Genomic DNA, 57671 nt, shown 5'->3' on the forward strand with positions numbered 1-57671 from the left:
GAAACGCACATGCGCCGATGGTAGTGTGGCTTAAGCCATGCAAGAGTAGGTCATCGCCAGGGGCTTTACCCCAGAAGGCCGGTCCAACAGGACCGGCCTTCTTCTTTTTGCGCGGGCGAAAATCCGAGCGGCGCCTGCCGAGCACCTTGCGCGGTGACCGCAATCACGTCGCACTCGCTGCGAGTAGCGGTGACCTGCGTACGGAACTTGTAGCCAATCAGCCAGTGAGTCCGGTGGGAATGGTATCGGTCTGGAGCCACGCCCGTCGAATGGTGGCCGGGGCCTTGTAGCCATGCGCGCTGTGGGGCCGCTGCTCGTTGTAGAACTGCCGCCAGCGTTCGATCAGCACCTTCGCTTCGGCACGGCTGCGGAACCATTCGCGGTTGAGCAACTCGTCGCGCAACTTGCCGTTGAAGCTTTCGACGAAGCCGTTCTGCCACGGGCTGCCAGGCGCAATGAATGCCGGACCGATCGCCATGTCGCGCAGCCAACGCATCACCTTGGCTGCGGTGAACTCGGCGCCATTGTCCGAGCGTACGTAGGCGGGCTTGCCGTACACAGTCGCATCAACCGCGACAGGGTCAGGATCACGTCCTGTGAGCGCAGGCTGGCGCCGACCTCGATCGCCAGGCATTCGCGGGTGTACTCGTCGATCACGCACAACAACTTCAGGCTTCGACCATCGACCATCTGGTCGTGCACGAAGTCGTAGCTCCAGACCGCGTTGGGCCGCACCGCGCCGGGCAAGCGGATGTCGCTGCCTGAGCGCCGACGTCGCGGACGGCGACGCGGGATGTTCAAACCCAGCGCACGCCATTGCCGGCGCACACGGCCCTCGCCCAGATCCAGCCACGCCGCCATCCGCCGGTACCCGAACCGCGGCACCTGCGGCGAGGCGGCCAGCAATTTCTCGGCCACGCTCCGATCCTTGACCGCCTGCCGTGGCACGTAGCTGGTGATGCGGCGGCTCACCCCGAGATAGCCGCAGGCCTTGCGTTGCGAGATTCCCCGACGGACCAGAACCTGGACCGTGTCGCGCCGTGCCGACGGGGTCATCATTTTTTTCGGACGATCTCCTTCATCCCGTCGATCACCAGCATCTGCTCGGCCACCAACCGCTTGAGCCGGGCGTTCTCGGATTCCAGATCCTTCAGCCGGCGCGCATCCGGCACGTCCATGCCACCGAACTTGTTGCGCCAGCGGAAAAACGTCTGCTCGGTGATGTTGTGCTTCTTGCACAGCGCCTTGATCGACATCACGCCGGCTTCGGCTTCGCGCAGGATCGCGATGATCTGCTCGTCGGTGAAACGCTTCTTCATGAGTTCTCCTTGCCTTGAGGGTAGAGAACTCACCATCCAATTGGCTACACGGTTCGTCTCAGGTCAGCGGTCCGAATCCCGGACGACACGCGGGCACCCTGCCGTTAACACTCATTCGCCTAGGTGCCAGCCCCGATCGGGAGAGACGGATGACGGCGTTACTCGAGTAGCCCGCAACCGCAGTGGGCGCGTAGTAACCGCTGGTCGAAATCCGTGCGAACGCTGGAGGACGCCCTCCATCGCAATGAAGATAGAGCAGTTCGCGAGGACGAGACTCGCGCACGTCCTGGACTCATATCCTAGCTATCGCCCAGCGCGAGACAGTACCTGTCAGCGCAGCTCCAGATTCCAGGCGGGCGCTCCATCAACCGTTCGGTGGCAACGACGCTTCGCACCACCACGTCCCGCCAACACCAGCCGACCGCTAAGCCTTCCGCCGCAGCGTCACCACCAACACATCACGATGTGACGCACCCGTCGGGTCCTCCGGCTCGACCGCCGTGACGCCATGGAACACGCGCGCATCGTCAACCAGGGCCGCATCGAGCGGCCGAGCCAGCGTGAAGCTGCCCAGCAGCGTGCCGTCTGCGGTGTGGATGGTCGTCGTTCCGCTGGCGATGTTTTGGCGATCGACCAGCAGCACCAGCACGAAGTCGACGCCATCGCGATGCACGCCTTCCGGTGTCGGCTGGCCGGGTTCTCCGGCACGCGCCTCGATGCGGAACTGATGCAGCTCGACATGCCATGCACGCACTTCCGGTGCGAGCGCGCCGAAGAACGACTGGCAGAAGCGCAGGATGCTGCGAAGACTGGCGCTGTTGGCGACTTCAGGCAGCATCGGCGCAAACCAGCGCTCGATGCCGCCCTGCAGGGAGTTGTAGTCGCGACTTTGGTAATGCGGCTGATGCGCCTCGCACACGACACCTTCATCCGTCGCGGAGAACACGGCATGGCGACGGCGCCGGTGCAGTCCCACGGTAGCCAGATACGTGTCCGGCTCCAGCGCGTTCCAGCTGTCCGCGAAGCTTTGCCAATCGGACAGGGGCCCGAAGGTCTCCAGGAGAGAGAGCATCTCCCCACCGTCGACGAAGCGGAACCCCACCTGCCGCAATTCGTTCTGAAGCGAAACCGGTGGAGACGTGGAGGGCGGCGTGGAGTTCACTGCTGGATTCCGGAACGGGACGGTCAGGGGACGACGTGCAGCGCGGCCTGCACCAACAAGACGAGCACGCAGGCGAATGCCAGCATCCAGATCAAGGTGCGCAGGTAATGGCGGCCCGACACATAGGCGATACCGTGCAGCACCCGCAGCACGACGAACGCCAACGCCAGCGCCGCGATCTGCGAGTGCGCCACACCGGCCAGCTGTGCCATGACGACACCCGCCGCGAATGGCGCGAACGCCTCATAACTGTTGAGCTGTGCGGCAGAGGCGCGCTGCGATCTCGGGCTCTGTTGCTTGTCCTGCCAGCGCCGCGGGTCGCGGTTGTCGTAACGCTCGCCGCTCGCCTTGGCGACGGCGACCCAGAGGTACGGCAGCAACGCGGCGATCAGGACACACACGTACGCGGTAGTGAGCGTCATGGCGGCTCCAGCTCGGTGGCAAGGTCGCATCAGCGTAGCCGAAAACGACAACGGCGCCTGTGGAGGCGCCGTTGTCGGTTGCCGATGGCGATCGGACTACTTGGCCGTGTGCATCAGCTTGTCGTGCGCGCCCCGGAAGGCGTTGCCCTCATACCAGTTGGGCCACTGCTCGCCGCTCGCCAGCGTGCGGCCCACGCCGTACAGGGCGTCGAGGTCCTGCACCACGCCTTCCATCTTCCAGGCCGGATCGAACTGGTCGCCGGGCTTGTGATAGCGGTTGTCGCGATAGTCGGATTCGGCCCGGCGCCCCGCATCCACACCGCCGTCGATCAGGTCGCTGCCGCCCTTGGCATACAGCGCCGGCACGCCGGCCTTGGCGAAGTTGAAGTGATCGGAGCGGAAGTAGAAGCCGTCCTCCGGCGTCGCCTCGGCATGGAGCACGCGCTTCTGCGCGTCGGCCTGCGTCTTGAGCATGTCTTCCAGCTCGGAGCTGCCGAAGCCCACCACCGTCATGTCCTTCGCCTGGCCGATCACCGGCATCGCATCCAGGTTGATCACGGCCACCGTCTTGTTGAGCGGAATGGTCGGATGGGCGACGTAGTACTTCGAACCGAGCAGGCCCGACTCCTCCAGCGTCACCGCCAGGAACAGCAGCGAACGGTCCGGCGCCGGCGTCTGCTTGCTGAAGGCTTCGGCGATCTCGAGGATGCCCGCCACGCCGGTCGCGTTGTCGATCGCGCCGTTGTAGATGGTGTCGGCGTGCGGCTCACCGCCGCTCGCCGCGCCGTGTTCGTCGGCTTCATGCGCGTGGTTGCCCAGGTGGTCCCAGTGCGCCATGTACACGATCGCCTCGTCCGGACGCTTCGCGCCCGGGAGCAACGCGACGACGTTGCGCGAGGACTTTTCGCTGGTGGTGCTCTTCAGGTCGACCGACAGCTTGGCGTCCAGCGGGATCGCCTTGAAGCCCGGCTTGTTGGCCGCCTTGTAGAGGTCGTCGAGGTTATGGCCCAGATCGCCGAGCAAGGTGCGCGCCGCTTGGCCGGTGATCCAGCCCTGCACCGGCAAGCGCGGATCCGGATCGTCCTTCGCCGGCAGGTCGAACTGCGCGCCGGACCAGGAATTCTTGACCACGTCCCAACCGTAGGACGCGCCCTCGGTGTCGTGGATGATGATGGCCGCGGCGGCGCCCTGTCGCGCGGCTTCTTCGAACTTGTAGGTCCAGCGGCCGTAGTACGTCATCCGCTTGCCTTCGAACAGCTTCGGATCCTGGCTGTGGAAGCCCGGGTCGTTGACGAACATCACCACTGTCTTGCCCTTCACGTCCACGCCGGCGTAGTCGTTCCAGTTCTGCTCGGGTGCGTTCACGCCATAGCCGACGAAAACCAGGTCGCTGCCATCGACCTTCACCTCGCTGCGCCCGGTACGCGTGCCCACGACCATGTCGCTGCCGAAGTTCAGCGTGACCGGCTTGCCCTTGGCGGTGATGTTCAGTGTGGTGTTCTCGTCCGCGGTGGTTTCCACCATCGGCACGGTCTGGAAGTAGCTGTCGCCGTTGCCCGGCTTCAAGCCCATGCGCTTGAACTGCGCTTCCAGGTACTGGACCGTCTTCTCTTCGCCGGCGCTGCCGGGCGCACGGCCTTCGAACTCGTCCGACGCCAGCACCTTCACGTGCTCGGCGAAGTCGGCCGCGTTGATCGCATCGTTGAAGGAATGGCTGCCGGCCGCGCGGGTCGGCGTGGCGGTGCTGGCGCTGGGCGCGTCTGCGGGCTTGGAGCAGGCGGTCAGCGCAACCGCGCCGGCCGCGCACGCCATCGCGGCGTGGAGCAAGGAAACTCGGGACATGGGACCTCCAGAATGGACCAGGCCCCCACGACGCGGTGGGGGCGCCGCCGCGGAAGCGAACCCCATTCTAGGCATGCTTTCCGGACCGCGGCCGTGCGCGGTCCGGCAGTTCGCCTCCCGATCCGTGCCGGACTTACTGGCCCGGCGGGGTCGTGCCGTCGTAGCGCACCGCGGTGGCGCCCGAGACCGGGCCGATCTTCGCGGAGTTGTGCACGTACAGGTCGACCTTGCGCTCGAACACCAGCGGCCCTTCGACGACCGCATTGGGGCCGATGATGACCTTCGGGTCCCGCTTGTTGAGGGAGAACCACGAGGTGTTGGGCTTGGTGTAGCGGATGCCGCCCTTCACATGCGAATTCACGCCGACGGTCACGTCGCCGTTGACCGTGGTGATGCCGCCGGACAGCTGCGTGGCGACCAGGCCGATGGCGCCGTTCACCGTCTCGATGTCGCCGTGCACGTCGCCGCCGCGATCGACGAAGATGCCGCCGTTGACCGTTTCCAGGCTGCTGGAAAGCTTGCCGTTACCGGCCACGCGGATCGAACCGTTGACCGTCTCCAGGCCATTGGCCTCGACGTTCTCGGCCACGGTGATGCTGCCGTTGACGGTCTCGGCCTTGCCGGTGCGCGCGTTGGCGCCGATGCGGATGGAGCCGTTGACGGTCTCCAGGTTGCCGGCGGTCTCGCCGGCCTCCACGGTGATGCTGCCGTTGACTTTGTCGATGTCCTGGGCGGCGAACGCCGGCGCGGACAGCGCCAGGGCGAGCGGGAGGACGGCGTACAGATTGCGGATTTGCATCGTTTCGGGTTCCGTGTTGGGACGGGCTTCAATGCATCGGATGCGATGAAGGCGGAATCGGTTTACACCGCTTCGCTACAATCGCAGCCATTGTCGGCGCGGACCCGTGCCCGAAGTCACCCGTTCATCTCCCGATCCTGGAATCCGACGACGTGCCAGCCTCCTCCATGCGCCCCAAACCCGTGGTCCTGCTGATCCTCGACGGCTGGGGGCACCGTGACGACCCGACCGACAACGCGCTGGCCCAGGCCACGCTGCCGAACTGGGACGCCCTGCTGGCCGCCGCACCGCACACGCTGATCCACACCGAAGGCCGCCATGTCGGCCTGCCGGACGGGCAGATGGGCAACTCCGAGGTCGGACACATGAACCTCGGCGCCGGCCGCATCGTCTACCAGGACCTGACCCGCGTGGACGCGGCCATCGAGGACGGCAGCTTCTTCGGCAACGAGGAACTGCGCGCCGCCTGCGCCGCCGCGCAGTCCAGCGATGGCACGCTGCACGTGATGGGCCTGCTCTCGCCCGGCGGCGTGCACAGCCACGAGAACCACATCTTCGCCATGCTCGAACTGGCCAGCCAGGCGGGCGTGGCCAAGGTCGCCGTGCACGCCTTCCTCGACGGCCGCGACATGCCGCCCAAGTCGGCCGAGCCGAGCCTGGCGAAGTTGCAGGACGTTTGCCGCAAGCTCGGCAACGCCCGCGTCGCCACCGTCAGCGGCCGCTACTACGCGATGGACCGCGACCAGCGTTGGGATCGCGTGCGTCGCGCCTGGGACGCGATGGTCGAAGCGAAGAGCGAGCACGTCACCACCGGCCCGATCGAAGCGCTGCTGCAGGCCTACGAGCGTGGCGAAACCGACGAGTTCGTCGCGCCGACGGTGATCGAAGGTTACGCACCGATGGCCGACGGCGACGCCGTGGTGTTCATGAACTTCCGCGCCGATCGCGCGCGCCAGCTCACGGCGGCATTCGTGTCGCCGACGTTCGACGGCTTCCAGGCGCGGCGCCCGAAGCTCTCGCGCTTCGTCTGCCTCACCGAATACGACGCGAAGCTGCCGGCGCCGGTGGCATTCGGTCCGGACGACCTGCGGCACACGCTGGGCGAAGTGCTCGCCGACAACGGCCTCAAGCAACTGCGTATCGCCGAGACCGAGAAGTACGCGCACGTCACCTTCTTCTTCAGCGGCGGCCGCGAAGATCCCTACGCAGGTGAATCGCGCATCCTCATCCCGAGCCCGAAGGTCGCCACCTACGACCTGCAGCCGGAGATGAGTTGCCCGGAGCTCACCGCAAAGCTGACCGCCGCGATCCGCTCCGGCGAGATCGACGTGGCCGTCTGCAACATCGCCAACCCCGATATGGTCGGCCACACCGGCAACATCGAGGCGGCCATCAAGGCGGCCGAGGCCGTGGACGTCGCCATCGGCGAGATCGTGCAGGCCGTGGGTGACACCGGCGGCGCATTGCTGGTCACCGCCGACCACGGCAACCTGGAAATGATGCGCGACCCGTCCACGGGCCAGCCGCATACGGCGCACACGGTCGGCCCGGTGCCGTTCGTGTACCTCGGCCCGCGCAAGGCGAACCTGCGCAGCGGCGGCGCACTGCGCGACGTGGCGCCGACGATCCTCGACCTGCTCGGACTGCCCAAGCCGGCGGAGATGAGCGGAACCAGTCTGCTCGCGGGCTGATCCGGATGCGGCGCGCGCTCTGCGTCCTGCTCGTCGCCGGCACGGTTCTGGCGGCGCCCGTCGCCGCGCAGAACAGTCGCGAAGCGGAGCGGAAGCTGGAGAAGATCCAGCGCGAGCTCAAATCGGTCGCCGACGAGCGCCGCGAGATCGAAGGCCAGCGCGGCAGCGCCTCACGCCGGCTGCGCGATGCCGACGAAAAGGTCGGCGAGTCCAATCGCCGCCTGCGCGAGATCGAAACGCGCCTGGCAAAGGAGCGGCAATCGCTCGACACGCTGCAGACGCAGCGTGCCGATCTGCATGAGCGCATGGCCGCGCAGCGCCAGGAACTCGCGCAACTCCTGCGCGCGGCCTATCTGCAAGGACAGGACGCACCGCTGAAACTGCTGCTGGCGCAGGACCGTGTCGCCGATGGCAGTCGCATGCTGGCGTACTACGGCTACCTGCAACGCGACCGCACGCGTCGCATCGCCGAGCTCGACGGCGAGCTGCGCCAACTCGATGCCGTCGAACAAGCGATCACGCAGCGCCGCGCCGAACTGGACCGCACGCGTGAAGCGCAACGTTCGCAACTGGGCAAGCTCCAGAGCGACCGCAAGGAACGGGCGACGCTGGTGGCCGAACTCGACCAGCGCTACAAGGATCGCAGCACGCGCGAGCGCGAACTCGGGCGCGACGCGGCCGGCCTGGAGCAGCTTCTGAAGAAGCTGCGCGCCGCGGCCGCCCGCGCCGAAGCTCAGCGCCGCGCCGCAGCCGAACGCGCCGCGCGCCAGAACACCGCGCCCGCCGACGGCACGCCCCGCCGCAAGCCCGCGACCGTCGCCAGCGCTCCGGCGCCGCAGGTCGGCGGCCTGGGTTGGCCGGTGTCGGGCTCGCTGCTGGCGGGCTTCGGCGCCACCATGCCCGACGGCCGCGGCAGCGAAGGCCTGCTGATCGCCGCCGCCGCCGGCACGCCGGTCAAGGCCGTCGCCGACGGCACGGTCGTCTACGCCGAATGGATGACCGGCTATGGCCTGCTGCTGATCGTCGACCACGGCAATGGCTACATGAGCCTGTACGCGCACAACGACGCGCTGCTCAAGGACGTGGGCGACACGGTCAAGCGCGGCGATGCCGTGTCCACCGTCGGCACCTCGGGCGGAAGCGGTCGCGCGGCGCTGTATTTCGAACTGCGCCGCAACGGTGCGCCGGTGAACCCGGGCACCTGGCTGCGACGCTGAGCTGAATACCCGGCGCGCTCGTCGCCGGGATTAACAAAAGCCTTCCATTGCGCTGCCCCGCCATGTCCATAATCTTGGCGAGGCCGGCCGGACCGCCGTCCCTGCGGTCGCGCCAGGCGCGGCCTTCATCTTCGTCCTGCCGCGCCATCCCGGAGTTGCCCGAATGTCCCTGCGTCACCTCGTTCCGCTCGCCCTGGCTGCCTTCGTCGCCCTGCCGGCTTCCGCGCAGGAGACCGAACCGGCGCCGGCCGACGCACCGATCGAGTCGCCCGATGCCGAAACCGCCGAAGCCAAGGTGCCGCTCGACGAGATCCGCCGCTACGTCTCCGTCTACAACGCGGTGAAGCAGGCCTATGTGGAGCCGGTCGAGGACCGCAAGCTGATGCACTCGGCGATCCGTGGCCTGCTGTTCGATCTCGACCCGCACAGCGTCTATCTCGACAAGGACGATGCCGAAAGCTTCGAGGAACAATCGCGCGGCAATTACGACGGCGTCGGCGTGGAGCTGATGCGCCAGCCCGATGGTTCGCTGCGCGTGATCTCCCCTATCGACGACACGCCGGCCGCACGCGCGGGCATCAAGGCCGGCGATGTGATTACGGCCATCGACGGCAAACCGTTCAAGCCCGACGAAGGCGACAACTCCGGTCCGCTGCGCGGCGAGCCCGGCAGCAAGGTGACGCTGACCGTCGTGCGCGAGGGCAAGGACGCGCCGTTCGACGTGACGCTGCAGCGCGAGACCATCCGCGTGGCCAGCGTGAAGAGCCGCATGCTCGAGCCCGGCTACGGCTACGTGCGCATCAGCGCGTTCCAGGCCGACACGGCGGCGGATTTCGAAAGCCAGCTCGACAAGCTGAAGGAAAAGGCCGGCGGCAAGCTGCGCGGACTGGTCATCGACTTGCGCAGCAATCCCGGCGGCCTGCTGACCTCGGCGGTGCAGATTGCCGACGACCTGCTCGATTCGGGAAAGATCGTCTCCACGCGCGGGCGCATCGCCATCAGCGACGCCGAATTCGGCGCCACGCCGGGCGACAGGCTCGACGGCGCACCGGTGGTGGTGCTGGTGGATGCGGGTTCGGCGAGCGCGGCGGAAGTGCTCGCCGGCGCGCTGCGTGACAACAATCGCGCGCGCATCGTCGGCAGCCGCACGTTCGGCAAGGGCTCGGTGCAGACCGTGCTGCCGCTGGACAACGGCGATTCGGTCAAGCTGACCACCGCGCGTTACTTCACGCCCAGCGGCAAGTCGATCCAGGCGCTCGGCATCTCGCCCGATGTGGTTCTGCATCCGCCCAAGGACACCGACAAGGGCATTCGCAACTTCAGCGAAGCCAGCCTGCCGGGCCATCTGCGCGGCGACGGTGAAGGTGAAGGCCTGCCGGGCGAGAACGCCGGCGATGTGCTCGACGGCGATGCACCGATTGCGGCGGCGCTGGGTGAGTTGAAGAAGCCGGTGGCGAGCACGGCGGCGAAGCCTGCCGGCAAGCAGCAGTGAGCAATCGCACGTTCGCGTGCCTGAACTGCCGGAAGCTGCAGCGCAAGCCGCAGGCGATTGCCGCCTTCGCCTGCCCGAGCTGTCGTTCCGACTGCATCCGTGTGCATTGGAAGTTGCGTGTCCCGGCGCCGCGGAAACGACGCAAGTGGGACCGCTTCTGGGCGCAGTACCTGCTCGAACGTCGCACGATCGCGCTGTTCCACGACGGGCAACTGAACGACGAGGTCTACCTGCCGCTGCTCAACAGGCGACTGATTCCGTCGGCTTGATCATCGGCTGTTCTCGCCGATCAACGCACACGACACGCGAATCGGCGCGCGCGCGGCAACGGCGAGCGTGTCCTGGAACATCCCGCAATCGAGCAGGTTGTCAGGGGATGAGCGACGCCCCGAATACACGTTGATGTTGACCTGCGGCGCCTCGGGCGCATCGGTCCACGCGAGCTGCTTCGTATCCAACGCGACCGCGGGGAATCGCGCCGTCGCCGTGCCTTCCAGTTGCGCGCCGTCGAGCTCCATCTGCGCGCGGTGCAACGTCAGCCACGGGTTCTCGCTCCCGGGCACGCGCTGTGCCTGCGCCTGCGCGCTGGGATAGCCGAAGTAGTCGGCGCTCACGATCAACGACTCGCGCTGCGAAGCAAGGCGGTCATGCGCAGCCGGCGAGAGCGTGATCTGCACGGCGAACGCATTGCCCTGCACAGGTTGCGATGCGCGCGGCGTGGCGGAAGCTGCGGTCGCGCTCGGCGAAGACGGTGTGGGCTCGCGCTGGCAAGCGGCGAGCGCGAGAAGCAACACGATAACGACGCGATGCGATGAGCGGATCATCGCGTCACGTCTCAACGCGGCTTCGCCGGCAGCGGGAATGGCGTGACGACCTTCTCGCCGGTCGCCGCGTCGCGGATCGCCGACTGGCCTTTGCGCTCGACTTCCTCGATGCGCACGATGCTGTGCATCGGCAGGTGCAAGGCGCGCGTGTTGCCGAACTCGTCGCGCAGGCGTTCTTCGGTGGGGTCGATGACCAGGCCGTCGTGCACGTCGAAGACCAGCTCGCTCACTTCGGTGAAGCCCCACAGCGCGCCGGAAGCGACCGTGCGCGCGTAGAGCTCGTACACCTTGCCGGCGTTGAGGAAGGTGATCTTGTAGAGCGGCTTGGACATGGTCGGGGGCATCGCATGTGTCGGGTTGCAGGCTGACGATGGGGACGCCGCGGCAGGCAATCAAGCCGCGGTGTTCATAGCCCGCGCCGCCGTCGCAGTCGGCGCGCGATGCCGGCCCGTGCGATCAGTGCGAACGCGCCGCCGAAGGCGAAGCCGGCCAGGTGCGCCGACCAGGCCACCGCACCGAAGGCGGGGCCGATAAAGGTGAAGACCAGTTGCAGGAGCGCCCATACGCCGATCAGCAGCGGCGCCGGCACCTTCACGAACTGCAGGAACACGCCCAGCGGCACCACCACCCCCAGCTTCGCGCCGGGGAACAGCGCAAGGTAGGCGCCGATCAGCGCCGACACCGCGCCGCTGGCCCCGATGATGAGGCGGTCGGGGGTGCCGATGGCGATCACGGCCGCCAGGTTCGCCACCGCACCGCCGAGCAGGAACAGGATCAGCAGCCGCCACGGGCCCATCGCGCGCTCGGCCGGCAGGCCGAAGATCAGCAGGAATACGAGGTTGCCCAGCAGATGCGCCCAGTCCGCGTGCAGGAACAGCGCCGTGAACAGGCGCAGCACGCTGCCGGTGCGGACCGCCGTGAGCCAGGCCTCCGGGGTGCCCAGCCCGCCGGACAGCGCGCCCCACTCCATGAGCAGGCGGCGTTGCTCCTGGCCGGGCATCACCTCCACGGTGATGAAACACAGCCACAGCACACTGAACAGGACCGGGGTCGCCCAGCGCAGCGGAACGCGCTCCCGGCCGGGGATGCTCACGAACACCGGGCCGCCCTCCGCCTATTCAGCATTCGCGGTGCTCCGGCAACGGAAAAACCCCTGTTTTACAAGTGCGGACGGGCATGCCGGCTATTGTTAGCCTCCGGTTAAAAGGCGGGTTATAGTGCATACGGCGTCGTACGTCGGGAGGGGTTTCCGGCGCGCACTGGCGCCCGGACCGGCCGGGCCCAAGGCTATGACGGCATCGGAACCAAAAAATACTCCAATGGAGACTACACGCATGCAACTTGCTTCTCGTTTCACTCAGCTGTCGGCGCTCGCCCTCGGCATCGCCGGCGCGCTGGCGGTTGGTCAGGTTCACGCTTCGGGTTTCCAGCTCAAGGAAAACAGCGTCAAGGGCCTCGGCGCCGCCTTCGCCGGCGTTGGCGTCAACGAGACCGATTCCTCGGTCGTCGCCAACAACCCGGCCACGATGGCGCGTTTTGAAGGCACGACCATGCAGGTCGATGTCACCGCGATCGACCTCAGCTACGAATTCAAGGGCACCGGCACCGACGCCGCAGGCCGTCCGCTCACCGGCGGCAACGGTGGCGACGCCGGCGACATCGCCGCCGTGCCGGCGCTCTCGGTCATCCACAAGCTCGACAACGGCCTGGCGTTCGGCGCCATGGTCAGCGCGCCGTTCGGCCTGAAGACCGAGTACGACGACAACTGGCAGGGTCGCTACTTCGCGCACACCTCCGATGTCGAGATCGTCGACCTGACGCTCGCCGCCGCGCTCGACATCATTCCGGACCGCTTCTCGGTCGGCGCCGGCATCATCTACTCGCGCGCCGATGTGACGCTGTCGAAGTCGGTCGATTTTGGCACGCTGCTGGCCAGCAACCCGGCCACGCGTCTGCTGCCGTTCGCCCGCCCGCAGGCGGCCGACGGTTTCGCCGAGATCCAGGGTGACGACACCGGCTTCGGCTGGACCGTGGGTGCCAACTTCAAGCCGACCGACAAGCTCGCCATCGGCGTGAGCTACCGTTCGGAAATCGACTACGAGCTGGACGGCACCGCCGACTGGACCGTGCCGACCAACGTCGCCGGCGTGTTCTCGGTCAGCCCGACCACCCGCGCGCTGTTCCAGGACGGCAAGGCCACCGCCAAGCTGACCACGCCGTCGGTGCTGAACGTCGACCTGCGTTACGACTTCACCGACCGCTTCGCGATGATGGCCTCGTACGCCGAGACCGGCTGGGAATCGCTGCGCGAAGTGCGCATCGAGTTCGCCAATCCGGATCCGGATTCGGTCGAGCCGTTCGCGTGGAAGGACAGCACGTTCGCGTCGCTGGGCGGCGAGTTCAAGCTCAACGAATCGTGGGTCCTGCGTGGTGGCGTCGCCTATGACGAAACCCCGACGCACATCGAGACCCGCACGCCGCGTCTGCCGGATGCCAACCGCATGTGGTACTCGATCGGCGCCAGCTGGATGGCCACCCAGGCCCTGGAAGTCAACTTCGGCTACACCCGCATCGAGCCGGATTCGCCGAAGATCGACATCACCTCGGGCGGTTCGCACCTGGTCGGTCCGTTCGATGGTCACGCCAACCTGTACGGCGTTTCGGCGCAGTACAAGTTCTGATCGCATCGCGACATGCTGTACGCAAAAGCCCCGCTTCGGCGGGGCTTTTCTTTTGTGGCCCGACGAACGCGCGCTCATAGTGCCGGCACGATGGCCGGATCCCGCTCGCCGCGCAGCGCCTGCACGCGCGCCGATGCGGCGCGGCTCATCGCTTCGTCGCGCAGGACGCGGTATACCGCCAGCGTTTCCCACGCCACGCGGTAATCCCTCGCGGCGAACGCATCCAGGTCACCGAGCACGGGCACCGCGGCCTCGACATTTCCCTGCATGCGCAACAGCCGCGCCTTGAACACGCCGGTTTGCACGCGTTCGTCCGGGCTGCCGGTGCTTTCGGCACGCGCTACCGCGCCGTCCGCTTTCGACAACGCATCGCGCGTGCGCGCACGCGACTGTGCGAGCAATGCCTCGGCGATGTCCCAGTCCACGCTGCGCTGGGCAGCGGGAATTCGGTCGCGGTAGGCGAGCCATCGCGATGATGTGGCCTCGTCCTGCATCGCCAGCGCGGCCTGCACTGCGGTCAACGACAGGCCTCCGGAAACGAACGCATCCCGGGGCAGCGACGCGCGCGCCAGGCGCGCCGCGCCGACGGCGTCGCCGCGCACGAGCAGGGCGCGCATCTCCAGCTCGCGAACCGTCATGCCGTCGCTCTGCTGTGAAGTGTCGAGCGCGCGTAGGCGGGCGATGTCGCGTGACGCATCCCGGAGCCGTCCGCGCATCAGGTTGATCCTCGCGCTCAACGCCGCGATCCGCGCGGACAACACGCGATCCTCTACCGACCCCATCAACGAACGCGCACGCGCGATGCTCGCCGCCGCCGCGTCGGCCTGCACCATGTCCAGCTGCGCGCCGGCCTTTGCCATGAGCGCCGCGGCCATGTGGTCGCGCACGTCGAAACGTTCGAACACATCGATGGCGCGATCGAACTCCTGCATCGCCTGCGGGTAATGACGCCGCTGCTGCTCGATCATGCCCAGGTTGGCGCCGACCGAGGCCGCCTCGATCAGGTTGCCGGAGCGCTGCATTTCCACACGCGCCATGCCCATGTTGAGCACGGCCTCGTTCATGCGTCCCTGGAGCACCAGCGCCACGCCCAGGCCGTTGTAGGCATTGCCGGCCATCGTCGGATCGTCGACCCGCACCAGACCGGGCAGCAGCTTCAGCGCTTCGGTGTAATGACGTTCCGCGCGAACGGCTTCGCCGCGGCGGATCTCCACTGCACCCTGGCCCATGAGCGTGCGCGCACGCACTTCCGGCGTCAGTCCGGTGCGCGCGAGCGTCTCCTGGAAGATCGCCGCCGCTTCGTCCACGCGGCCGGTGCGGAACGCGAGCTGTCCCTCGCGTACGCGCAGCGCGGGCTGGGCGCGCGCATCGGGCGGAACCGATTCGATCAGCTGGCGCGCAGCATCGAGCTGCCCGGCCAGCAGCTCCGCATCGATCTGCTGCAGGCGTTGATCGAAGTCGCTCGGGCCGGGATCCGATCGCATGTTCTCCGGATGCACGCGCCGAAGCCAGGCATTCACCGCCGCCGCCGTGGCGGCGAGCGCGCTCGTGCCACGCGCTTCGATCGCTTTCTCACGCCCTGCTTCGAACACGGTCAGCCGGACACGCCAGCCGCGCGCGTCGCGTTCGGCCTGCGGTGCGACGACCCAGCGCGCATCCGCGATTTCCCCAAGCTGGGCAGCGCGTTCGACATCAAGCGACTGCGCGCGTGCCATCGCGCTCAGGTGCAGGGCCTGCTCGCTGGGCACGACGGGCAACCCGCCGTGACGCAGGCGGCTGGCCATGTAGTCCATCGCGCCCAGCCGCACCCATGCATCCTCTGCCTCGCCATGCGCGACGGTCACGGGAAGCACGAGCACGGCATTGGCGACGGCCTTCTCCGCACGCGGAGCCTGTGGCGTGCGCAAGGCGCGTCCGGTCATCAGGCCGGCCAGAGCGATGCCCGCGATCGATGCGACCAGGACCAGCACGCGCCATGGGCGAGCGTGCGGTCGCGCTGCGTTCTCCTCACGCGCGGGTGTTGCCGGTTCTACGGACGTCGGCGGCGTAGCGGTCGCGACCGGCGCACGCCAGATTTCCTCCACGGAGGTGACCCAGTGATAGCCGAAGCGGGGCACGGTTCGTACGTAGCACTGGCTCGACTCGCCCTGGTCACCCAGTGCCTTGCGCGCCCGCAGCATGGTTTGCGCGACCACCGTATCGGTGATGTCCACGCGTCCCCAAACCGCGGCGATGAGTTCATCGCGGCCCACCGCGCGTTCGCGATGGGCGATGAGGTAGGCCAGGGAGTCGAACGACTTCGGCGGCAACGGTACGCGCTCGCCCCGACGTCGGAGTTCGCGCGCGGCTGGATCGAGTTCGAACTCCCCGAACCGGTAGATCGGAAGGCGCATACGCGTGATACCCGGCGTTCATTGTCGTGCTTCGCCGAGCGTACTTAGCGGTGGACTTGCAGGCGATATGCCGTGCGGCGTCATTCGACCTGCACGTCGAACTCCCGGTAGACAGGCGGCGCGTAACGTGCTCTCCACGGATGCCCGTAGACGAAGGACAGTCTGGCGCGGCCGGCGTGCTCGGCGCGGAACGTCCAGGTCTGCACCGTGGCGTCGCGCGGCACTTCCGGCGGCACCTGCGCGGGGTCGCGCTCCATGCGCAGGATGGGCGGAAGCGGGCCGGCGAAGCTCCAGGAATAGCCGCTCGCCGGGCTCGCATCGAACTGGAGCACGAGTTGCTCGCCTATGCGAAGACGGCGCGGCGAAGCGGGCGAAACCGTATGCAGCGGCGCAATCGCGTGCGATGGAGTCTTGACGTCCTGCGCGGGCGGCTTCGGGCCGCATGCGGCACAGATCAGCAGCAATGGCACCACGAGCGTGCGGATGGAATGACGCATGAGAACTTTTCGCTTAAGAAAAAAGCCGGGGCCCGTGAGGCCCCGGCTGCGGCCGTCCTGCAATCAGTAGATGCGCGCGCGTATCAGCACGCCGGCTGCATCTGCGGTCGCCACCACCTTGAAGTAGTACGTGCCGGCGGCGGGCGAGGCGATGCTGATGACCTGGTTGGTGCCGGGACGCACCGACGAGGCGATGTTCGCCGACTGCATCGGTTCGGTTTCGTAGTTCGCGTACACCGACAGCGTGCCGCGCCCGCTATAGCTGGTGAGCTCCAGCTTCGTCGCGTTGGCCGGCACGACGATGGCGTACAGCGTGCTCTGCCCGGCGGCCAGTGGCGGCATCGCTTCGGCCACATTGTTGGTGAGCGGGGCGGCCTGCAGCGGTTGGCCGAAGGTCTTCGCGCGATCGACCGCGGCGGATGCGTCGAGAATGCCCGAGCCGATGACCCGGTCCGGCTTCGACGGGAATGGGCGCGCGGACGCCTTCAACAGCCCTTCGACCTGCGCCGGCGTGAGTGGCGTGGGCGCGACGCTCTGCATGAGCGCGACGACGCCGGCGACGTGCGGGGTCGCCATCGAGGTGCCGGTCATGCCGACGTAGCGATCGCCTTCGGGAACGGTCTTGCCGGTGTTGTGGGTGGACCAGATGTAGCCGTTGGGCGATCCCTCCACACCCGCGCCACCGGGCGCGGCCAGGTCCACGCCGGGACCATAGTTGGAGTAACTCGCGCGCTGTCCGCTGTAACCCGTCGCGCCCACCGCGACTACGCGTGCGCAACTGGCGGGCGCGTGGCCCGACACGTCCTCGTTGTCGTTGCCCGCCGCGACGACCACGGTCGCGCCCAGTGACACGGCTCGGTCGATCGCGGCCTGCGTATCGGCTTCGCAGGCATGCGAGCCACCCAGGCTCATGTTGATCACTTCCGCCGGATTCGGATTGTCGGCCACGCCGTCGATGTGGCCACCCGCCGCCCATACGATGGCGTCGTTGATGTCCGACGTGTAGCCACCGCAGCGGCCGAGCACTCGCACCGGAACGACCTTGGCGTTGTAGGCGACACCCGCGCCGCCGATGCCGTGGTTCGTCACTTCCGCGATGGTGCCGCTCACGTGCGTGCCATGCCAGCTGCTGTTGCTGGGCTGCGAACCCGGAGCGCACTGGCCGGCCGTGGTGAAGTCGCCCAGGTCCCAACCGCCGGGCACGCGCTCGTCCGTCGGGCGACCCGACAGTTCCTTGTCGGTGATGAAGTCGTAGCCCGGCAACAGATTCGCCACCAGGTCGGCGTGATGCGTGGCGCCGGTGTCGAGCACCGCGACCACGACGCCGGCGCCCGTCGCGCCTTGCGCCCATGCGCTGGTCACGCGCGCGCCACCGCTGCCGGTGCCGTAGTGCCACATCTGGTGCGTGGCCAACACCGGATCGTTGGGCATTGCGCTTGCGTGCATCAGGCGGTCCACACCCACGTATTCGACATTGGGATCGCTGGCGATCGCGCGCATCAGCGCTTCGGCCTGCGCGCGATCCAGTCGCTGCGAAGCGCGCACGACGTGCTTGCCGGTGGCGGTGGCGCGCAGCGTGTCGACGCGCAATGCAGCGGCGCCGCGCAGGCCGGCGATACGTGCGCCCATCTGCGGGCGTGCGCGTTCGGCCGCCGCGGCCAGGGCCTTGGCCCGCGCCTGCGGTTGCACGCGCTCGGCGCTGCCGCTGCGGTACTTCACGATGAAACGCCCGGAGACGCTGGCGTCGTCGAGCGAGGACAGGTCCACCGTGGCGGCGAACGCGGGCGTGCAGGCGCCGGCGATCAGGACGCTCAGCAGAGTGCGGCGAAGATTCATAAGGGATTCCTTGGGAGTGCGTAGGGGTGTCGCGGCGCCCATGACGGGCGCCGCGTGTCGGAGGAACTCAGAGATCGACGCCGAAGCCGATGCCCGCGGAGCTGTCGTCGCTGCTGAAGGCGCCGTCGATCGAGAACGAAGCGCGGTCGCCGATGGCCTTGGAGTAACCGACGGACATCGCGCTTTCGCCGTTCTGCCAACCGGCGCCGACGGCGATGCGACCGCGCGGACTGCGCGAGTTGGCGGCGTTGATGGACATGTTCATCATCGCCGCGCTCATCGCACCCTGGCGGTCGATGCGCTCGTCCTGCTTGCCCAGCCGGTAGCCGATGTCGTTCTTCAGTTCGGTGAACGAATCGCTCAGTCCCTGGTAGCGGCTATCGGTGTAGGCATTGGCGCGGGTGAGGGTCTGCGTCGCGGTGGCGTCGGTGTAGGCGTTCGCCGATGCCACGGCTTGCGCGTCGCCGGCCTGCATCTGCTGCACGTTCACCGCGTCGCTGGCATTCACGCCGGCGGCGACGTTGGTGACGCGACGCGTGTTGCCTGCGCTGCCGACAGACACGGTGTTGGCCTCGTTGGCGATCGAGCCCTGTCCCAGGGCCACCGAGTTCCTCGCCGTCACCGATGCGCCCTGGCCAACGGCCGTGCCGGATTGCGCGGTAACGCGCGCGTCCGCGCCGAGGGCGACGGAGTTGCTGGCGGAGGCGCCGACGGTGGCGTTGACGCCCACCGCGGTGCTGCTGTCCGAGCGCACATTCGCGCCGGTGCCCACCGCCGTGTCGCGACTGCTGACGGCGACGCTGCCTTCGCCGATCGGCAGGCCGCTGCCGGTGCCGATCGGCACGTCGGTATGCGGGCCGGAGAAGTGGTTCTCCACGAGCGTGAGGCGGTTGCTCAGCCCGGTGATGCCGGCGCCGAGCGCGGAGAAGGCTTCCGTGACGGTGCTGTATTGCCCGCCAAGCACCTGGAAGGTCGGCATCGTCATCATGCCGCTGCCGTCGAGCGTGGCGCCGCCGCCGAAGGCGTTGATCACCGAACGCAGTTGGCCGACGTTGACGGCGTCATTGGTCGCCAGACCCGCGCGCAGGTTGGTGATCGTGGTGCCCGTGGTTCCGCCCAGCGTCACCTTGTCGCGCGTGGTGGCGTCGTCGTACTTCACGGCCGCGTCGTCGAGTTCGCCGACGGTGTCGTCGACGTTGGCCAGCGCGGTGTTGAGCTGGGCGACGTTGACCGCGTCGGTGTCCTCCGTGCCGGCGGCGACATTCGCGATCTGGCGTTCATTGCCGGCGGTACCCACCGAGACGGTGTTCGCCCGATTCGCGATCGAGCCGGCGCCGATGGCGACGCTGTTGGCGGCCTGCGCCTGCGCGTCGCTGCCAAGAACGGTCGACTGGTCGCCGGAGGCAATCGAATTGGTGCCAATGGCGATGGACTTGAATGCCCGGGCATCAGCGGCACCGCCGAGCGCGATCGACATGGTGGCGCCGGCAATCGAGTAGTTGCCGATGGCGACGCTGACTTCGCCCGTCGCCTTCGCACCGGTGCCGAACGCCGACGCGGACATGGCATCGGCGATCGCATAGCTGCCGAACGCAGCGCTGTCATCGCCCGAGGCGTAGCTGTTGTAGCCGACGGCGGTGCTGTTCAATCCCATCGCGAAGGCGTTGCTGCCGGCCGCCAGGGCGTAGTCGCCGCTGGCGTAGGCATAGTTGCCCAGGGCGCTGGCGAATTCGCCACTGGCCACCGCGCTATCGCCGAAGGCCGCGGCCGACGTGCCGCTGGCCTGGCTTTCATTGCCCACGGCGACGGAAGCGATCCCGCTGGCCGAAGCGGCATGGCCCAGGGCGGCTGCCTCGTCCGCCATCGCCTCGGCTTCGGTGCCCTGGGCGATGGCGTTGGAAATGTCGTCGCCGCTGCTGTTGCCGACACGCGCGTCGACACCCAGGGCGATATTGCCGGTGCCATAGCCGCCCCACGCATGGGCGTTGGTGCCGATTGCGATGTCGTCGTGCCAGGTGGCGACGGCGCTGTCGCCCAGCGCGATGCTGCGCATGCCCCAGGCCACGGTGTCGTTGCCGATCGCGACAGCGAACGCATCGTTGGCCAGGCTCTGTGCGCCGATGGCGGTGCTCAGGTGGCCGCGTGCGAAGGAGCGGAACCCTAGCGCGGTGGCGCCGTTGATCACCGTCATGTCGTTGGACTGGTAAGGCGCGGTTCCGCCTTCGGCGCTATAGAACGAGCTGGTGGCCGCGGCCGGTCCCACCGCCGTGTCGTAGTTGGCGAACGTGCGTGAGCCGTTGCCCAGGGCCTGCGAGCCGGTGCCGAGCGATTGGGTGAACACGGTGGACAGGCCGGAGCCCGGGAAGATGGCGCCCAGGTCGAGCAGCCCGCCCAGCGACGTGGACTGATATGCGACGGCGTAGCTGCGCGAGCCGATGGCAGTGGACTGGTAGCCGTACGCGATCGCGCGGTAGCCCAACGCCGTGCCCCAGCCACGTACCGATGCGGCTTCCACGCCGACGACGGTGTTGTTCTGGTCTTTCAGCAGCTTGGTGCCTGTCGGGTCGAGGCCGTCGCCGAGCGTCTGCGCGCCGGCGCCGATCACCACGCTGTTGCCGCTAAGCGCACGGGCGCCGTTGCCGATCACAGTCGTGTTGTTCGCCGGACCGACGGTGAAGTAGTTGCTGGTGCTGCCAAAGCCCGTGAGCGTCTGGCCGACCTTCGCTTCGGCCAACGCGTTGGCGCCGATGACGATCGTGCCATCGCCGTTCGCGCGCGCCGCGTTGCCGACGGCCATGCTGTTGGAGGCCGGACCCGCGGTCGTGGTCTGCACCAGTGTGCTGACGCCGCCGGTGGTGCTCATGCTAAGGGTGGCGGCGACCTTCTCGACCGTCGCGCCGGTGCCCATCGCGATGTCGTTGCTCCCGTTGGCGCGCGCCTGGCTGCCCATGGCGATGCTGCCGGACTGGCTGGCGGAGGAAGGCGCGACCGAGGTGGTCGTGGTGACCGTGTTGGGCGTGCCCTGGACCGTGGTCTTCGTGGTCGTGGTGACCTGCGCCTGCGTTTGCGCCTGGTTGCCGACGGCGACGCTATTGTCGCCCCTCGCGACCGAGCGCACGCCGACCGCGACACTGGACGTGCCCAGTGCCTGCGACGCAGCGCCGAGCGCGGTCGCGCCGTCGCCCTTGGCCCAGGTGATCTCGTCGGGATCGACCGCACCGTCGCCATCAAGGTCGATCCACGAGCCGACCGCTGTGGCGTTCCTGCCCGAGGCGGTGGTTTCGTCGCCGACGGCCACGGCGCCATCGCCCGAGGCCTTGGCGTCGGGCCCGCAGGCCAGTGCCTCGGCGCCCGCGGCGGTGCTGTCGATCGTCAGCGCCGCGCCGCTGTCATCAAAGAGTTGGCAATTTCCGCCGGCGAAGGCGGGGCCGGCGAGGGCGGACAGCAGTGCGAGGGTCAGTAGGCGGCGTTGCGGCGGATGCTTGGGCATGGCGGCTCTCGGAGGTGGAGGACGATCCGGAGGACGTCACCGTCCCGCCGGACCCCAACCCTCACTTCCCCCGCCGCCCGCGGCTTGAAATCGCCATCACAAGCCAGGCGTCGACATCACAGCCCGATGACAGCGACGCAACAAGTCCATGAAATCTCGTCAGATTTCTCCGAATCGTCTGTCGGTCTGCGCCTCAACGGCCCCCATACGACGACGGCCCCGGTGGATGCCGGGGCCGTCGGTGGGACTGCGATGGCGGCTGGGCCGCCTTGCGACTCAGTCGCCCAGCGTCAGCAACGACGCGTTGCCGCCTGCGGCCGTCGTGTTGACGGTGATGGTCTTCTCGGTCGCGAAGCGCGGAAGGTAGTGCGGGCCGCCGGCCTTGGGGCCGGTGCCGGACAGGTTCTGGCCGCCGAAGGGCTGCACGCCGACGACCGCGCCGATCTGGTTGCGGTTGACGTAGCAGTTGCCCACCTTCACCCGCGAAGCGATCTTCTCGATCGTCTCGTCGATGCGCGAATGAATGCCCAGCGTCAGGCCGTAGCCGGTGGCGTTGATCTGGTCGATGACGGCGTCGAGCTGGTCCGCCTTCCAGCGGATCACGTGCAGCACCGGCCCGAAGACTTCCTTGTGCAGCTGGTCCAGCGACTTGAGCGTGTAGGCGCGCGGGGCGAAGAAGCTGCCGTTGGCGGCCTCGCCGTCGAGTGCGACCTCGGCGATCTTGGTCGCTTCGCGGTCCATGCGCTCGGCGTGGTCGCGCAGCATCTTCAGCGCGTCCTCGTCGATCACCGGGCCGACGTCAGTGGACAGCAGGCCCGGGTCGCCGACCTTCAGCTCGGCCATGGCGCCGGCGAGCATGGTGGTGACCTTGTCGGCGATGTCGTCCTGCACGAACAGCACGCGCGCGGCCGAGCAACGCTGGCCGGCGGAGGTGAAGGCCGAGGCGATCGCGTCCTTGACGACCTGCTCCGGCAGCGAGGACGAATCGGCGATCAGCGCGTTCTGGCCGCCGGTCTCGGCGATCAGCACGCCGATGGCGGCGTCGCGCGCGGCGAGCGCACGGTTGATCGCGCGCGCGGTGTCGGTCGAGCCGGTGAAGGCGACGCCGGCGATGCGCGGGTCCTTGGTCAGCGCGGCGCCGACGGTGGCGCCGTCTCCCGGCAGGAACTGCAGCACGGCTTCCGGAATGCCGGCTTCGTGCAGCAGCTTCACCGCGTAGTAGCCGATGAGGTTGGTCTGCTCGGCCGGCTTGGCGATGACGGCGTTACCGGCGGCGAGCGCCGCCGCGATCTGGCCGGCGAAGATCGCCAGCGGGAAGTTCCACGGGCTGATGCAGACGAACACGCCGCGGCCGGAGAGCTGCAGCGTATTGGACTCGCCCGTCGGGCCCGGCAGCGCTTCGATGGCGAACTGCTTGCGCGCCTGGCCGGCGTAGTAGCGCAGGAAGTCGACGGCCTCGCGCACTTCGGCCACGCCGTCGGGAATCGACTTGCCGGCTTCGCGCGTGCACAGCGCGAGGTACTGCGGCATCCGCTGCTCGAGCAGGTCGGCGGCGTGTTCGAGGATCGCGGCGCGGCTGGCGGCCGGCGTGGTGTTCCAGCCGTCGGCGGCCTTCACCGCGTTCTGCACGGCCTTCTCGACAGTCGCGCTGTCGGCGGCCTTCCACTGGCCCACGACCTGGCGGCGATCGGCCGGGTTGGTCACGGCGATGTCCGGGCCGGACACGTTCGCACCCGGCACCAGCGGCGCGGCGCGCCAGTCTGCGCGCGCGGCGGCGTTGATCTGCTCGGCGAGCGCGCGCAGTTGATCGTCGTTGGCGAGGTTGATGCCCATGGAGTTGGTCCTGTCGATGCCGAAGCTGCGGTACAGATCGAGCGGCTGCGGGATGCGCGGGTGCGCGATGGATTCGAATGCGGAAACGGTGGCGACCGGATCGTGGATGAGGTCATCGATGGCGATGTCCTCGTCGGTGATGCGGTTGACGAAGCTGGAGTTGGCGCCGTTCTCGAGCAGGCGACGCACCAGGTACGGCAGCAGGTCCTCGTGCGAACCCACCGGCGCGTACACGCGGCACGGCACGTCGAGGCGATCGGCCGGAATCACTTCGGCGTACAGGTCGTCGCCCATGCCGTGCAGCTTCTGGAACTCGAAATGCTTCTGCCGGCCCATGGCCTTCGCGCGCTGGTGGATCGTCGCGATGGTCTGGGCGTTGTGCGTGGCGAACATCGGATAGATCGCGTCGCCGGCTTCCAGCATCTTGCGTGCGTTGGCCAGGTAGCTGACGTCGGTGTTGGGCTTGCGCGTGAACACCGGATAGCCGAGCTGGCCGTCGACCTGCGCACGCTTCACTTCGCTGTCCCAGTACGCGCCCTTCACCAGGCGCACCGGAATGCGGCGGCCGGTGCGGCGGGCCAGATCGGCGATGAAGTCGATCACTTCCGGCGCGCGCTTCTGGTACGCCTGGATCGCCAGGCCGTAGCCTTCCCAGCCCTCGAGCGACTTGTCCGAATACGCGGCGGCGATGACGTCGAGCGAGAGTTCGAGGCGGTCGGCTTCCTCGGCGTCGACGGTGAAGCCGATGCCGTAGGACTTGGCCATCTGCGCCAGCTCGAGCACGCGCGGCACGAGTTCGGCAAAAACGCGTTCGCGCTTGGCGTGCTCGTAGCGCGGATGCAGGGCGGAGAGCTTGACCGAGATCGACGGCGTGGCGAACACATCGCCGCCGACGAAGTTGCCGCTCTTGCCGATCGCGTGGATCGCATCGCGGTACGCCTGCTGGTAGCGCAGCGCGTCCTTGGTGGTGAGCGCGCCTTCGCCCAGCATGTCGAACGAATAGCGGTAGGCGGCGTTGCCGTTCTTCTGCGAGCGCGACAGCGCCTCGCCGATGGTGCGGCCCATGACGAATTGGTGGCCCATGATCTTCATCGCCTGGCGCACGGCCAGGCGGATCACCGGCTCGCCGACGCGGCCGAGCAGGCGCTTGAAGGCGCCGTGCACGTCGCGCTTGGTGTCGTCGGCCAGGTCGACCAGGTGTCCGGTCAGCATCAGGCCCCAGGTGGAGGCGTTGACCAGGACCGAGTCCGACTGGCCCATGTGCTTCTTCCAGTCCGCATCGCCGAGCTTGTCGCGGATGAGCCTGTCGGCGGTGTCCTGGTCCGGAATGCGCAGCAGGGCTTCGGCCACGCACATCAGAAGGACGCCTTCCTCGCTGCCCAGGTCGTACTGGCGCATGAAGGCTTCGATCGCGCCCTGGTCCTGGGCGCGGGCGCGGACCCGGCGGACCAGGTCTGCGGCCGTGGCCTGCGCGGCGGCGCGGTCGGCGTCGGGCAGGCGGGCCTGTTCGAGCAGGGCGCGAACGTGGGCGGCCTCGTCGCGGACCCAGCCGGCCGTGATGGCTGCGCGGGCGGCGGCGGGGGCCGGCGGGAGTTCGGGGGTGATCAGCGCATGCGGCGCCGGCGGGCCGTCGCTGGCGACGGCGGTGGCGGAATGGGTGGTCATGGGGCCATGGGACAGCCGTGGGAAGCCCAATAGTCTAGAGCGTCCGGGTCGCCGCCGGTGTTGCGCGGATGGCCTGCTACCGTCCCGCCGGCCGCCCCCGGGAGGTGCGATCGACGCCTTGAATGTTGCGAAATTTGCCGACAGTCCCGTGTCGTTTGATAGTTGCGGTTGTTGGGTTCGCGTGCGGTCGGTAAAATGAGCGGTTACGCGGGGCGGAATCCGGATGCCTGTTTGGTGGCCTTCCGGACTGGGATATCCACCCCGTGCACCGGATGAGCCCGCAAGCCAAGCCGAACGGCTCAGCCAGTTTCCACCATTTACTCAGCGCATTTCTGGGGCTCGAACAGATGAAAGCCGGTCGTTTCAAGCAGTGGGGCGCGGGCATCGCCGCGATGGCGCTGCCGGTCCTTGCCAGTGCGCAGGCGGCCGATCCGAAGCCGTGGCAGCTCAACATGGGCCAGGGCGTCACCGTCCAGTCCGCCAACGCCTATTCGGCGCACATGTTCGCCCTGTGGGTGTGCGTGGTCATCGGCATCCTGGTGTTCGGCGCCATGGCCGTGGCCATGTTCAAGTTCCGCCACTCCAAGGGCGCCGTGCCGGACAAGGACTTCACCCACAGCACGCGCCTGGAAATCATCTGGACCGTCGTCCCGGTGGTGCTGCTGGTCCTGATGGCCTTTCCGGCCACCAGCAAGCTGATCAAGATGTACGACACCCGCAACGCCGAGATGACCGTCAAGATCACCGGCTACCAGTGGATGTGGAAGTACGACTACCTGGGCGAGAACGTCGGCTTCACCAGCCGCCTGGACCGCAAGAGCGACGAGATCCGCCAGAGCGGCAAGGACGCGCGCGACGCGAACCACCCGCACTACCTGCTGGATGTGGACAACGTCCTGGTCCTGCCGATCGACACCAAGATCCGCTTCGTCATCACCGCCGACGACGTGATCCATGCGTGGTGGGTGCCGGCGCTGGGCTGGAAGCAGGACGCGATCCCGGGCATCGTCAACGAAGCTTGGACCGACATCTCCAAGCCGGGCATCTACCGCGGCCAGTGCGCCGAGCTGTGCGGCAAGGACCATGGCTTCATGCCGATCGTGGTCAAGGCCGTGACCAAGGCCGAGTACCAGCAGTGGCTGGCGGCGCAGAAGGCGAAGAACGCCCCGGCACCGGCTCCGGCCGCCCCGCCGGCCGCCCCGGCGCAGCCGGAAGCCACCACCCCGAACACCGACGCCACGGCCGCTTCTGCTGAAAAGCAGACGCCGGTCGCCGGCTGATCGTCCCGCATCTCCTGAGGTAGGCCATGGCCGTCACGCACGCTGACACCCACCATCACGATGAGCACGCCCACAAGCAGGGCTTCATCGAGCGCTGGTTCTTCTCGACGAACCACAAGGACATCGGGACGCTGTACCTGATCTTCAGCTTCATCATGTTCATCATCGGCGCCGCCATGTCGGTGGTGATCCGTGCCGAACTGATGAAGCCGGGTCTGCAGTTCGTCGAACCGATGTTCTTCAACCAGATGACCACCGTGCATGCGCTGGTCATGATCTTCGGCGGCGTGATGCCGGCCTTCGTCGGCCTGGCCAACTGGATGATCCCGCTGCAGATCGGCGCGCCGGACATGGCGCTGCCGCGCATGAACAACTGGTCCTTCTGGATCCTGCCGTTCGCCTTCGCGATGCTGCTGCTCACGCTGTTCCTGCCGGGCGGCGCGCCGGCCGGCGGCTGGACGCTGTATCCGCCGCTCTCGCTGCAGGGCGGCAGCAACGTGGCCTTCGCGATCTTCGCCATCCACATGATGGGCATCAGCTCGATCATGGGCGCGATCAACGTGATCGCCACCGTGCTCAACATGCGCGCCCCGGGCATCGACCTTTTGAAGATGCCGATCTTCTGCTGGACCTGGCTGATCACCGCCTTCCTGCTGATCGCGGTGATGCCGGTGCTCGCCGGCGCCGTGACGATGCTGCTGACCGACAAGTTCTTCGCCACCTCGTTCTTCAACGCGGCTGGCGGCGGCGACCCGGTGATGTTCCAGCACATCTTCTGGTTCTTCGGTCACCCCGAGGTCTACATCATGATCCTGCCGGCCTTCGGCGTCGTGTCGGAAATCATCCCGACCTTCAGCCGCAAGCCGCTGTTCGGCTACCAGGCCATGGTGTACGCGACCGCGTCGATCGCCTTCCTCTCGTTCATCGTGTGGGCGCACCACATGTTCACCGTCGGCATGCCGCTGGGTGGCGAGATCTACTTCATGTTCGCCACGATGCTCATCGCCGTGCCGACGGGCGTGAAGGTGTTCAACTGGGTCACCACGATGTGGCGCGGCTCGATCTCGTTCGAAGCGCCGATGCTGTGGGCGCTGGCGTTCGTGATCCTGTTCACCATCGGCGGTTTCTCGGGCCTGATGCTGGCCATCGTCCCGGCCGACTTCCAGTACCACGACACCTACTTCGTGGTCGCGCACTTCCACTACGTGCTGGTGACCGGCGCGCTGTTCTCCATCATCGCCGCCGTGTACTACTGGTGGCCGAAGTGGACCGGCCGCATGTACAGCGAAGGCATGGCGAAGTTTCACTTCTGGTGGACGATGATCTTCGTCAACCTGCTGTTCTTCCCGCAGCACTTCCTTGGCCTGGCCGGCATGCCGCGCCGCATCCCGGACTACAACGTCGTGTTCGCGGACTGGAACCTGGTCAGCTCGATCGGCGCGTTCGGCATGTTCGTCACGCCGTTCATGATGGCCTTCATCCTGTGGCGCTCGAAGGCCGTGGGCGTCAAGGCCGAAGCGCGTGCGTGGCCGACTGCGCGTGGCCTGGAGTGGACCGTGCCGAGCCCGGCGCCGCACCACACCTTCAGCACGCCGCCGGTCATTCGTGACGGCGACCTGGCGCACGGCGACATCACGCATTGATCTGCTGTTGATTGAGTAAAGCGCGAGAGGTACCGGCTCCGGATACCGCCTCATGCTTCCACAACCCCGCCGTTGCTACGCTGCGCGCAGCAACGGCCGCCCCCTTAACTTGAGGGGGCTCCGTAGAAGCAAAGGCCCGCGAGCCGAAACGAGACGACCATGAACCAGCCCGACCACAACGCCGCCGATCTCGCCGCCCGCCGCAAGGCCGCGCGCCGCACGGCGTTGTGGATCGCCGGTGTCGCGGTGCTGATCTACGTCGTCTTCATCCTCAGCGGGACGATGGGCAAATGAGCGGCGCGAGCGATCAGCCGCGCAAGAGCGCCGGCCTGACCAAGATGGTCGTGGTCGCGATCGGCGCGTTCGCGCTCACCTTCGCGCTGGTACCGCTGTACCGCATCGCCTGCGAAAAGGTTTTCGGCATCCGCCTGGAACGCACCGCGGCCGAAGGCGTGCAGGACGCCACGGCCACGCCGGCCAAGCGCGTGATCACCGTGCAGTTCGACGGCGGCGTCAACTCGAAGCTGCCGTGGGAGTTCACGCCGAACAAGGTGACCATGCAGGTCGTCCCCGGCGAGCTCTACGAGACCACCTACCACGCGCGCAACACCGCCGACCGCACCGTCGTCGGCAGCGCGGTGCCCTCGGTCGCGCCGGCGCGCGCCTCGGGCTACTTCAGCAAGACCGAATGCTTCTGCTTCACGGCCCAGACGCTCAAGGCCGGCGAAGTGCGCGACATGCCGGTGCGCTTCATCGTCGATCCGAACCTGCCGGCCGACGTGAAGACCATCACCTTGTCGTATACCTTCTTCAAGAACGACGCGCTCACCGCCCAGGCGCAGGGAACGGCGAAGGCCGCCCCCTCGCCGATGTCGGCGCCCTGACGCATCCCACTTCCTTGTAATCGCATCACTGACCGGAACGCCGCCATGGCCCAAGCCCACTCGCCAGACGCCAACACCTACTTCGTGCCGCACAGCAGCCGTTGGCCGTTCCTCGGTTCGATCGCGCTGTTCACCACGATGCTCGGCATCGCCAGCTGGTTCAACGAAGTCAGCTGGGGCAAGCCGGTGTTCTTCTTCGGCATCGCGCTGATGGTCGGCGTGCTGTTCGGCTGGTTCAGCGACGTCGTGCGCGAATCGGTGCGCGGCAACTACAACAAGCAGGTCGACACCTCGTTCCGCATGGGGATGATCTGGTTCATCTTCTCCGAGGTGATGTTCTTCGGCGCCTTCTTCGGCGCGCTGTTCTACGCCCGCCACTACGCGATGCCGTGGCTCGGCGGCGAAGGCGACGGCGTGATGACCAACGCCCTGCTGTGGCCGAACTTCAGCGACGCCTGGCCGAGCAACGGCCCGGGCGCCATCGGCGGCGTCTACCAGACGATTCCGGCCTGGGGCCTGCCGCTGCTCAACACGCTGATCCTGCTGACCTCCGGCATCACCGTCACCATCGCGCACCACGCGCTGAAGGCCGGCCACCGCACGCAGCTGCTGGTCTTCCTGGGCCTGACGGTGCTGCTGGGCGCGCTGTTCCTGTTCTTCCAGGCGGAGGAGTACATCCACGCCTACACCGAGCTGAACCTGACGCTGGGTTCGGGCATCTACGGTTCGACCTTCTTCATGCTCACCGGCTTCCACGGCGCGCACGTCACGCTCGGCACGATCATGCTGGCGGTGATCTGGTTCCGCTGCCTGAAGGGCCACTTCACCAAGGACAGCCACTTCGCCTTCGAAGCGGTGGCCTGGTACTGGCACTTCGTCGACGTGGTGTGGCTGGGCCTGTTCCTGTTCGTCTACGTGCTGTAAGCCGGGATTCGGGAATGGGGATTCGGGATTCGTAGAAGCAAAAGCGAAAACCTGGATCCCCAAAGCAAGAAGCGACGGCATGCCGTCGCTCTTTTGCTTTTACGAATCCCGAATCCCGAATAACGAACCCCGGCTCTTCACGGCCCGCCGTGGAACTTGATCCAGCCCATGTAGTTGGCCAGCACCACCAGCAGGATCAGCGCGATGGACAGCGCGATGCGGCGGGTCAGCGCATTCACGGTGCGCTTGCTCTCGCCCTTGTCCACGAGCATGTAATAGAGGCCGGCGCCCAGGTTCCACAGGATGACGATCAGGAACGCGATGATCAGCAATGTCTTGAGCGAATCGTTCATGGCGGCCTCCAACGGGGCCCGCGACTGGGCGTGGCCGGGATTATCGCAGCGCGGGGCGAGGAAGTCGTGAGCCGCCGCCGTAACCTCATCGTCGGCTGGATCGCCGCGCTGCTGGCGATCACGCTGTTCGGCAACCTTGGCCTATGGCAGTCGCGACGGGCGATCGAGAAGCAGGCGATGCTCGATGCCGCCGCGCAGGTGATGCGCTCGCGCACGCCGCAGCCGCTGTCGCTGGCCGGCGATGCGGCCCGCGCCCGCGAATACGACTGGGCCGTCGGCACCGGCGTGTTCGACGCGCGCGACGCCCTGCTGCTCGACAACCAGCAGCGCAACGGCCGCGCCGGTGTGCGCGTGTATTGCATCTTCCTGCCGTCGCAGGGCGGGCCGATGCTGGTCGACCTGGGCTGGCTGCCGCTCGCGGGCGATCGCAAGCTGCCGCAGGTGCCGCAGATGCCCGGCACATGGGAACTGCGCGGCCTGCTCGTGCCGCCGCCGTCGACCGGTCTCGCGCTCGGCCCCGGGCTGGCCCGGCAGGGCGATGCGTTGCTGATGACGCGCGTGGACCTGGCCGCGATCGCGCGCGAAACCGGTCTGTCCGTGCCGCTCGCGCCGCGCGTGCTGCGCCTGGATCCGCAGCTGCGCATCGGCTACGAACGCGACCTGGAACTGCTGCCCAACACCCTTCCGCCGGACCAACACCGGGGCTATGCCCTGCAATGGTTCGCGCTGGCGGTCGCCGTGCTGGCGACCGCACTGATCCTCACCTTCCGCAAGCGCCGTCGGCCATAAGGAGTTCGACATGAGCCACGACACCACCCCCGACGGCGCGAACGTGCCCAATCGAAACCGCAACCGCATGCTGCTGGTGCTGCTGTTCGTGATGTTCTTCGGCAGCATGCTCGTGGCTGGCCTGCTGCGCTTCTCGGGCTGGCGTCCGGCCGGCACCAAGAATGTGGGCGAACTGCTCGAGCCGCCGGGTGACGTGCGCAACCTGTCGCCGCGTTTGATGTCGGGTGGCGAATACGTGTGGAAGGCAGGCGAGCGCACCTGGCGCATCGTGGTCGCGCCGCCGGCCGACTGCGGCGCCGAATGCACGACGCTCGCGCGCGAGGTCGAAACGGTGTGGGAGCTGTTCGGCAAGGACGCGGACGAGGTCCACGTGCTGTGGCTCTGCCCCACCGACGCCTGCGCCTGGCCCGCCGGAGTGAAACCGCCGGCGACGCTGAAGGTGCTGGCGCCCAACGCACAGTTGCGCGCGGGCCTGCGGCGCGTGGACGAGGTCACCGTCAAGGGCGACCCCGCCAACGCCCGCGGCGTGCCCGCCTACGTCATCGATCCCTACGGCTTCGTGATTCTGCGCTACGCTCCCGGCTTCGATCCGGCCGGCCTGCGCACGGACGTGGCCCGGCTGGTCAAGCTGAAGTGATCGCAGCCTCGGTACGAGCACGACCCAGAACGACAGGATTGATGAGCCGCGAATGACCACGCTTACCGAATCCCGGACGGCCTCGCGCCCCGCGGTGTATCGACACTTCCACCGCATCGCCTGGCTCGCCGTCGCGCTCGCCTTCGGCGTGATCGTCTTCGGCGCGTTCGTGCGCCTGTCGAACGCCGGCCTGAGCTGCCCCGACTGGCCCACCTGCTACGGCCGCGCCGCGTGGCCGACCGCCGCGCATGAAGTCGTCGACCATGTCGCCACCGCGATCCGTCCGGTCGAAGTGCACAAGGCCTGGCGCGAGCAGTTCCACCGCATGATCGCCGGCACGCTGCTCCTGCTTACCGCCCTTCTGGCGCTTCTTGCAGCCCGCAAGCGTAAAGGCGGTTTGTTGTTTGTCCTGAGCGGAGGCATCACGGTGGCCGCCGGCATGGTGGTCTACATGCTTGGCCAACACGTGGTTGCAACCGTGCTTGCGGCGATCGGCGAGGCCATTCTTCTTTTCGCCGCATTGCGTTGGAGCAATGTCGATCTCGCGCGTGTGGCCGCCCTTACCCTCGCCGTCATCATCTTCCAGGCGTTGTTGGGCATGTGGACGGTGACCTGGCTGCTCAAGCCGATCGTCGTGATGGCCCATCTGCTCGGCGGATTGCTCACGTTCTCGCTGATCCTGTGGATGGCCTGGCGCGCGACGCACAGCCCGATGCGCCTGGCCGACGCGATCACCGTGCGCAGGCTGGTGATCGCCGGCATCGTCGTGCTGACGGTGCAGATCGCACTGGGCGGCTGGACCAGCGCCAACTACGCCGCGCTCGCCTGCGGCAACGACTTCCCGACCTGCGTCAGCCAGTGGTGGCCGCGCCACGATTTCCGCGAAGCCTTCGTGCTCTGGCGCGGCATCGGCGTGGATTACGAGGGCGGCATCCTCGATGGCGAGGCGCGCATCGCGATCCAGCTTGCGCACCGCATGATGGCCGTCGTCGTCTTCGTCTACCTGCTGTGGCTGGCACTGCGCCTGATCCGCACGCCGGGCATGCGCGGCTGGGCCACGCTGCTGGGCCTGCTCGTGTTCGCACAGGTAGGCCTGGGCATCGCCAACGTCAAGCTGAGCCTGCCGCTGTCGGTGGCGGTGATGCACAACGCCGGCGCGGTGCTGCTGCTGTTCGTGCTGGTCTCGCTGCTCGCGCGCCTGCGCACGCCGGAGCCGTGATGAATACCGCCAAGCCTCGCGCCACCGCCAAGCAGTACTGGGACCTCACCAAGCCGCGTGTCGTGGCGCTGATCGTGTTCACCGCGCTGGTGGGCATGTTCCTGGCCGTGCCCGGCCTGCCGCCGCTGCGCGAATCGGTGCTGGGGTTCCTCGGCATCTGGCTGGCCGCCTCCAGTGCGGCGGCGATCAACCAGCTGCTGGATTCGCGCATCGACGCCAAGATGGCGCGCACCTCGTGGCGTCCCATCGTCGCCGGGCAGATCACGCCGCGCCAGGCGCTGGTGTTCGCGCTGATCCTGGCCGCACTGTCGATGGCGATCCTGGTGGTGTGGGTGAACACCATCACCGCGATCCTCACCTTCGCCTCGCTCATCGGCTATGCGGTGATCTACACCGTGTACCTCAAGCGCGCCACGCCGCAGAACATCGTGATCGGCGGCATCGCCGGCGCGGCGCCGCCGCTGCTGGGCTGGGCCGCGATCACCGGCATGCGCGGCGAATGGGACTGGCCGCACGCGCTGCTGCTGGTGCTGATCATCTTCGTGTGGACGCCGCCGCATTTCTGGGCGCTCGCCATCTTCCGCCGCGCCGACTACGCGCGCGCGATGGTGCCGATGCTGCCGGTCACGCACGGTGTGGAGTACACGCGCTGGCAGATCCTGTTCTACACCGTGCTGCTGGTGGCGGTGACGATCCTGCCGTGGGCGGCGGGCATGAGCGGGCTGTTCTACCTCGGCGGCGCGCTGGTGCTGGGCGCGGTGTTCCTCGGCTACGCATGGAAGCTGATGGACCCGCCGGACGAAATGTACGCGATGAAGGTCTTCAACTACTCCATCGTCTACCTGATGGCGCTGTTCGCTTTCCTGTTGCTGGACCACTGGCTGATGCCGCTGCTGCAGCCGTCGGCGGTGATGGAGTTCCAGCCGCAACACTGATCCACCCACCACAATCCACAGAGAATCGTCGATGACGCGCAACCGCCTGAGCCTCGCCCTGACCTCGTTGTTCGCCGTCGCCTTCGCCGCATCCGCACAGGCGCCGACCGTGGTCGATGCGAAGACGGAAGCGGGAGACGTGGTGGTGACCGCCGATCGCCTGCTCGACGTGCGCACGGGCAGGATGATCGAGCGTCCGCAGGTGCTGGTGCGCAACGGCCACATCGTCGAAGTCGGCCGCGCGGGCGCCACGGTACCGGCGAACGCCAAGCGCATCGACCTGCCGGGCATGACGCTGATGCCCGGCCTGATCGACATGCACACGCACTTGGACGCCGATCCCACCTTCGGCGGCTACACCGGACTGCAGTTCAACGACCGCTTCTGGTCGATGCTCTCGGTCGTGCACGCGCAGCGCACGCTGATGGCCGGCTTCACGACGATCCGCAACGTCGGTTCGGATGCGTGGAACGACGTCGGCCTGCGCCAGGCGATCGACGAGGGCAAGCTCACCGGCCCGCGCATCGTCACCGCTGCATATTCGTTCGGCGCCACGGGCGGGCATTGCGACTCGACGTTCTATCCGCCGTCGATGAACCAGAAGAGCCCGTACAACGCCGACACGCCGGAAGAAGGCCGCCAGCGCGTGCGCGAGCTGCGCAAGTACGGCGCGCAGGTCATCAAGATCTGCGCCACCGGCGGCGTGTTCTCGCGCAACACCGAACCGGGCCAGCAGCAGTTGAGCTTGGCCGAGATGAAAGCCATCGCCGATGAAGCGCACCAGTGGGGCCTGAAGGTCGCCGCGCATGCGCACGGCACGGCGGGCATCAAGGATGCGATCCGCGCCGGCGTGGACACCATCGAGCACGCCAGCCTGATCGACGACGAAGGCATCCGCCTGGCCAAGCAGCACGGCGCCTGGCTGTCGATGGACATCTACAACACCGATTACACGCAGGCCGAAGGCAAGAAGAACGGCGTGCTCGAGGACAACCTGCGCAAGGACCGCGAAGTGGCCGACATCCAGCGCGAGAACTTCCGTCGCGCGCACGCGGCCGGCGCGAAGATGGTCTACGGCACCGACTCGGGCATCTACCCGCACGGCGACAACGCCAAGCAGTTCGCGGTGATGGTCCGCTACGGCATGACGCCGGTGCAGGCGATCCAGGCCGCCACGCTCAACGCATCGCAGGCGTTGGGTCGCGAGGACGTCGGCGTGATCGAGACCAACCGCTTCGCCGACATGATCGCGGTGGCGGGCGATCCGACGCGGGACGTGACGGTGCTGGAGCACGTGCCGTTCGTGATGAAGGGCGGAGTGGTGGTGAAGCAGGATGCAGCGGCGTCGCTGACGCGCTGAGGCGCTGACGCCCCGACGCAGACGCGCCGATGCAATGATTGGCGCTCGCCCTGTTTCGGCGTGAAGGCCGGGACGCGGCCCATGGCGATTGGTATAGCGCACGGGCACTCCCATCCCGGCAACGCCATCCCGTCGTCATCCCGGCGAAGGCCGGGATCCAGGCCCGCAGTACTCGGGCACTCCCTCACGGGTGAACCACATCACGTCATTCCAGCGTTCGCTGGAATGACGTGATGTGATTTGACGTGTCGCGTCGCGTCGGCAGGCGTGACAGCCTGGATCCCGGCCTTCGCCGGGATGACGGTGTTCCCAGTGTCTAGCCCCGGGGCACGCCTACGCCACGATCACTGCGCCGCCACACGCGGCGCCATCTCCGCATCGATCAACGGCGTCGCCGACGGCAGGCGCGCGGGATCCAGCAGCGCCGCCATCGTCGGATCGGCTGGGTAGCCGGTGCCGTCGTACTCCAGCGCGACCGTCCCCGCCTCATCGCCGCTGCCGACATTCACCAGCAGGTCGTGCCAGCCGCGATTGACCCGCGCGCCGACCGAAACCGGTGCACGCACGGAGACGGACTGGCTCACCAGCCGGTAGCCGTCCTTCTCGCCATGGAACACCAGCAGCGTGCAGCCGTCGGCCTGGCACCAGTTCTGGTCGTCCAGCAGCATCAGCAGGTCGTCCTTGCCGTCGCGGTCCAGGTCCGGCGTCGCGTCGCGGTGAAGGGGAATCTCGCGAATGCTGCGCGAGGTCAGGAAGGCCGTCAGCGCCTTTTCGGCGGTGGCCTTGTCGTCCGACGGGACGGGCAGGGCGACGCTGGTCTTGGCATCGCTGCGTGCGTTGGTGCTGCACGCGGCCAGACAGGCCGCGGCCATGACGGTCGAGGCGAGAAGCAGGAAGGGGGTGCGCATGGCGGTTCTCCACCGAAGCTGATCCGAGCTTGCGCCGCGCAGCGTGGTGGCGGAGTCAACGCTGCGCGCCGCCGCCTGCTTCCCCGGTGTGCCTGAATCCGCGATGCGCGCGATGGCCGCCCGACCGGGCGGTCATCGCGCCTACCGTCACTTCGCCGTGGTGCCCGCCGCGTCGTTGCCGATCAGGTTCTGCTGCCAGAACAACATCGTCGCCGCGTTGAAGTAGTCCACGTTCGTCTTCTTCCTGAAGCCGTGGCCCTCGTCGTCGAACAGCAGGTACCAGACCGGCTGTCCGTTGGCGCGCACCGCCTTCACGATCTGCTCGGCCTCGGTGTACGGCACGCGCGGGTCGTTCTTCCCCTGTGCGACGAACAGCTTCGCGCGGATGCGGTCGGCGTGGTTGAGCGGCGAGATCGCCTCGAACACCTGCGCCATCGCCGGATCGCGCTCGTCGCCGTACTCGGCGCGGCGCAGGTCGCGGCGGTAGCTCTCGGTGTTCTTGAGGAAGGTGCCGAAGTGCGAGATGCCGACGATGTCGACGCCGGCGCGGATGCGCTCGCTGTAGTGCATCAGCGAGGCCAGCACCATGTAGCCGCCGTAGCTGCCGCCGTACACGCCCACGCGCGAGGCGTCGAGCTCGGGCTGCGTCGCGATCCAGTCCAGCAGCGCGCCGATGTCCTTGACCGAATCCTCGCGCTTGTCGGCATTGTCCAGGCCCAGGTACGTCTTGCCGTAGCCTTCCGAACCGCGCACGTTGGGCAGCAGCATCGCCACGCCCAGTTCGTTGGCGAGGAACTGCGCGGTCGGGTTGAACGTCGGCAGTGACTGGCCTTCCGGTCCGCCGTGGATGTTGATCACCACCGGGATCTTCTTCCCGGCCGGCACGTTCGCCGGGCGGTAGTAGAACGCCGGGATCATGCGCGGGCGTCCGTCCACCGCGTCGAAGGTGGGGTAGTGCACGAGCGTGGGCGCGACGAACTTCGACGCATCCAGTCCGCCCACCTCGCTGCGCGTCCAGCGCGTGGGCGCGCCGCCGCGCAGGTCGAGCACGTAGACATCGCTGGGCGACGTGGCCGAGTTCAACGTCACGGCCAGGCGCTTGCTGTCGGGCGAGAAGCCCAGGTTCACCACCACGCCCACCGGCAGCTGCGCCAGCTTCACTTCCTTGTGCGAGGGCAACGCGAGGACATGCAGCTGGTAGATGCCGTCCTCGTTGGTCGTGTAGGCCAGATGCCTGCCGTCGTCGGCGATCGCCAGGTCGGCGACATCCCACGGCGTATCGGCGGTGAGCACTTCGAACTTGCCGGTCTTCGGATCGTGATGGCGCAGGGTGAGGAACTCCTGCGCCTTGCCGTCCACCGGTTCGTCGGAAATGTAATAAACGCCGCGGCCGTCGGGCGAATACTTGAAGTCCTTCAGCGACGCCTTGCCGCCGTCCACCGGGAACATCGTCAGCTTCCCGGTGGCCAGGTCGACCACGCCGGGATACGACTCGGCGGCCGAAACGTATTTCATCACCAGCAGTTCGCGGCCGTCATGGGAGAAGTCCATCGCGTTCCACTGGCCGCCCTGCGTGACCAGCACGCGCGGCTTGTGCGCGGCGAAGTCCATCACCCACACGTCGGTGTCCTTGCCGTTGCGCGCGGTGCTGCTCCACGCGAACTGCGTGCCGTCGTGCGAGAACAGCGGCCCCTGGTTGCGCGCCTTGCCGTCGGTGAGCAGCGTGGTCTCGCGCGTCTTCAGGTCGAACCAGTGCAGCTGCCAGAACTCGTTGCCGCCCACGTCCTTGCCGAACACGAAGCCGTCGAGCCTGGAACGCGGCGGCGCGGCTTCGATCGCGGCCAGCGGTTCGGGATAGAACGTGAGCTGCTCGCGCATGCCCATCGGCTCACAGACGCGGTGCGCCTGCGCGGTCTCGGCGAAGCGCGTGCTGATGAGGATGCAATCGCCGCTCCAGCCGGCCAACGTCGCGCCGCGCGTGTTCTGGTAGCGGCTGAGCTGTTCGACCAGCGCCGGCGGCAACGCGGGAATCTGTTCGCTGGTGCGGGTGCCGACCTGCTCGCGTGCGACGGGCGGCGTCGCGGTCTGTGCGGCGGCCGGCAGCGCAATGGCCAGGAGCAGGGCGGACACAAGGACGGTCGTGCGTGATGGCATCGGAGTTCCCCCGGAACGGAAGCCCCGAGCTTAGCCTGCGTCCTGCGCGCGATGCCGGCCGGGGCCGCGCATACGCGACCCACGTCTCGTGCGAGCGCTCCGCCGTGGCGAAGCGGGCCTGCTCAGTCGGCCGTGGACTCGCGAACCGGCACCACGGGCCCCGTCTTCACCTGTCCCGCGCCGCGGATGAGGTCGCTCAGGCGCGCGTTCTCGGCCTGGCGGTAGTCGTCGTAGCGCGTGCGTTCGGCGGCGTAGAAGGTGTCGCCGGTGGCCTGCAGGGATTCGTGGCTGGGCCGTCCGCGCGTGCCGTAGGCGCCGGTGTCGCCGACGCCGACTTCCAGCTTCGACACACCCTGCCCGAGCCGGCTGCCCGTCTGCTGGCGCGCGAAACGCCGAAGTTCCGAATGCAGCCGCCTCGACGTGGCCTGCTTGCCGAACGTGGGGTGGAACGCGCGGCCGGTCTCGATGGCCTGCCGTTGCTGCTCGGGCGAGAGCGTGCTCCAGATGCGCTCGCGCAGCGCCACCAGCGCCTCGACCTCGCCGCCCTCGGCCGCCAGGTCCGCCCAGACGTAGGCCATCACCGGATCGCGCGGGACGCCGTCGCCCTGCCAGTGCATCAGCGTCAGGAAATACTGCGATTGCGTATCGCCGAACCACGCGGCGCGTTCGAATTGCACCTTGGCTTCGGCGGGCTTGCCTTCGTCGTAGGCGCGCATGCCTTTCCAGCGCGCCAGTTCGTTGGGGTGACCCGTGGCCTGCGCTTCGGCGGCGTCGTAGCGCGAGGGTTCGATCAGCGTCGTCTCGCCCGCGTGCGCGAGCCACGGCATCAGACAGAGCAGTGCGGCCAGCCGGACTTCCTTGTTCATCGCAACCACCTCCATGCGGGGTTGCGGCGACGCTACGCCATCGCCGGGCCCGACTCAATGGGCGCCCGCGCCGCGCAGAATCCGCAGGACCTCCGCCACGGCGAGCGGGTGTTCGTGGACCCGGTGCCCGGACTCGACCACGAGGGACGACTCCGCGCCCGGGATCAGCGCGCTCTCCAGCGGCACGACGCCATCGGACTTCATGCGCCGTCCCGGCTGCACGCCGGCGATGGTGTTGTAGGCAATGCCCGGGGCCGGCAGCAGGGCCTCGGCCGCACGGCGCACGGGCTGTTCGGCCTGCAGGGTCGTGATGCTGTTGATCCAGCCCTGTTCGAACACCGCGCGCAGCTCCGGCCGGATCGCCTCCGGGTTGGCCAGGGCGATGCGGCGCAGCGCGTGCACTTCGACCGCACGCCGGCCGACCAGGTCGCGCGTCACGCGGCCCGGCAGCGTGGCCGCGCTCGGGCTGCCGCGATGCGGCGCGGCGAGGAACACCGCGCGCGAGACCCCAGGGTAAGGATGGAACGAGAAGATCCGCTGGATCAGCGCCAGGTCTTCAGCGCTGGCCCGGAGCGACGCGGGCGGAACGAGGAAGGCCGCATTCCACAGCGCGTCGCCGCTGTGCGCGCACAGCAGCCGCGAGACAACGCCGCCCATGCTGTGACCGATCAGCACGGTGCCTGCGCGCGCCTTGCGTTCGCCTTTCGGATCGAGCTCGCGCCAGGCGGCATCCAGGTAATCCTGCAAACGCAGGCGCGCCACCAGCAGCGGCGCGTCCGTCTGGTACACGACCTGCCAGATCTGGAATCGCGCGCGCAGGTCGTCCGCGCCCCACACCGCATTGGAAAGGCGCGACCAGATCAGCGGATTGCTGCCCAGCCCGTGGATCATCACCAGCGGACGCTTGCCGGGGTCGTAGTCCTCCAGCAGATAAAGACCGGCGCGTTGTCCGATCTGCCTTCCGCCGATCAATCCCCACAGGCCCAAGCGTTCCAGCTTCGAAACCTCCATGCCCCACGCGTAACCGGCGGAGGTGTCGCGCGCCAGCGGGAAGCGATGCGCGCCGATCGACAGCGCATCGAGCTTCAACGGATCGGCGAACACCAGGCGCGGCGCTGCGTCCGGTTGCGAAGCATCGGGCTCGATCCACGCGGTGAGATTGCGGAACACACCCGAGCGCGGCGCCAGCCGATGCAGGGGCTCGGCATCCCACCGCAACGGCAGTACCGCTACCGGCACGCCGAATCCCGGGCGGCTGTGGCGCTCGCCGTCGAACGCGTCCATCGACACGTCCTGCGCGCGCCGGATCCGCAGCGGCGGCCGAAGATCGGGCGACACATCACGCAGTTCGACGTGGAAGCGAACCTCGCCGATGCGGACCCTCCCCGGCGACCAGGCATCGGGATGCTGATGCAGGACGCGCGACAGCACTTCGGCCGCGGCGCGCGTCGCCAGCGCGGCCGCATCGGCGCTCGTGCGTTCGTCCGCAGCCAGCGCGCGGTAGGCATCGCTCGCGCAGTGCAGCCATGCCTGCAACGAGCCGTCGGCGGATCGTTCCGCCCGTCGTGCCCACGCCTGCGCGGATTCCATCAACGCCTGCCCCGACGACGCCTCCACGGTGGCGCGGTCATCCGGGGTTCCGGCATTCGAGGGCGATGGCTTCATCGTGATGGCGCCCGAAGTGGTTCGATGCTAACGCCCGCTACAACTGCGACTCGATCGGCAACCATCCCGACACCCGCACGAGCGCGCGACGCAGCAAGCCGGCGTCCGGCTCGCGGTCCAGCACGACGGCACTGGTCTGCGTGCCGTCGAGCCAGCACAGCGCGCCGTCCTGCATCCGGCTCACGCGATAACTGAAGTCCGGATCGGCAAGGCGCAGGTACTCCGCGCGCACCTGCGCGGCCATGACGGGATCGTCGAACAGCACGCCCATCTCGGTGTTGAGGTTCTTCGAACGCGGATCGACGTTGAACGAACCCACGAAGCCGCGCACGCCATCGAGCACGAAGGCCTTGGTGTGCAGCGCGGCACGCGTACCGACGAAGGTCGGCGTGGTGGGCGTGCGTGCGTTGGTGCGCAGTTCGTGCAGCGCCACGCCGTGCCGGATCAGGCGTTCGCGATACTGAGCGTAACCGCTGTGCACGGCGTAGACATCGTTGGCCGCCAGCGAGTTGGTGACGATCCCGACCTTCGTGCCGCGCCCGGTCAGCGCGGCAAGCCGCGCCGTGCCGTCCTCACCCGGCACGAAGTACGGCGAGATCACCAGCGCTTCCTCGCGCGCCTGCGAGATCATCGGCGCCAGCCGCCCGACCATCCACTGCGCGCGGTCGTCACCGGCCCATTTCACGGGCGGATCGGCGACGACCTGGATGCCCGTGCTCCAGTGCGGATGCAGCCCGCTGCGGTAGTGGTCGCGCACCAGCTCCGAATCGTCCACGCGGTCCAGGTAACGCCGCGCGCCATCGCTGCGCGCATCGCGAAGCACGTCCTCCAGCAGCGCACGCAGCGCCTCGGGGCTGCGGGCGCCCAGCGTCGCGATGGGCACCGCCGCGGCGCTGTTCCAATACGCGTCGAAGATGCCACTGGCCTGCTCCACGGCGGGGCCGAGCAGCAGCAGGTCGAGATCGCGGAAATTCACCTGCGCGTCCGCGCTGAAATACTGCTCTCCGATGTTGCGCCCGCCGATGATCGCGACACGGCCGTCGGCGATCCATGCCTTGTTGTGCATGCGGTGGTTCATGCTGACCAGCCGGCGCAGCAGCTCGAAGACGCGGCCGACGCTCCTGCGGTTGCGGAACGGGTTGTACAGGCGCAGCTCGATGTTGGGATGCGCATCCAGCGCAAGCAGGTGCGGGTCGAGCCCGCGGGCATTCATGTCGTCGAGCAGGATGCGCACGCGCACGCCGCGCTGCGCGGCGTCATGGGCTTCGCTGGCGACCAGACGTCCGGTGAGGTCGTTGTGCCAGATGAAATACTGCAGATCGAGGCTGCGCCCGGCCTTGCGCGCGGATATCGCGCGCGCGGCGAACGCATCGACGCCGTCGGACAGGAAGATCGCGCCCGTCTGTCCCGGGTGACCCTGCAGCAGCGGAGCGAGCTCGCGGTCGATCTCGGTCTGCGCAGTCTGCAGGGGCAGTGCGTGGCTGGCTTCACCGCTGGCCGGCGGCGCGAACCGGTTGGTGAGCAGCAGGACACCGCCGACCGCGACGAGAACAATCAGGAAGGCAATGGCAATCCAGCTGAGCACGCACCGTACCGCGTCGTCCCGAGGTCTCGAAGTATGCGGCAGCACGCCGGCGGCACGTTGTACGAACGTGCTGCGGCCGCGGCCATCGAATCAGTAGGAAGTGCGTCGGCTGATGTGCTGAGCCCCTCTCCCGCGCGCGGGAGAGGGGTTGGGGTGAGGGCCAGTCGAAACGGCAACGGCCAGGTGCCGATTCACCGCGCCGCGACCGGCTCCGGCGCCTGGCAGCCCGTACCGGGCGTGCCGTCCTTGTCGCTCACGCACAGGCGGAAATCGTTCAGGCCCGTGACCTGGCGGCTGTCGCCGTTGGCGACGGTGAAGCGTCCGATCGGCTGCGCCAGGCAGGCCGCCTCGACTTTGCCCGAGGACTGGGAGGTCGCGCATTCGCGCGGGAACACCGTGTAGTAGCAATGCCCGCTGGCGCTGCGCAGGCATTCGAAACGCGCCACGCCGGCTTCGACCGTCGCGCGGCTGACCAGCGCGTTCGCACCGTCGACGACGACACGATCCACGAACGTGCTGCGACCGACATCGCAGCCGAACAGCGAAAGTACGAAGTAAAGCAACGCCGAGAGTTTCATGGGTCACCTCGAAGGAGGGTGGCATCCGATGCCGGAAACAAGCGGATCGGTTACATGTGGCGGAACAGCGCCATGAACGGCGCGCTGACGGAAAGCGTTTCGGGGCGGTTCTTCAGACGCACGGTGCCGCGGCCCGTGTCGTCGCGCACGATGCCCGCGATCGCCTTGAGGTTCACGATCGTGGAGCGATGGATCTGCTTGAACGTGGACGGGTCCAGCACGGCAAGCAGTTCGCGGATGGGCGTGCGCAGCAGCGCTTCGCCTTCGGCGGTGACGACCGTGGTGTACTTGTTGTCGGCGCGGAAGTACGCGACCTCGTCGACGAGGATCAGGCGTGTCTCGCGCCCCGCGCTGGCGGTGATCCACGTCAGCGGTGGCGCGGCGGCCGGTGCGGGCTGTCGCGCACCCAGGCGCTCCAGCAGCGCGGCAAGCGTGGCCGCATCGTTGTTCCCCGTGCGCGCCTGCAGGCGCTTCACCGTGGTTTCCAGGCGCGTGGGCGAGATCGGCTTGAGCAGGTAGTCCACCGCGCCGCGTTCGAAGGCGTCGATGGCGTACTGGTCGTACGCGGTGACGAACACGATCTGCGTGTCCGGTGTCTCTTCCGCGGCGGCAGCGGCGACTTCGAGCCCGCTCAACCCCGGCATGCGGATGTCGAGGAAGGCGACGCGCGGCTTGTGCTCCGACAACGCCTCCAGCGCGCTCGCGCCGTCTTCGCATTCGGCGACGATCTGCAACTCCGGCCAGACCTGGCGCAGTTGTTCGACCAGCGCCGTGCGCAGCAGCGTTTCGTCTTCGGCGATGACGCAGGTGCAGGGCGACTCAGCCATGGCGAGCCTCCGGCGAAGGCGTGGACGGCGGCAGGGCGGGCGGCACCGAGAGCGTGGCGGCGACACCGTGCGGGAAGTTGGCGACCACCGACAACGCCGCGCTCGCGCCGTAGAGCAGGCGCAGCCGTTCGCGCACGTTCTTCAGGCCGATGCCGGTGCCGCTGTTCTTGGTGTTGAAACCTTCGCCATCGTCGGCGACCGTCACCGTCACCACGTCGTCGACGCGACGGGCGCGGATCCAGACCGTGCCGCCACCGGTGCGCGGCTCCAGGCCGTGCTTGATCGCATTCTCCACCAGCGTCTGCAACACCATCGGCGGCAGTGGCGTGGGGCGCAGGTTCTCCGGCACGTCCACCTGAACCGACAGACGCGGGCCCATGCGGATGCGCAGGATCTCAAGGTACGCGAGCGCGCGCTCGAGCTCCGCGCCCAGCGTGGAGAGCTCGTTGTCGGTGCTGGGCAGCGAGCGGCGCAGGTACTGGATCAGATGCCCGAGCATCTCGTCCGCGCGCTGCGGGTCGCTGCGCGTGAGCAACTGCGCGCTGGCGAGCGTGTTGTAGAGGAAATGCGGTTCCACCTGCGCGTGCAGCAGGCTGAGCTTGGCGACGGTGAGCTCCTTCTCGGTTGCGGTCTGCACCGCTTCGCTCTTCTCGTTGCGACGGCGTTCGGCGACGCGGCGGCTGATGGCGCGCGTGATCGCTTCGGCGTTCTCGAAGTTGGTGCCGTCATCGACCAGGAACCAGTCGCTCCACGCGGGGCTTTCGGGTTCGCAGATCAGCGTGACGCTGCCGCTGTCGTGGCCCGGCACGACCGTGGCGTGGATGCGATTGCGTGGAATGCCGAACCAGCGCATCGGATTCCAGCGACCCAGCGGGTACTCGCCGAAGTCCTGCGGGCGGTCGACCGTCGCGCGGACCTGCAGGCTGTCGCGCGCGCTTTCCACCTGACGGATGCGCGGCAATTCGCGGATCGCGGCATCGACCAGATCGAAGGCCTCGCCGGCCTCGAACGGCACTTCCACCTGCCGGCGCTGGCGGTTGTCCAGCGCTTCCTTGTCCACGCGCCCGGCAATCAGCCGCACGCGGCCCACATGCGAGAACGCGCCCACGACGACCAGCGCCATGGTCACCATGCCCAGGACCGTCAGCGGCCATTCCACCCGGTTGAGCAGCGGCAGCGCGTTCCACACGGCCGACACCAGCATGAGGGCCAGCAGCCAGGCGATGGCGATGCGAAGGACGAAGACGAAGGGGGTGAACACGCGGCGCGCTCGATCAGTGGAATGCGGCGCAGCATAGCGAGCCCGGCGCCGGATGCGCCGGCGGCTGCGACGAACGCGGGGGCGGGGCGACGAAAGCGGGGCTGGAGAGAGTGAAATCCGCCGAGGCGGGGCCGCGGATCAGCGCGGTGCGACCTTCCCGCCGCTCCCAGCCGCAGCGCCACAGGCCCGATGGGACGCGCTACGGCGGGCTTTCGGTGATGCCGGGCGGCAGCGTGTACCACTTGGGGCCTGCGCGCGCGACGCGCTCGCCTTCCGCATACCAGCGCGCCATCGCTTCCTGATCGAAGGCGAGCGGATCGCCCAGCACGACCGACTCGCCGATGGTGATCCAGTGGAAACCCGACCCGTTGCGCTGCGCGAAGGCGAACTCGCGAAACAGGTCGCCGACGATGGTCGCGCGCCCGGAGACTTCGATGACGCGCAGCGCGATGCCGCGGAAGCTGCGCTGCGTGGGCGCCGGCGGCGCGCGCAGCTGGCCGTTGTGGATGACGAAGATGTCCTCGTGGGCGTTCATTCGTCCGGCGGTGCGGTAGAGGCTCGACGTGTCGATCGCGCCGACGTGCACGAAGACGTTGGCGCCCACGACGCCGTCCACGTGCATTTCGTCGTAGCGCGTGCCGTCGACGTCCACTTCCAACAGCACGGGCGGAAACGCGATCGGCACCGCGGACGAGGCCAGCATCACCTGGCGGAACAGCGCGAGCGCCTGCTCGTTAGCGTGCGTGGCGATCAGACCCATGTTCCACACGATGAATCGGCGCGAGTCCAGGTCGACCGTGGCCATGTAGAGCCGGCGTCCGCTGCGATGGGCGTCGGCGATCTCACGCAGGGTGTTGGCATCGACGTAGCGCGCGATCAGTGCCGACAGCGGCGCGTTCTGCGCCAGCGACTCGCGACTGAGCAGCGCGCCGATCGCCGAGCGCGTGGTGAAGACGTCATCGCGCGTGGTGGTGGTGTAGATGCGGTACAGCATCTCGTCGTAGCGCGTGCCCAGGAACGCGAACGGCGCCATCAGCGCGCCGGTGGAGACGCCGGTGACGATCTTGAAAGCAGGGCGCTTGCCGGTGGCGGTCCAGCCGTTGAGGAAGCCCGCGCCGAATGCGCCATAAGCGCCGCCGCCGGATAACGCGAGGTAGGCGTAGCGCGTCTCGCCGTTGGCGCCAACGGGGAAGTCCGCGGGCGATTCGTCCTTGATCGACTGGAGGAAGTCGGCTTCCATCGCCGCGCTGCGCCGCCCGGACTCGGCGCGCACACCGGGCATGCCGGGGATCACGGCGGAGCCCGTGAGTTCCGGAGGAACCGGCGCGCGCGGCGCCGTTGCGCAGCCCGAAAGCACGAGCAGCAGCCCGACGCACGCGACCAGGCGCGCGAGCGATGCGGGAAACGGCTGTGTGCGCGTGAGCATCGACGTACCTTCCGCGCGCTGCGGCGTGCGGAAGAGATTCTGTCGAAGAAACGTGAAGGCCGGGTGAGGTTGCGAAGTCGGTCCGGCTTTGCATCGCGCAGGATGATCCGCGCGTTACTGGCGTCCCTGTTGCAGACGCAGCGTGAGCAGCTCGCGCAGCTCTTGCTTCTCCGCGTCCACCAGTGTCGACATGCGCGAGTGCAGAGCTTCGATGCGTGCCTGCAATGCCTGCGAATCCAGTCGTGCGATCGCATCGAGGAAGGCGCGCTGGCGACGGTCCGCATCGTCGAGCACGCGGGCATCCAACGGCGTCGCCGCCGTGGTTTCCACCGCGCGCGCCGTGGCGAGTTTGGTCAGCGCGGGGGCTTCGCTGCGGTCGGCGAAGTGCTCCAGGATCATGCCGGTGGAAATGTCCGGGCGCTCGTGCACCAGTTCGATGATTTCCACCAGCAGGCCGATGCCCGGCTGGTCGAGCGAAGCGAAGTGCAGCGATGACGGCAGCGCCAGCGCCACGGCCGGCTGTTGCAGGAGCATCGTGATCGCGCTTCGCACCAGCGATGGCTTCGATGCGGGCTGCGTGTTCTGCGCGGCACGCGCGCGTTGCGCGGGAACGTGCGTCTCCGGCGAGCTGGCGCGTGCGCCGACACCGGTGAGTTCGGTGAGGCGCTGCTTCATCAGATCGCCGAATGCACCGTCGGGAATCTGCGCGAGCAGCGGCTTGGCGCGCTCGGCCAGGCGCCCCTTGCCTTCCAGCGTGTGCAGGTTGACGTCGCTGCTGAGCGAATCGAAGAAGAACTGCGACAGCGGTGTGGCCTGCTGCAGGCGTGCTTCGAAGCCCTCGCGGCCTTCGGTTCGCACCAGCGAATCCGGATCCTCGCCGTCGGGCAGGAACAGGAAGAACGCCTGGCGCCCGTCCTTCATGCGCGGCAATACCGATTCGACCGCCTTCCACGCCGCACCGCGACCGGCGCGATCGCCGTCGAAACAGAAATAGACGTCGGGCGCGTTGCGGAACAGAAGCTCCGCATGGTCCGGCGTGGTCGCGGTGCCCAGCGTCGCCACGGCCGTGTCGAAGCCGTTCTGGAACAGCGCGATCACGTCCATGTAGCCTTCAACGACGATCAACCGCTCGATCTTGTTGTGCGCCTGGCGCACCTGCCACAGGCCGTAGAGTTCGCGGCCCTTGTGGAAGAGTTCGGTCTCGGGCGAGTTGAGGTACTTCGGGCCGTTCTCTTTCTCCAGCACGCGACCGCCGAAGGCGATCGTGCGCCCGCGCCGGTCGTGGATGGGGAACATCACGCGGTCGCGGAACTTGTCGTAGACGTGGCCGCGGTCGTTCTTCGAGAACAGGCCGCCGCGTTCGAGCAGTTTCATTCGGCGCGGATCGGTGCCCAGGCCATCGCGCAGCGCGCTGAAGCCGTCGGGCGCGTAGCCGAGCGAGAAACGCGCGCGCGTGTCGGCGTCCACGCCGCGGCTGTCGAAGTAACCGAGCGCGCGGCCGTTGCTTGCCAGTTGTTTCTGGAAGAACTTCGACGCCGCATCCATCGCGCCGTACAGATCCTGGCTGTCCGGGTTGGCATTGCGCTGATGCGTGTCGCGCGGCACTTCCATGCCCAGGCGCTTGGCGAGTTCTTCCACCGCGTCGAGGAACTCGAGGCGGTCGTAGTTCATCAGGAAGCTGATCGCGGTGCCGTGCGCGCCGCAGCCGAAGCAGTGGTAGAAGCCCTTCACGGGCGACACGGTGAAGCTGGGCGAGCGCTCGTCGTGGAACGGGCAGCGAGCCGAGTACTCCTTGCCCTGACGCTTGAGCTGCACGCGCGAACCGATCACCTCGACGAGGTCGGTGCGGGCGAGCAGGTCGTCGATGAATGCGTCGGGGATGCGGGCCATCGGGGATTAGGATGCCATGCGCGGAAGCGACGAAGCCGGGCGGGGCCCGGCTTCGTCGAGTGGGTCGGGGCCTAGCGGTCCCTAAAAGTAGTGGTGCCGTTCGGACCCGTCATGGTGGCCGGCGCGGAGACAGCAGTTCCTTGAACCTCCGGGTCGAGCCGCACGGGCAGGGGTCGTTGCGGCCGAGCTTCTCCAGCAACTCCTTGCTTCCGTGCACGATCCGGTCGCCGCGCTTGACGCGGGTCTCGGACGGGTAACCGCGGCGTCGCTTACTCGTGACCTCGAAAGCAGGCGATCGGGTGGTCGTGGCGTTTCATGGTGCACCTCCTTGCGGGCCCGCCGGAGGGCGGGCCGGAAAACCATTACGGGGACAGCCGCTTCTTCACCAGCGCCGACACCTGGCCCATGTCGGCCTGGCCGGCGAGCTTGGCCTTGAGCGGGCCCATCAGCTTGCCCATGTCGGCCGGGCCGGTGGCGCCGGTTTCGGCGATGGCGGACTCGATGGCGGCCAGGATCTCGGCCTCGCCCATCTTGGCGGGGATGTAGCGCTCGATGACGACGATCTCGTCGCGCTCGACCTGGGCCAGGTCCTCGCGGGCGGCGGCTTCGTACTGGCTGACCGAGTCGCGGCGCTGCTTGACCATCTTGTCGAGCACGGCGATCACGGCGTCGTCGTCCAGCTCGATGCGCTCGTCGACTTCCTTTTGCTTGATGGCGGCGTTGATCAGGCGGATCACGGCCAGGCTGTGCTTGTCGCCGCCCTTCATGGCGGCCTTCATGTCATCGGTGAGTCGCTGCTTGAGGCTCATGGCTTGTGTCCGGGATTTGGGATTCGGGATTGGGGATTCGAAAGACCGGGGCGACCAGCGCGGGAAGCGGGCCGAATCCCGAATCCCTAATCTCGAATCCCGGGAATCGGAAACACAAAAAGCCGGCTGCGCAGTGCGCGGCCGGCTTGTGTGATGCGTCCGGGAGCGGGTCGCGCGGTGCGCGGGCCCGCCAGGGCGATCAGTACAGGCGCTGACGCTTGGTCACGTCACGCGAGGCGCGACGGGCCTGGCGCTTCACCGCGGCGGCGGCCTTGCGCTTGCGTTCCTGGGTCGGCTTCTCGTAGAACTCGCGCTTGCGGGTCTCGGCCAGGACGCCGGCCTTCTCGCAGGTGCGCTTGAAGCGACGCAGAGCAAACTCAAAAGGCTCGTTTTCGCGGACTTTGACGCTGGGCATACGTAATCTCGTTTCGGTAACCGGCCCGGGCAGGCCGGGGAAGAGCCGCGCATTATAGCGGCGGCCTCCTTGAAGGTGCAACATAGGCCCACATCACGGACGCAGGTCCTTGAATACGCACGCTTCCGGCCGCCGGAAGCCGCCCTGCGCCCGCTCCCGGAAGCCCCAATGAAAGTCCTCGGCATCGAAACCAGCTGCGACGAAACCGGTGTGGCCGTCTACGACACGGACACCGGCCTGCGCTCGCACACGCTCTATAGCCAGATCGCCCTGCACGCCGAATACGGCGGCGTGGTCCCCGAGCTGGCCAGCCGCGACCACGTCCGCAAGCTGCTGCCGCTGGTGCGCGAGACCCTGCGCGAGGCGGGGCTCACGACCGCCGACCTCGACGGGGTGGCCTATACGGCCGGCCCCGGGCTGGTCGGGGCGCTGCTGGTCGGTGCGGGCGTGGCGCGCTCGCTGGCCTGGGCGTTGGACGTGCCGGCCATCGGCGTGCATCACATGGAAGGCCACCTGCTGGCCCCGTTGCTGGAGGACGACCCCGAGCGCGGTCGCCCGGAGCCACCGTTCGTGGCGCTGCTGGTCTCCGGCGGCCACACCCAGCTGGTGCATGTGGAGGCCATCGGCCGCTACCGCCTGCTGGGCGAGACGCTGGACGATGCCGCCGGCGAGGCCTTCGACAAGACCGCCAAGCTGATGGGCCTGCCGTACCCGGGCGGGCCGCAACTGGCGGCGCTGGCCGAGCAGGGGCGTCCGGGCGCCTTCAAGTTCGCCCGGCCCATGACCGACCGCCCCGGCCTGGATTTCAGCTTCAGCGGCCTGAAGACCCAGGTCCTGCTGGCCTGGCAGGACAGTGACCGCAGCGACACGGTCCGCGCCGACATCGCGCGCGGCTTCGAAGACGCCGTGGTCGACACGCTGGCGATCAAGTGCGAGCGCGCGATGGACGCCTCCGGCTGCGACACGCTGGTGGTCGCCGGCGGCGTGGGCGCCAACAAGCGCCTGCGCGCCCGGCTCGACGAGATGACCCGCAAGCGCGGCGGCCGCGTCAGCTTCCCGCGCCCGCAGTTCTGCACCGACAACGGCGCGATGATCGCCTACGCCGGTGCGCTGCGGCTGGCGGCGGGCCAGCACGGCGATCTCGCCGTGCGGGTGACGCCGCGTTGGGACATGGCGACGCTCGAAGCGGTGACGACAGCACGGGATTCGTGATTCAGGATTCGAGATTCGTAAAATCCCCGTCTGCTGTTCCGAATCCCCAATCCCGAATCACGAATCCCGGCGCTTCCCCCCATGGACCACGTCTTCATCGAAGGCCTCGAGATCGAGGCGCTCATCGGCATCTACGATTGGGAGCGGCGCATCCGCCAGCCGCTGGTGTTCGACATCGAGATGGCCTTCGACAACCGCGTGCCGGCCGCCAGCGATGCCATCGAGGACACGCTGAACTACAAGGCCGTCAGCAAGCGCATCGTGGAGTACGTGAGCCAGTCGGATTTCGGCCTGGTGGAAACGCTGGCCGAGCGCGTGGCGCAGATCATCCTCACCGAGTTCGGCGTGCAGCGCGTGCGCCTGAAGCTGAGCAAGCCCGGCGCGGTGCGCGGCGCGCGCGCGGTGGGCGTGTCGATCGAACGCTCGGCGTCCTGACGCGGTGCGTGACATCGCGATGAGCCGCGCCTACCTCAGCCTGGGCAGCAACGTCGATGCCACCGCCCACTTGCGCGCGGCGGTGCAGGCGCTGCGCGAACGTTTCGGCGCGGTGGTGATGTCGCCGGTGTACCGCACGCGCGCGGTGGGCTTCGACGGGCCGGATTTCCACAATGCCGCCGCGATCATCGAAACCGATCTGGACCCGCAATCGCTCAACGACTGGCTGCATGCGCTGGAAGACGCGCATGGCCGCGATCGCAACGGCCCGCGTTACGGCGATCGCACGCTCGACATCGACATCGTGCTGTTCGACGGGATCACGCTGGAAGGCGCGGGAAATCTGCGCATTCCACGTCCCGAGCTGAAGCACGCCTTCGTGCTGCGACCGCTGGCGGAGATCGCGCCGGAGGTCGTCGTGCCCGGCACGGGCCACACGCTGGCGCAGCTGTGGGCGCGACATCCCGAGCACGGTGCGGCGCTGGAATCGATCGCGCTGTAAGGCGACGGATCGGGCCGGCCGTCCGAAATCCCGCACGTCCCCCTTGCCGCCACGGGCCCACGGCCCGAGGATGCCCGCTGTCCATGGGGGACTCTGGGGAACCACGGGGAGATTTGGCGATGTTCGAGAAGTTCTCGCGCAGTTGGGAGCTGGTGAAGGCGAGCGCGGCGGTATTGCGTTCGGACAAGGAACTGATGGTGTTTCCGATCGTCTCGGCCATCGCCACGCTGGTGGTGCTGGCGACGTTCCTGGTGCCGATGATCGGCTGGCGCGTCTTCAGCCATGGCGCTGCTTCCAGCGTGATCTGGGTGTTCCTGTTCTATTTCTGCCAGTACACGGTGATCGTGTTCTGCAACAGCGCGCTGGTCGCCGCGGCGATGATCCGCCTGGAAGGCGGCGATCCGACGCTGGCGGACGGTTTCAACGCCGCCAAGGAGCGTCTGCCGGCGATCCTGGGTTACGCGGCCATCGCCGCGACGGTCGGCGTGATCCTCAAGCGCATGAAGGACGACGACAACGTGCTGATGCGCCTGGTCGGCGGCGGCCTGGGCGCGGCGTGGACGCTGGCGACGTTCCTCGTGGTGCCGGTGCTGGTGCACCAGGGTGTGGGGCCGTTCGAGGCGCTCAAGCGCAGCGCGAACCTGCTCAAGCGCACCTGGGGCGAGAACGCGATCGGCAACGTGGGCATCGGCCTGGCGTTCGGGCTGGCGTCGTTCGCGCTCATCGTGGTGGGCGCGCTGCTGGCGTTCGTCGTGGCGCAGCTGTCGATGGCGCTGGCGGTGGTGATCGTGGTGCTGTTCGTGATCGGCCTGCTGCTGATGGGCGTGTACCAGGCAGCGCTGAGCGGCATCTATTCCGCGGCGCTGTATCAGTACGCGATGGAAGGCGAGGCGCCGCCGGCGTTCCGCGCGCTGCAGCTGGAATCGGCGTTCGCGGCGAAGTGAGGCAGGACGCGAGCGCGGAATGGGCCGCGCTCGCGCCTTCGGAACCTGTCGCTATCGTTGCGGCGTGAGGCGGTACTCGCCGCCGCTCACGCTGATCGCGGGAACGCGGTGCGTTTGCACGAACGCGTCATCGATGCGCTTGAGCTGGCGCCAGAAATCGCCCCATGTGGGGTCGCGCAGACGCTGCGTGGCGCCTGCGCCGTCGAAGCGGAACGGCAGCGCGAACACCGCCACCGACGGCTGCCCGTCGCGCAACGCCGCGGCCACCAGGCTGTAGATCTCCTCGATGGACGCATCGCCCATCGCATAGCAGCCGATCGACACGCAATTGCCATGCACCATCAGATAGCTGCCGGTGCGGCCGTGGCTGCGGTCATAGGCATTGGGATAGCCCAGGTCGAACGAGAGGTGGTAGGTGCTGTTCGGGTTCAGCTGCTTCGGTGAGATGCGGTAGATGCCTTCCGGCGCCTGTCCATCACCGGTGCGCAGTTTCGGCCCGAGCTGGCCCGAGTAGCGGCACACCGGATACGTGCGGAACAGCCGGTAGCCGCGGCCGCTGTCGATCCACACTTCCAGCTCGCCTTCCAGCTTGAAGATGCGCACCAGCACGGGTGCGCCGTAACGCAGTCCTGCCGAGGCCAGATCGCGCTGCAGTGCGGGCCTGACCCGGGCTTCGGCTGCGACCGAGCGGGCGCTGGAAGGAATGGTGCGTGTCAGCGCGCTGGTCAGGCCCGGCGACAGCGCGAGCACAAGCGCGCCCAGGAGCAGCGCGACGCGCCTCATGCCCCCAGCATCCGTCCGCCATCCAGATGCAGCACCTGCCCGGTGCTGTAGTGCGCGTCCTGCAGCAGCCAGCGCACGGCTTCGGCGACTTCCTGCGGCGTGCCGGTGCGGCCCAGCGGAGTGCGCGCGAGCATGGCCTGCTGCGCGGCGGTGTCGGTGCGGTCTTCGGGCCACAGGATTGCCCCCGGGGACACCGCGTTGACGCGCACGTCCGGGCCGAGTTCCACCGCAAGCGAGCGCGTCATCATCAGCAGCGCGGCCTTCGCCATGCAGTAGAGGGTGTGCTCGCGCAGCGGGCGTTCGGCGTAGAGGTCGGCGAGGTTGACGATCGCCCCACGCGTAGCGCGCAAGTGTGGGGCTGCCGCCTGCGCCAGGAAGAACGGCGCCCGCGCGTTGCTGGCGAACAGGGCATCCCACTGCGTAGGCGTGGCGGTGCCGATCGGTGTCGGCGTGAAGGTGGACGCGTTGTTCACCAGCGCGTCGAGGCGACCGAAGCGGCCCACGCAAAGGGCGATCAGTTCCGGCAGGCGGTCGAACTGCGCCAGGTCGGCCTGCAGCAGCAACGTGCTGCCCGCGCGCGCGGCCTCGAGCTCCGCCGCAAGGGCTTGCGCGTCGTCCCCGGAGTCGCGGTAGTGCAGTGCCACGTCGTACCCGGCCGAATGCAGCGTCCGCGCGATCGCAGCGCCGATGCGCCGTGCCGCGCCGGTGACCAGCGCGACCGGCGGCGTGGCGGGGGGCGTGCTCATGACGGGACTCTCCGGGCCGTGGCGTATCCTGAGCGGCAGTGTTCCCATCGCATTGCCGCATGTCCACCGATTTTCCCCCGCACCGTCCCGATGCACGCGCGCGCCAGCAGGAAGCCGCAACCCTGCCCGCGCCCGATGCCGACGCGCTCGCCCACAGCGCGCGCCTGTCCGAACTGATCCGCGCGCAGATCGCCGAACACGGCGGCGCGATCCCGTTCTCGCGCTTCATGGAGCTGGCGTTGTACGCGCCGGGCCTGGGCTATTACAGCGCGGGGGCGAGCAAGTTCGGCGAGAGTGGCGATTTCGTCACCGCGCCGGAAATCGGCCCGATCTTCGCCGCCTGCGTGGCGCAGAGCGTGGCGCCGGTGTTCCAGCAACTCGCAGCGGGCGCGGAGCCTTCATCGAGCCGTTTCCTGGAGCTGGGGGGTGGCACCGGGGCCTTCGCCGAAGTCGCGCTGAAGCGGTTGATGGAGCTGGATGCGCTGCCGGATCGCTACTGCATCCTGGAGCCCAGCGCGCAGCTACGTCATCGCCAGCGCGAGCGCTTGCAGGAACGCCTGGTGCCGCCGTTGCTCGAGCTGGTCGAATGGCTCGACGGACCGTTCAACGACGACTGGGATGGCGTGCTGTTCGCCAACGAGGTGATCGACGCACTGCCGACGCCGCGCTTCGCCATGGAGGTCGGCGAGGTGTACGAAGAGCACGTCGCCATCGAAGGCGGCCAGTTCGTGCGCGTGCTGCGTCCGGCCGATGCGTTCCTGGCGAACGCGGTGCGCCACGTGGAGCGCCAGCTCGGCCGCGAGTTCGAGCACGGCTACCGCTCCGAAGCGTTGCCGCAACTGCCCTACTGGGTGCAGGCCGTGTCGGGCGGCATGCGCAACGGCGCCATGCTCTTCGTCGACTACGGTTACCCGCGCGGCGAGTTCTACCAGCCCGACCGCAACGACGGCACGCTGCGCGCGTTTTACCGCCACCGCATGCATGGCGAGCCGCTGCTGTGGCCGGGCCTGCAGGATCTGACCGCTTCGGTGGACTTCACCGCGCTGGCCGAAGCCGGCGTGTCGGCGGGCTTCGATTTCGCCGGGTACTGCTCGCAGGCCAGCTTCCTGCTCGGCAACGGTCTGGCGGGCGTGCTGGAACGCATCGAACGCATCGAGGACGAAGGCGAACGCCTCAAGCGCACGCAGGAAGTGAAGCGCCTGACGCTGCCCAGCGAGATGGGCGAGCGCTTCCAGGTGATGGGCTTCGAGAAGGGCGTGGAGTTCGGCGCCGCCTTCCTGGCCGGCGACCTGAGCTTCCGCCTGTGAGCGCCGCCGTGAGGCGCGGTGTGCTGCGCGACTTCCGCTGGCCGGTCCTGTGGGTTGCGATCTGGCTGGCGATGATCGCCGTGGTCGTGGCGACCTCGCTGCTGTCCGCCGACGACCTGCCGCCGTCGCCCTTCGACGGCTTCGACAAGGTCGAGCACTTCACGGCCTACCTGGTGCTCAGCGTCTACGCGGGGATGCTGTTCGCGCAGCGGCGGGCGCAGTCGGTCGCGGCGGTGGCGCTGATCGCGCTGGGCGTCGGGCTGGAGTTCGCGCAAGGGGCGCTGACCGTGTCGCGGATGGCGGATTCGGCCGACGCGCTGGCCAATTCGCTGGGCGTGCTGGCGGGCCTGATGCTGGCCCCGACGCCGGTGTCGCAGCTGCTGCTCTGGGTGGAAAATCGCGTGGGTCGTTGAGACGCACGGGGTGTGACGGGCGTCATTCGGCGAAAAATTCGCCATAAAAGCAGATAACGCAAGGCGACGGTAGGTATTGCACAAAGGTTAAAGGTTGGTTAAAGCTCGGGGCTGGGCTCGACAGGGGGAGTCCGCCCACCCTGAGTAAGGAAACCAATCGCCATGCCCGTCGTTAACCGAAATCGCCTGACCGTGGCCGTTGCCGCGGCTCTGCTGTCCACCGCCCTGCCGGTTTTCGCGCAGGACGCCCAGGCCCCGGCCGCGCCGCAACCCGCGCGCCAGGACGCCGTCGAACTCGACAAGCTGGTCGTCACCGGCACCCGCGTGCAGGGGCGCTCGCCGACCGAATCGCTCTCGCCCGTGGACGTGTTCCGCCCGGCCGATCTGGAGAAGCAGGCCTCGGCCGACTTCACCGACCAGCTGGCCAACATCGCGCCATCGTTCAACACCCAGCGCTTCCCGATCGCCGACGGCACCGCCTTCGTGCGCCCGGCGAACCTGCGCAACCTGCCGCCCGACCAGACGCTGGTGCTGATCAACGGCAAGCGCCGCCATCGCTCGGCGCTGGTGAACCTGCAGGTGGAGCCGTTCGGCACGGTCAACCAGGGTTCGCAGGCGGTCGACTACAGCCTGATCCCGTCCGCCGCCATCCAGCGCGTGGAAGTGCTGCGCGATGGTTCCTCCGCGCAGTACGGTTCCGACGCCATCGCCGGCGTGATCAACGTGCTGCTCAACGACTACGACGACGGCGTGCGCATCGAAGGCCAGTACGGCTCGACCTACCACGGCGACGGCGACAAGTGGCGCTCCTCGTTCAACGCCGGTGCCGCGCTGGGCGACGGCGGCTTCATCAACATGACCGTGGAGTACTTCGACTCCGACCACACCTCGCGCGGCATCGCGCGTGCGGACGCGGCGGACGTCGGCGCCTTCGTGGGGCCGGGGCTGGTGCCGTTCGAAGGCCTGGGCCAGCGCTGGGGCGATCCCGACGGCGAAGGCCTGCGCACGTTCTTCAACGCCGAGTACCCGATCAACGAGAACGTCAGCCTGTACGGTTTCGGCAGCTACGCCGACACCGAATACGTCTCCAGCTTCTTCTACCGCACGCCGGTGGGCGTGCCGGGGGTGGCGCCGCGCGGCACGCTGATGGTGGATGCCGACGGCAACGGCGTGGCCGATCCGGTCGAGCAGGCGCTGGTCAACGACATCCGCGCGCGTGGCCTCAATCCCGCCGACTACCTGACGGCCGATGCGTCGAGCCCGTCGGGCTTCATCGCACTCAACCCGATCTACCCGCAGTTCCCGGGCGGCTACACCCCGACCTTCGGCGCGGACCTGCAGGACTACGAAGGCGTGTTCGGCGTGAAGGGCGAAACCGCCAACGCACTGCGCTGGGACGTCAGCCTGCGCCAGGGCGAGAACGAGATGGTCTACACCATGACCGACTCGATCAACCCGAGCCTGGGTCGCCTGAGCCCGACCAGCTTCCGTCCGGGCAACCTGACCCAGCTGGAACGCGGCGCCAACGCCGACTTCGCCTGGCCGTGGCAGAACGACGTGTTCGCTTCGCCGGTCAACGTCGCATTCGGTGCGGAATGGCGCGAGGAAACCTACAAGATCCGCGCGGGCGATACGGCCTCGTGGGCCAACGGCCCGACCGGCGCGCTGTTCGGCGTGGGCTCGGACGGCTTCCAGGGCGACTCGCCGGAAGCGGCGGGCGACTTCAGCCAGTACAGCCGCGCGGCGTACATCGATCTG

The 57671-nt window shown here is 68.0% G+C and carries 48 protein-coding genes and 2 pseudogenes (1 of these 50 running past the window's edge); 22 read left to right on the plus strand and 28 right to left on the minus strand.

Annotated elements, in window-relative coordinates; all coding sequences use genetic code 11:
- Nucleotides 1-217 precede the first annotated feature (217 nt).
- The 5 genes and pseudogenes from JI752_RS14620 to JI752_RS14640 form a co-directional block, all read right to left on the minus strand.
- Nucleotides 218-1319, minus strand: a pseudogene (locus JI752_RS14620) (IS3 family transposase).
- A gap of 424 nt (nt 1320-1743) precedes the next feature.
- The gene (locus JI752_RS14625) at nt 1744-2391 is read right to left on the minus strand and encodes a 2OG-Fe dioxygenase family protein (RefSeq protein ID WP_216966108.1); all 648 of its coding nucleotides are present in this window, start codon (nt 2389-2391) and stop codon (nt 1744-1746) included.
- Between the two features lie 113 nt (nt 2392-2504).
- Nucleotides 2505-2903 carry an MAPEG family protein gene (locus JI752_RS14630; protein ID WP_216965421.1) on the minus strand — a complete coding sequence of 133 codons (399 nt, stop codon included), beginning with the start codon at nt 2901-2903 and terminating at the stop codon, nt 2505-2507.
- Between the two features lie 96 nt (nt 2904-2999).
- The gene (locus tag JI752_RS14635; RefSeq protein ID WP_216965423.1) at nt 3000-4745 is read right to left on the minus strand and encodes a M28 family metallopeptidase; all 1746 of its coding nucleotides are present in this window, start codon (nt 4743-4745) and stop codon (nt 3000-3002) included.
- A gap of 133 nt (nt 4746-4878) precedes the next feature.
- A complete protein-coding gene (locus JI752_RS14640) occupies nt 4879-5544 on the minus strand; it encodes a hypothetical protein (protein WP_216965425.1) in 666 nt (221 codons plus the stop codon).
- A gap of 167 nt (nt 5545-5711) precedes the next feature.
- On the opposite strand from JI752_RS14640, the gene gpmI reads away from it, so the two are divergent.
- The 4 genes and pseudogenes from gpmI (at nt 5712) to JI752_RS14660 (ending at nt 10213) form a co-directional block, all read left to right on the plus strand.
- Entirely contained in the window at nt 5712-7235 is a 1524-nt protein-coding gene (gene gpmI / locus JI752_RS14645) for a 2,3-bisphosphoglycerate-independent phosphoglycerate mutase (RefSeq protein WP_216965427.1), read from the plus strand.
- Between the two features lie 5 nt (nt 7236-7240).
- Complete coding sequence (locus JI752_RS14650) at nt 7241-8452, plus strand: peptidoglycan DD-metalloendopeptidase family protein (RefSeq protein WP_216965429.1); 1212 nt, start codon at nt 7241-7243, stop codon at nt 8450-8452.
- Nucleotides 8453-8615: 163 nt separating this feature from the next.
- Nucleotides 8616-9935 (plus strand): annotated as a pseudogene (locus JI752_RS14655) (S41 family peptidase); the annotation flags it as partial.
- 5 nt (nt 9936-9940) lie between these two features.
- Nucleotides 9941-10213 carry a hypothetical protein gene (locus tag JI752_RS14660; protein WP_216965434.1) on the plus strand — a complete coding sequence of 91 codons (273 nt, stop codon included), beginning with the start codon at nt 9941-9943 and terminating at the stop codon, nt 10211-10213.
- Here JI752_RS14660 and JI752_RS14665 read toward each other — a convergent pair whose 3' ends face one another.
- From JI752_RS14665 to JI752_RS14675, 3 genes are all read right to left on the minus strand, one after another.
- Nucleotides 10214-10738: a hypothetical protein gene (locus tag JI752_RS14665; RefSeq protein ID WP_216965436.1), complete on the minus strand. Its 525-nt coding sequence runs from the start codon at nt 10736-10738 to the stop codon at nt 10214-10216.
- 41 nt (nt 10739-10779) lie between these two features.
- Nucleotides 10780-11100 (minus strand): DUF1820 family protein, encoded by a 321-nt coding sequence (locus JI752_RS14670; protein WP_216966110.1) that lies wholly within the window; start codon nt 11098-11100, stop codon nt 10780-10782.
- 74 nt (nt 11101-11174) lie between these two features.
- On the minus strand, nt 11175-11867 hold the full coding sequence (locus JI752_RS14675; protein WP_216965437.1) for a rhomboid family intramembrane serine protease: 693 nt from the start codon (nt 11865-11867) through the stop codon (nt 11175-11177).
- 235 nt (nt 11868-12102) lie between these two features.
- Between JI752_RS14675 and JI752_RS14680 the strand changes: the two genes are divergently transcribed.
- The gene (locus JI752_RS14680) at nt 12103-13449 is read left to right on the plus strand and encodes an outer membrane protein transport protein (protein ID WP_216965440.1); all 1347 of its coding nucleotides are present in this window, start codon (nt 12103-12105) and stop codon (nt 13447-13449) included.
- 74 nt (nt 13450-13523) lie between these two features.
- On the opposite strand, the gene JI752_RS14685 is transcribed toward JI752_RS14680, so the two are convergent.
- The 5 genes from JI752_RS14685 to putA form a co-directional block, all read right to left on the minus strand.
- Nucleotides 13524-15842 carry a winged helix-turn-helix domain-containing protein gene (locus JI752_RS14685; RefSeq protein ID WP_216965442.1) on the minus strand — a complete coding sequence of 773 codons (2319 nt, stop codon included), beginning with the start codon at nt 15840-15842 and terminating at the stop codon, nt 13524-13526.
- A gap of 80 nt (nt 15843-15922) precedes the next feature.
- Nucleotides 15923-16339, minus strand: a complete 417-nt coding sequence (locus JI752_RS14690) for a protease inhibitor I42 family protein (protein ID WP_216965444.1) — start codon at nt 16337-16339, stop codon at nt 15923-15925.
- A 63-nt stretch (nt 16340-16402) separates the two neighbouring features.
- Nucleotides 16403-18175, minus strand: a complete 1773-nt coding sequence (locus JI752_RS14695) for a S8 family peptidase (RefSeq protein WP_216965445.1) — start codon at nt 18173-18175, stop codon at nt 16403-16405.
- Between the two features lie 67 nt (nt 18176-18242).
- A complete protein-coding gene (locus tag JI752_RS14700) occupies nt 18243-21665 on the minus strand; it encodes a YadA-like family protein (protein ID WP_216965447.1) in 3423 nt (1140 codons plus the stop codon).
- 276 nt (nt 21666-21941) lie between these two features.
- The gene (gene putA / locus JI752_RS14705; protein WP_216965448.1) at nt 21942-25163 is read right to left on the minus strand and encodes a bifunctional proline dehydrogenase/L-glutamate gamma-semialdehyde dehydrogenase PutA; all 3222 of its coding nucleotides are present in this window, start codon (nt 25161-25163) and stop codon (nt 21942-21944) included.
- 392 nt (nt 25164-25555) lie between these two features.
- Here putA and coxB point away from each other — a divergent pair, with 392 nt between their 5' ends.
- The 5 genes from coxB to JI752_RS14725 all read left to right on the plus strand — a co-directional run bounded on the left by coxB (nt 25556) and on the right by JI752_RS14725 (nt 29894).
- The gene (gene coxB / locus JI752_RS14710; RefSeq protein ID WP_254200974.1) at nt 25556-26443 is read left to right on the plus strand and encodes a cytochrome c oxidase subunit II; all 888 of its coding nucleotides are present in this window, start codon (nt 25556-25558) and stop codon (nt 26441-26443) included.
- A gap of 26 nt (nt 26444-26469) precedes the next feature.
- A complete protein-coding gene (ctaD, locus tag JI752_RS14715; protein WP_216965452.1) occupies nt 26470-28086 on the plus strand; it encodes a cytochrome c oxidase subunit I in 1617 nt (538 codons plus the stop codon).
- Between the two features lie 159 nt (nt 28087-28245).
- Nucleotides 28246-28380, plus strand: a complete 135-nt coding sequence (locus JI752_RS19460; protein WP_256448151.1) for a hypothetical protein — start codon at nt 28246-28248, stop codon at nt 28378-28380.
- On the plus strand, nt 28377-28970 hold the full coding sequence (locus JI752_RS14720) for a cytochrome c oxidase assembly protein (RefSeq protein ID WP_216965454.1): 594 nt from the start codon (nt 28377-28379) through the stop codon (nt 28968-28970). Before JI752_RS19460 ends, JI752_RS14720 begins: the two co-directional genes overlap by 4 nt.
- 45 nt (nt 28971-29015) lie before the next feature.
- Nucleotides 29016-29894: a cytochrome c oxidase subunit 3 gene (locus JI752_RS14725; protein WP_216965456.1), complete on the plus strand. Its 879-nt coding sequence runs from the start codon at nt 29016-29018 to the stop codon at nt 29892-29894.
- Nucleotides 29895-30031: 137 nt separating this feature from the next.
- On the opposite strand, the gene JI752_RS14730 is transcribed toward JI752_RS14725, so the two are convergent.
- A complete protein-coding gene (locus JI752_RS14730) occupies nt 30032-30247 on the minus strand; it encodes a twin transmembrane helix small protein (RefSeq protein ID WP_158983730.1) in 216 nt (71 codons plus the stop codon).
- Nucleotides 30248-30313: 66 nt separating this feature from the next.
- On the opposite strand from JI752_RS14730, the gene JI752_RS14735 reads away from it, so the two are divergent.
- Genes JI752_RS14735 through JI752_RS14755 form a run of 5 tightly spaced genes read left to right on the plus strand, consistent with a single transcriptional unit; the run spans nt 30314 to nt 35187 of the window.
- Nucleotides 30314-31036, plus strand: coding sequence for an SURF1 family protein (locus JI752_RS14735; RefSeq protein ID WP_216965458.1), 723 nt, complete (start codon nt 30314-30316; stop codon nt 31034-31036).
- 10 nt (nt 31037-31046) lie between these two features.
- The gene (locus JI752_RS14740) at nt 31047-31673 is read left to right on the plus strand and encodes a hypothetical protein (protein ID WP_216965460.1); all 627 of its coding nucleotides are present in this window, start codon (nt 31047-31049) and stop codon (nt 31671-31673) included.
- A 52-nt stretch (nt 31674-31725) separates the two neighbouring features.
- Complete coding sequence (locus JI752_RS14745) at nt 31726-32892, plus strand: COX15/CtaA family protein (protein ID WP_216965462.1); 1167 nt, start codon at nt 31726-31728, stop codon at nt 32890-32892.
- Complete coding sequence (locus tag JI752_RS14750; protein ID WP_216965465.1) at nt 32892-33827, plus strand: heme o synthase; 936 nt, start codon at nt 32892-32894, stop codon at nt 33825-33827. The genes JI752_RS14745 and JI752_RS14750 overlap by 1 nt, the downstream gene beginning before the upstream one ends.
- Nucleotides 33828-33858: 31 nt before the next feature.
- Entirely contained in the window at nt 33859-35187 is a 1329-nt protein-coding gene (locus JI752_RS14755) for an amidohydrolase family protein (protein WP_216965467.1), read from the plus strand.
- Between the two features lie 344 nt (nt 35188-35531).
- Here the strand turns inward: JI752_RS14755 and JI752_RS14760 are convergent, their stop codons facing one another.
- The 12 genes from JI752_RS14760 to rpsU form a co-directional block, all read right to left on the minus strand.
- Nucleotides 35532-36095 carry a hypothetical protein gene (locus tag JI752_RS14760; protein WP_216965469.1) on the minus strand — a complete coding sequence of 188 codons (564 nt, stop codon included), beginning with the start codon at nt 36093-36095 and terminating at the stop codon, nt 35532-35534.
- 147 nt (nt 36096-36242) lie between these two features.
- Complete coding sequence (locus tag JI752_RS14765) at nt 36243-38225, minus strand: prolyl oligopeptidase family serine peptidase (RefSeq protein ID WP_216965471.1); 1983 nt, start codon at nt 38223-38225, stop codon at nt 36243-36245.
- 146 nt (nt 38226-38371) lie between these two features.
- Nucleotides 38372-39115, minus strand: coding sequence for a hypothetical protein (locus JI752_RS14770; RefSeq protein ID WP_216965474.1), 744 nt, complete (start codon nt 39113-39115; stop codon nt 38372-38374).
- A 54-nt stretch (nt 39116-39169) separates the two neighbouring features.
- The gene (locus JI752_RS14775; RefSeq protein ID WP_216965475.1) at nt 39170-40780 is read right to left on the minus strand and encodes an alpha/beta fold hydrolase; all 1611 of its coding nucleotides are present in this window, start codon (nt 40778-40780) and stop codon (nt 39170-39172) included.
- Nucleotides 40781-40817: 37 nt separating this feature from the next.
- A complete protein-coding gene (locus JI752_RS14780; protein ID WP_345777363.1) occupies nt 40818-42365 on the minus strand; it encodes a phospholipase D family protein in 1548 nt (515 codons plus the stop codon).
- A 191-nt stretch (nt 42366-42556) separates the two neighbouring features.
- Nucleotides 42557-42943, minus strand: coding sequence for a hypothetical protein (locus JI752_RS14785; protein ID WP_216965477.1), 387 nt, complete (start codon nt 42941-42943; stop codon nt 42557-42559).
- Between the two features lie 50 nt (nt 42944-42993).
- On the minus strand, nt 42994-43770 hold the full coding sequence (locus JI752_RS14790; protein WP_216965479.1) for a LytTR family DNA-binding domain-containing protein: 777 nt from the start codon (nt 43768-43770) through the stop codon (nt 42994-42996).
- Nucleotides 43763-45031: a histidine kinase gene (locus JI752_RS14795; protein WP_345777364.1), complete on the minus strand. Its 1269-nt coding sequence runs from the start codon at nt 45029-45031 to the stop codon at nt 43763-43765. The genes JI752_RS14790 and JI752_RS14795 overlap by 8 nt, the downstream gene beginning before the upstream one ends.
- Before the next feature lie 199 nt (nt 45032-45230).
- Nucleotides 45231-46457: a patatin-like phospholipase family protein gene (locus tag JI752_RS14800; RefSeq protein WP_216965480.1), complete on the minus strand. Its 1227-nt coding sequence runs from the start codon at nt 46455-46457 to the stop codon at nt 45231-45233.
- Nucleotides 46458-46571: 114 nt separating this feature from the next.
- Nucleotides 46572-48347: a DNA primase gene (gene dnaG, locus JI752_RS14805; RefSeq protein WP_216965482.1), complete on the minus strand. Its 1776-nt coding sequence runs from the start codon at nt 48345-48347 to the stop codon at nt 46572-46574.
- 362 nt (nt 48348-48709) lie between these two features.
- Complete coding sequence (locus tag JI752_RS14815; RefSeq protein WP_216965486.1) at nt 48710-49156, minus strand: GatB/YqeY domain-containing protein; 447 nt, start codon at nt 49154-49156, stop codon at nt 48710-48712.
- A gap of 199 nt (nt 49157-49355) precedes the next feature.
- The gene (rpsU, locus tag JI752_RS14820) at nt 49356-49571 is read right to left on the minus strand and encodes a 30S ribosomal protein S21 (RefSeq protein ID WP_031371286.1); all 216 of its coding nucleotides are present in this window, start codon (nt 49569-49571) and stop codon (nt 49356-49358) included.
- A 168-nt stretch (nt 49572-49739) separates the two neighbouring features.
- On the opposite strand from rpsU, the gene tsaD reads away from it, so the two are divergent.
- The 4 genes from tsaD to JI752_RS14840 all read left to right on the plus strand — a co-directional run bounded on the left by tsaD (nt 49740) and on the right by JI752_RS14840 (nt 52664).
- Nucleotides 49740-50783, plus strand: coding sequence for a tRNA (adenosine(37)-N6)-threonylcarbamoyltransferase complex transferase subunit TsaD (gene tsaD, locus JI752_RS14825; protein WP_216965488.1), 1044 nt, complete (start codon nt 49740-49742; stop codon nt 50781-50783).
- An 81-nt stretch (nt 50784-50864) separates the two neighbouring features.
- The gene (gene folB / locus JI752_RS14830; protein WP_216965490.1) at nt 50865-51218 is read left to right on the plus strand and encodes a dihydroneopterin aldolase; all 354 of its coding nucleotides are present in this window, start codon (nt 50865-50867) and stop codon (nt 51216-51218) included.
- A 19-nt stretch (nt 51219-51237) separates the two neighbouring features.
- On the plus strand, nt 51238-51720 hold the full coding sequence (folK, locus tag JI752_RS14835) for a 2-amino-4-hydroxy-6-hydroxymethyldihydropteridine diphosphokinase (RefSeq protein ID WP_216965492.1): 483 nt from the start codon (nt 51238-51240) through the stop codon (nt 51718-51720).
- Nucleotides 51721-51839: 119 nt separating this feature from the next.
- A complete protein-coding gene (locus tag JI752_RS14840; protein WP_216965494.1) occupies nt 51840-52664 on the plus strand; it encodes a DUF6159 family protein in 825 nt (274 codons plus the stop codon).
- A 51-nt stretch (nt 52665-52715) separates the two neighbouring features.
- On the opposite strand, the gene JI752_RS14845 is transcribed toward JI752_RS14840, so the two are convergent.
- Nucleotides 52716-53447 (minus strand): murein L,D-transpeptidase family protein, encoded by a 732-nt coding sequence (locus tag JI752_RS14845; protein WP_216965496.1) that lies wholly within the window; start codon nt 53445-53447, stop codon nt 52716-52718.
- Nucleotides 53444-54193, minus strand: a complete 750-nt coding sequence (locus JI752_RS14850; protein WP_216965497.1) for a pteridine reductase — start codon at nt 54191-54193, stop codon at nt 53444-53446. Before JI752_RS14850 ends, JI752_RS14845 begins: the two co-directional genes overlap by 4 nt.
- Before the next feature lie 59 nt (nt 54194-54252).
- Between JI752_RS14850 and JI752_RS14855 the strand changes: the two genes are divergently transcribed.
- The 3 genes from JI752_RS14855 to JI752_RS14865 form a co-directional block, all read left to right on the plus strand.
- Nucleotides 54253-55500: an SAM-dependent methyltransferase gene (locus JI752_RS14855; RefSeq protein ID WP_216965503.1), complete on the plus strand. Its 1248-nt coding sequence runs from the start codon at nt 54253-54255 to the stop codon at nt 55498-55500.
- Nucleotides 55497-55913, plus strand: coding sequence for a VanZ family protein (locus JI752_RS14860; protein ID WP_216965505.1), 417 nt, complete (start codon nt 55497-55499; stop codon nt 55911-55913). The genes JI752_RS14855 and JI752_RS14860 overlap by 4 nt, the downstream gene beginning before the upstream one ends.
- A gap of 162 nt (nt 55914-56075) precedes the next feature.
- Nucleotides 56076-57671 carry the 5' portion of a TonB-dependent receptor gene (locus JI752_RS14865; protein ID WP_216965507.1) on the plus strand. The gene runs 1017 nt beyond the window's last position, so the window shows 1596 of its 2613 coding nt (coding positions 1-1596); the start codon lies at nt 56076-56078; its stop codon lies off the right edge, out of view.

It is taken from the genome of Lysobacter sp. MMG2 (assembly GCF_016735495.2).
GTDB lineage: Bacteria > Pseudomonadota > Gammaproteobacteria > Xanthomonadales > Xanthomonadaceae > Lysobacter_J.

Coding starts and splice junctions, on each gene's coding strand:
- JI752_RS14625 (WP_216966108.1), bottom strand. CDS start 2,391: ATGCTCTCTCTCCTGGAGACCTTCGGGCCCCTGTCCGATTGGCAAAGC.
- JI752_RS14630 (WP_216965421.1), bottom strand. CDS start 2,903: ATGACGCTCACTACCGCGTACGTGTGTGTCCTGATCGCCGCGTTGCTG.
- JI752_RS14635 (WP_216965423.1), bottom strand. CDS start 4,745: ATGTCCCGAGTTTCCTTGCTCCACGCCGCGATGGCGTGCGCGGCCGGC.
- JI752_RS14640 (WP_216965425.1), bottom strand. CDS start 5,544: ATGCAAATCCGCAATCTGTACGCCGTCCTCCCGCTCGCCCTGGCGCTG.
- gpmI (WP_216965427.1), top strand. CDS start 5,712: ATGCGCCCCAAACCCGTGGTCCTGCTGATCCTCGACGGCTGGGGGCAC.
- JI752_RS14650 (WP_216965429.1), top strand. CDS start 7,241: ATGCGGCGCGCGCTCTGCGTCCTGCTCGTCGCCGGCACGGTTCTGGCG.
- JI752_RS14670 (WP_216966110.1), bottom strand. CDS start 11,100: ATGTCCAAGCCGCTCTACAAGATCACCTTCCTCAACGCCGGCAAGGTG.
- JI752_RS14680 (WP_216965440.1), top strand. CDS start 12,103: ATGCAACTTGCTTCTCGTTTCACTCAGCTGTCGGCGCTCGCCCTCGGC.
- JI752_RS14685 (WP_216965442.1), bottom strand. CDS start 15,842: ATGCGCCTTCCGATCTACCGGTTCGGGGAGTTCGAACTCGATCCAGCC.
- JI752_RS14690 (WP_216965444.1), bottom strand. CDS start 16,339: ATGCGTCATTCCATCCGCACGCTCGTGGTGCCATTGCTGCTGATCTGT.
- JI752_RS14695 (WP_216965445.1), bottom strand. CDS start 18,175: ATGAATCTTCGCCGCACTCTGCTGAGCGTCCTGATCGCCGGCGCCTGC.
- JI752_RS14700 (WP_216965447.1), bottom strand. CDS start 21,665: ATGCCCAAGCATCCGCCGCAACGCCGCCTACTGACCCTCGCACTGCTG.
- putA (WP_216965448.1), bottom strand. CDS start 25,163: ATGACCACCCATTCCGCCACCGCCGTCGCCAGCGACGGCCCGCCGGCG.
- coxB (WP_254200974.1), top strand. CDS start 25,556: ATGGCGCTGCCGGTCCTTGCCAGTGCGCAGGCGGCCGATCCGAAGCCG.
- ctaD (WP_216965452.1), top strand. CDS start 26,470: ATGGCCGTCACGCACGCTGACACCCACCATCACGATGAGCACGCCCAC.
- JI752_RS19460 (WP_256448151.1), top strand. CDS start 28,246: ATGAACCAGCCCGACCACAACGCCGCCGATCTCGCCGCCCGCCGCAAG.
- JI752_RS14720 (WP_216965454.1), top strand. CDS start 28,377: ATGAGCGGCGCGAGCGATCAGCCGCGCAAGAGCGCCGGCCTGACCAAG.
- JI752_RS14725 (WP_216965456.1), top strand. CDS start 29,016: ATGGCCCAAGCCCACTCGCCAGACGCCAACACCTACTTCGTGCCGCAC.
- JI752_RS14730 (WP_158983730.1), bottom strand. CDS start 30,247: ATGAACGATTCGCTCAAGACATTGCTGATCATCGCGTTCCTGATCGTC.
- JI752_RS14740 (WP_216965460.1), top strand. CDS start 31,047: ATGAGCCACGACACCACCCCCGACGGCGCGAACGTGCCCAATCGAAAC.
- JI752_RS14745 (WP_216965462.1), top strand. CDS start 31,726: ATGACCACGCTTACCGAATCCCGGACGGCCTCGCGCCCCGCGGTGTAT.
- JI752_RS14750 (WP_216965465.1), top strand. CDS start 32,892: ATGAATACCGCCAAGCCTCGCGCCACCGCCAAGCAGTACTGGGACCTC.
- JI752_RS14755 (WP_216965467.1), top strand. CDS start 33,859: ATGACGCGCAACCGCCTGAGCCTCGCCCTGACCTCGTTGTTCGCCGTC.
- JI752_RS14760 (WP_216965469.1), bottom strand. CDS start 36,095: ATGCGCACCCCCTTCCTGCTTCTCGCCTCGACCGTCATGGCCGCGGCC.
- JI752_RS14770 (WP_216965474.1), bottom strand. CDS start 39,115: ATGAACAAGGAAGTCCGGCTGGCCGCACTGCTCTGTCTGATGCCGTGG.
- JI752_RS14775 (WP_216965475.1), bottom strand. CDS start 40,780: ATGAAGCCATCGCCCTCGAATGCCGGAACCCCGGATGACCGCGCCACC.
- JI752_RS14785 (WP_216965477.1), bottom strand. CDS start 42,943: ATGAAACTCTCGGCGTTGCTTTACTTCGTACTTTCGCTGTTCGGCTGC.
- JI752_RS14790 (WP_216965479.1), bottom strand. CDS start 43,770: ATGGCTGAGTCGCCCTGCACCTGCGTCATCGCCGAAGACGAAACGCTG.
- JI752_RS14800 (WP_216965480.1), bottom strand. CDS start 46,457: ATGCTCACGCGCACACAGCCGTTTCCCGCATCGCTCGCGCGCCTGGTC.
- dnaG (WP_216965482.1), bottom strand. CDS start 48,347: ATGGCCCGCATCCCCGACGCATTCATCGACGACCTGCTCGCCCGCACC.
- JI752_RS14815 (WP_216965486.1), bottom strand. CDS start 49,156: ATGAGCCTCAAGCAGCGACTCACCGATGACATGAAGGCCGCCATGAAG.
- rpsU (WP_031371286.1), bottom strand. CDS start 49,571: ATGCCCAGCGTCAAAGTCCGCGAAAACGAGCCTTTTGAGTTTGCTCTG.
- tsaD (WP_216965488.1), top strand. CDS start 49,740: ATGAAAGTCCTCGGCATCGAAACCAGCTGCGACGAAACCGGTGTGGCC.
- folB (WP_216965490.1), top strand. CDS start 50,865: ATGGACCACGTCTTCATCGAAGGCCTCGAGATCGAGGCGCTCATCGGC.
- folK (WP_216965492.1), top strand. CDS start 51,238: ATGAGCCGCGCCTACCTCAGCCTGGGCAGCAACGTCGATGCCACCGCC.
- JI752_RS14840 (WP_216965494.1), top strand. CDS start 51,840: ATGTTCGAGAAGTTCTCGCGCAGTTGGGAGCTGGTGAAGGCGAGCGCG.
- JI752_RS14845 (WP_216965496.1), bottom strand. CDS start 53,447: ATGAGGCGCGTCGCGCTGCTCCTGGGCGCGCTTGTGCTCGCGCTGTCG.
- JI752_RS14850 (WP_216965497.1), bottom strand. CDS start 54,193: ATGAGCACGCCCCCCGCCACGCCGCCGGTCGCGCTGGTCACCGGCGCG.
- JI752_RS14855 (WP_216965503.1), top strand. CDS start 54,253: ATGTCCACCGATTTTCCCCCGCACCGTCCCGATGCACGCGCGCGCCAG.